General features: G+C 61.7%; 56 protein-coding genes, 1 pseudogene and 3 riboswitches (2 of these 60 only partly in view). Of the genes and pseudogenes, 34 read left to right on the top strand and 23 right to left on the bottom strand.

Translation table 11 applies throughout. From position 1 onward, the window contains the following. A pseudogene (gene cobG, locus ACQKEK_RS06645) lies at positions 1 to 1,230 on the bottom strand (precorrin-3B synthase); its annotated part reaches 87 nt to the left of the window's first position; the annotation flags it as partial. A 100-nt stretch (positions 1,231 to 1,330) separates the two neighbouring features. Next, a riboswitch (cobalamin riboswitch) is annotated at positions 1,331 to 1,531 on the bottom strand. A gap of 73 nt (positions 1,532 to 1,604) precedes the next feature. Here cobG and cbiE point away from each other — a divergent pair. The 3 genes from cbiE to ACQKEK_RS06630 are packed head-to-tail and all read left to right on the top strand — an operon-like array spanning position 1,605 to position 4,323. After that, complete coding sequence (gene cbiE / locus ACQKEK_RS06640; protein WP_499141694.1) at positions 1,605 to 2,810, top strand: precorrin-6y C5,15-methyltransferase (decarboxylating) subunit CbiE; 1,206 nt, start codon at positions 1,605 to 1,607, stop codon at positions 2,808 to 2,810. After that, complete coding sequence (locus ACQKEK_RS06635) at positions 2,807 to 3,553, top strand: cobalt-precorrin-6A reductase (RefSeq protein WP_499141693.1); 747 nt, start codon at positions 2,807 to 2,809, stop codon at positions 3,551 to 3,553. Before cbiE ends, ACQKEK_RS06635 begins: the two co-directional genes overlap by 4 nt. Before the next feature lie 53 nt (positions 3,554 to 3,606). Continuing rightward, positions 3,607 to 4,323, top strand: a complete 717-nt coding sequence (locus ACQKEK_RS06630) for a (2Fe-2S) ferredoxin domain-containing protein (protein ID WP_499141692.1) — start codon at positions 3,607 to 3,609, stop codon at positions 4,321 to 4,323. A 103-nt stretch (positions 4,324 to 4,426) separates the two neighbouring features. On the opposite strand, the gene ACQKEK_RS06625 is transcribed toward ACQKEK_RS06630, so the two are convergent. Next, a complete protein-coding gene (locus ACQKEK_RS06625; RefSeq protein WP_499141691.1) occupies positions 4,427 to 5,167 on the bottom strand; it encodes a substrate-binding periplasmic protein in 741 nt (246 codons plus the stop codon). A gap of 203 nt (positions 5,168 to 5,370) precedes the next feature. Between ACQKEK_RS06625 and ACQKEK_RS06620 the strand changes: the two genes are divergently transcribed. After that, positions 5,371 to 6,213: an SDR family oxidoreductase gene (locus tag ACQKEK_RS06620; protein ID WP_045424236.1), complete on the top strand. Its 843-nt coding sequence runs from the start codon at positions 5,371 to 5,373 to the stop codon at positions 6,211 to 6,213. Here ACQKEK_RS06620 and ACQKEK_RS06615 read toward each other — a convergent pair. Both ACQKEK_RS06615 and ACQKEK_RS06610 read right to left on the bottom strand, forming a co-directional pair. Next, positions 6,210 to 6,644, bottom strand: coding sequence for a VOC family protein (locus tag ACQKEK_RS06615; protein WP_499141690.1), 435 nt, complete (start codon positions 6,642 to 6,644; stop codon positions 6,210 to 6,212). The genes ACQKEK_RS06620 and ACQKEK_RS06615 overlap by 4 nt on opposite strands. A 74-nt stretch (positions 6,645 to 6,718) precedes the next feature. Beyond that, positions 6,719 to 7,393: a hypothetical protein gene (locus tag ACQKEK_RS06610; RefSeq protein WP_499141689.1), complete on the bottom strand. Its 675-nt coding sequence runs from the start codon at positions 7,391 to 7,393 to the stop codon at positions 6,719 to 6,721. A 286-nt stretch (positions 7,394 to 7,679) separates the two neighbouring features. Between ACQKEK_RS06610 and ACQKEK_RS06605 the strand changes: the two genes are divergently transcribed. The 4 genes from ACQKEK_RS06605 to ACQKEK_RS06590 all read left to right on the top strand — a co-directional run bounded on the left by ACQKEK_RS06605 (position 7,680) and on the right by ACQKEK_RS06590 (position 10,827). Beyond that, positions 7,680 to 8,153: an NYN domain-containing protein gene (locus ACQKEK_RS06605; RefSeq protein WP_128120768.1), complete on the top strand. Its 474-nt coding sequence runs from the start codon at positions 7,680 to 7,682 to the stop codon at positions 8,151 to 8,153. A 152-nt stretch (positions 8,154 to 8,305) separates the two neighbouring features. After that, positions 8,306 to 9,631 carry an RNA helicase RhlE1 gene (gene rhlE1, locus ACQKEK_RS06600; RefSeq protein ID WP_499141688.1) on the top strand — a complete coding sequence of 442 codons (1,326 nt, stop codon included), beginning with the start codon at positions 8,306 to 8,308 and terminating at the stop codon, positions 9,629 to 9,631. 177 nt (positions 9,632 to 9,808) lie between these two features. After that, positions 9,809 to 10,519, top strand: a complete 711-nt coding sequence (locus tag ACQKEK_RS06595) for an AzlC family ABC transporter permease (RefSeq protein WP_499141687.1) — start codon at positions 9,809 to 9,811, stop codon at positions 10,517 to 10,519. Then, positions 10,516 to 10,827, top strand: coding sequence for an AzlD family protein (locus ACQKEK_RS06590; RefSeq protein ID WP_499141685.1), 312 nt, complete (start codon positions 10,516 to 10,518; stop codon positions 10,825 to 10,827). The genes ACQKEK_RS06595 and ACQKEK_RS06590 overlap by 4 nt, the downstream gene beginning before the upstream one ends. A 15-nt stretch (positions 10,828 to 10,842) precedes the next feature. Here the strand turns inward: ACQKEK_RS06590 and ACQKEK_RS06585 are convergent, their stop codons facing one another. The 3 genes from ACQKEK_RS06585 to ACQKEK_RS06575 all read right to left on the bottom strand — a co-directional run bounded on the left by ACQKEK_RS06585 (position 10,843) and on the right by ACQKEK_RS06575 (position 14,278). Further along, positions 10,843 to 12,084 carry a TIGR03862 family flavoprotein gene (locus ACQKEK_RS06585; protein ID WP_499141684.1) on the bottom strand — a complete coding sequence of 414 codons (1,242 nt, stop codon included), beginning with the start codon at positions 12,082 to 12,084 and terminating at the stop codon, positions 10,843 to 10,845. Between the two features lie 136 nt (positions 12,085 to 12,220). Continuing rightward, complete coding sequence (locus ACQKEK_RS06580) at positions 12,221 to 13,219, bottom strand: YrzE family protein (RefSeq protein WP_499141683.1); 999 nt, start codon at positions 13,217 to 13,219, stop codon at positions 12,221 to 12,223. Between the two features lie 138 nt (positions 13,220 to 13,357). Continuing rightward, positions 13,358 to 14,278, bottom strand: coding sequence for a histone deacetylase family protein (locus ACQKEK_RS06575; RefSeq protein ID WP_499141682.1), 921 nt, complete (start codon positions 14,276 to 14,278; stop codon positions 13,358 to 13,360). A 65-nt stretch (positions 14,279 to 14,343) separates the two neighbouring features. Here ACQKEK_RS06575 and ACQKEK_RS06570 point away from each other — a divergent pair, with 65 nt between their 5' ends. Genes ACQKEK_RS06570 through ACQKEK_RS06560 form a run of 3 tightly spaced genes read left to right on the top strand, consistent with a single transcriptional unit; the run spans position 14,344 to position 16,461 of the window. Then, positions 14,344 to 14,955 carry a GNAT family N-acetyltransferase gene (locus tag ACQKEK_RS06570; protein WP_499141681.1) on the top strand — a complete coding sequence of 204 codons (612 nt, stop codon included), beginning with the start codon at positions 14,344 to 14,346 and terminating at the stop codon, positions 14,953 to 14,955. A 46-nt stretch (positions 14,956 to 15,001) separates the two neighbouring features. Further along, entirely contained in the window at positions 15,002 to 15,871 is an 870-nt protein-coding gene (gene tesB, locus ACQKEK_RS06565; RefSeq protein ID WP_499141680.1) for an acyl-CoA thioesterase II, read from the top strand. After that, entirely contained in the window at positions 15,868 to 16,461 is a 594-nt protein-coding gene (locus tag ACQKEK_RS06560) for an HAD family hydrolase (RefSeq protein WP_499141679.1), read from the top strand. The genes tesB and ACQKEK_RS06560 overlap by 4 nt, the downstream gene beginning before the upstream one ends. Positions 16,462 to 16,591: 130 nt before the next feature. On the opposite strand, the gene trxA is transcribed toward ACQKEK_RS06560, so the two are convergent. The 4 genes from trxA to ACQKEK_RS06540 all read right to left on the bottom strand — a co-directional run bounded on the left by trxA (position 16,592) and on the right by ACQKEK_RS06540 (position 19,214). Continuing rightward, complete coding sequence (trxA, locus tag ACQKEK_RS06555) at positions 16,592 to 17,461, bottom strand: thioredoxin (protein WP_045424268.1); 870 nt, start codon at positions 17,459 to 17,461, stop codon at positions 16,592 to 16,594. A gap of 91 nt (positions 17,462 to 17,552) precedes the next feature. Then, positions 17,553 to 18,083, bottom strand: a complete 531-nt coding sequence (thpR, locus tag ACQKEK_RS06550; protein WP_499141678.1) for an RNA 2',3'-cyclic phosphodiesterase — start codon at positions 18,081 to 18,083, stop codon at positions 17,553 to 17,555. A 28-nt stretch (positions 18,084 to 18,111) separates the two neighbouring features. Next, positions 18,112 to 18,789, bottom strand: coding sequence for a class I SAM-dependent methyltransferase (locus ACQKEK_RS06545; RefSeq protein WP_499141677.1), 678 nt, complete (start codon positions 18,787 to 18,789; stop codon positions 18,112 to 18,114). Further along, positions 18,786 to 19,214, bottom strand: coding sequence for a YbaY family lipoprotein (locus tag ACQKEK_RS06540; RefSeq protein WP_371263612.1), 429 nt, complete (start codon positions 19,212 to 19,214; stop codon positions 18,786 to 18,788). The genes ACQKEK_RS06545 and ACQKEK_RS06540 overlap by 4 nt, the downstream gene beginning before the upstream one ends. A gap of 114 nt (positions 19,215 to 19,328) precedes the next feature. Between ACQKEK_RS06540 and nrdR the strand changes: the two genes are divergently transcribed. Both nrdR and ribD read left to right on the top strand, forming a co-directional pair. Further along, positions 19,329 to 19,796: a transcriptional regulator NrdR gene (gene nrdR, locus ACQKEK_RS06535; RefSeq protein WP_045424280.1), complete on the top strand. Its 468-nt coding sequence runs from the start codon at positions 19,329 to 19,331 to the stop codon at positions 19,794 to 19,796. Continuing rightward, on the top strand, positions 19,793 to 20,902 hold the full coding sequence (ribD, locus tag ACQKEK_RS06530) for a bifunctional diaminohydroxyphosphoribosylaminopyrimidine deaminase/5-amino-6-(5-phosphoribosylamino)uracil reductase RibD (protein WP_499141675.1): 1,110 nt from the start codon (positions 19,793 to 19,795) through the stop codon (positions 20,900 to 20,902). Before nrdR ends, ribD begins: the two co-directional genes overlap by 4 nt. 14 nt (positions 20,903 to 20,916) lie before the next feature. Here ribD and ACQKEK_RS06525 read toward each other — a convergent pair whose 3' ends face one another. Together ACQKEK_RS06525 and ACQKEK_RS06520 are read right to left on the bottom strand one after the other, a co-directional pair. Then, on the bottom strand, positions 20,917 to 21,414 hold the full coding sequence (locus ACQKEK_RS06525) for a GNAT family N-acetyltransferase (protein ID WP_499141674.1): 498 nt from the start codon (positions 21,412 to 21,414) through the stop codon (positions 20,917 to 20,919). A 105-nt stretch (positions 21,415 to 21,519) separates the two neighbouring features. Next, positions 21,520 to 22,269: a hypothetical protein gene (locus ACQKEK_RS06520; protein WP_499167565.1), complete on the bottom strand. Its 750-nt coding sequence runs from the start codon at positions 22,267 to 22,269 to the stop codon at positions 21,520 to 21,522. Between the two features lie 354 nt (positions 22,270 to 22,623). Next, a riboswitch (FMN riboswitch) is annotated at positions 22,624 to 22,784 on the top strand. A 119-nt stretch (positions 22,785 to 22,903) separates the two neighbouring features. Between ACQKEK_RS06520 and ACQKEK_RS06515 the strand changes: the two genes are divergently transcribed. The 10 genes from ACQKEK_RS06515 to ACQKEK_RS06470 all read left to right on the top strand — a co-directional run bounded on the left by ACQKEK_RS06515 (position 22,904) and on the right by ACQKEK_RS06470 (position 29,887). Continuing rightward, positions 22,904 to 23,566 (top strand): riboflavin synthase, encoded by a 663-nt coding sequence (locus tag ACQKEK_RS06515; protein WP_128121932.1) that lies wholly within the window; start codon positions 22,904 to 22,906, stop codon positions 23,564 to 23,566. A gap of 11 nt (positions 23,567 to 23,577) precedes the next feature. Continuing rightward, entirely contained in the window at positions 23,578 to 24,657 is a 1,080-nt protein-coding gene (ribBA, locus tag ACQKEK_RS06510) for a bifunctional 3,4-dihydroxy-2-butanone-4-phosphate synthase/GTP cyclohydrolase II (protein ID WP_499141672.1), read from the top strand. A 64-nt stretch (positions 24,658 to 24,721) separates the two neighbouring features. Continuing rightward, positions 24,722 to 25,198, top strand: a complete 477-nt coding sequence (gene ribH, locus ACQKEK_RS06505) for a 6,7-dimethyl-8-ribityllumazine synthase (RefSeq protein ID WP_019340068.1) — start codon at positions 24,722 to 24,724, stop codon at positions 25,196 to 25,198. Beyond that, complete coding sequence (nusB, locus tag ACQKEK_RS06500) at positions 25,195 to 25,680, top strand: transcription antitermination factor NusB (RefSeq protein ID WP_128121930.1); 486 nt, start codon at positions 25,195 to 25,197, stop codon at positions 25,678 to 25,680. Before ribH ends, nusB begins: the two co-directional genes overlap by 4 nt. A 10-nt stretch (positions 25,681 to 25,690) precedes the next feature. Continuing rightward, positions 25,691 to 26,653, top strand: a complete 963-nt coding sequence (gene thiL / locus ACQKEK_RS06495; protein WP_499142217.1) for a thiamine-phosphate kinase — start codon at positions 25,691 to 25,693, stop codon at positions 26,651 to 26,653. Positions 26,654 to 26,689: 36 nt separating this feature from the next. Beyond that, positions 26,690 to 27,190, top strand: a complete 501-nt coding sequence (locus ACQKEK_RS06490) for a phosphatidylglycerophosphatase A family protein (RefSeq protein WP_499141671.1) — start codon at positions 26,690 to 26,692, stop codon at positions 27,188 to 27,190. Between the two features lie 95 nt (positions 27,191 to 27,285). Further along, positions 27,286 to 27,933 (top strand): retropepsin-like aspartic protease family protein, encoded by a 648-nt coding sequence (locus tag ACQKEK_RS06485; protein ID WP_499141670.1) that lies wholly within the window; start codon positions 27,286 to 27,288, stop codon positions 27,931 to 27,933. Positions 27,934 to 28,053: 120 nt separating this feature from the next. Next, on the top strand, positions 28,054 to 28,671 hold the full coding sequence (gene ribA / locus ACQKEK_RS06480) for a GTP cyclohydrolase II (RefSeq protein ID WP_046163198.1): 618 nt from the start codon (positions 28,054 to 28,056) through the stop codon (positions 28,669 to 28,671). Further along, positions 28,668 to 29,087 carry a hypothetical protein gene (locus tag ACQKEK_RS06475; protein ID WP_499141669.1) on the top strand — a complete coding sequence of 140 codons (420 nt, stop codon included), beginning with the start codon at positions 28,668 to 28,670 and terminating at the stop codon, positions 29,085 to 29,087. Before ribA ends, ACQKEK_RS06475 begins: the two co-directional genes overlap by 4 nt. After that, on the top strand, positions 29,084 to 29,887 hold the full coding sequence (locus tag ACQKEK_RS06470; RefSeq protein ID WP_499141668.1) for a cobalamin-binding protein: 804 nt from the start codon (positions 29,084 to 29,086) through the stop codon (positions 29,885 to 29,887). The genes ACQKEK_RS06475 and ACQKEK_RS06470 overlap by 4 nt, the downstream gene beginning before the upstream one ends. A 6-nt stretch (positions 29,888 to 29,893) precedes the next feature. Here ACQKEK_RS06470 and ACQKEK_RS06465 read toward each other — a convergent pair whose 3' ends face one another. From ACQKEK_RS06465 to ACQKEK_RS06440, 6 genes are all read right to left on the bottom strand, one after another. Then, the gene (locus ACQKEK_RS06465) at positions 29,894 to 31,816 is read right to left on the bottom strand and encodes a TonB-dependent receptor (RefSeq protein WP_499141667.1); all 1,923 of its coding nucleotides are present in this window, start codon (positions 31,814 to 31,816) and stop codon (positions 29,894 to 29,896) included. Positions 31,817 to 31,899: 83 nt separating this feature from the next. Then, a riboswitch (cobalamin riboswitch) is annotated at positions 31,900 to 32,112 on the bottom strand. Between the two features lie 259 nt (positions 32,113 to 32,371). Continuing rightward, complete coding sequence (dxs, locus tag ACQKEK_RS06460; RefSeq protein ID WP_499141666.1) at positions 32,372 to 34,273, bottom strand: 1-deoxy-D-xylulose-5-phosphate synthase; 1,902 nt, start codon at positions 34,271 to 34,273, stop codon at positions 32,372 to 32,374. 129 nt (positions 34,274 to 34,402) lie between these two features. After that, positions 34,403 to 35,290 (bottom strand): polyprenyl synthetase family protein, encoded by an 888-nt coding sequence (locus ACQKEK_RS06455; RefSeq protein ID WP_499141665.1) that lies wholly within the window; start codon positions 35,288 to 35,290, stop codon positions 34,403 to 34,405. Continuing rightward, positions 35,287 to 35,529, bottom strand: coding sequence for an exodeoxyribonuclease VII small subunit (locus tag ACQKEK_RS06450; RefSeq protein WP_499141664.1), 243 nt, complete (start codon positions 35,527 to 35,529; stop codon positions 35,287 to 35,289). Before ACQKEK_RS06450 ends, ACQKEK_RS06455 begins: the two co-directional genes overlap by 4 nt. Before the next feature lie 82 nt (positions 35,530 to 35,611). Continuing rightward, a complete protein-coding gene (locus ACQKEK_RS06445) occupies positions 35,612 to 36,397 on the bottom strand; it encodes a sulfite exporter TauE/SafE family protein (RefSeq protein ID WP_499141663.1) in 786 nt (261 codons plus the stop codon). Between the two features lie 179 nt (positions 36,398 to 36,576). Further along, positions 36,577 to 37,002 carry a Cd(II)/Pb(II)-responsive transcriptional regulator gene (locus tag ACQKEK_RS06440; protein ID WP_499141662.1) on the bottom strand — a complete coding sequence of 142 codons (426 nt, stop codon included), beginning with the start codon at positions 37,000 to 37,002 and terminating at the stop codon, positions 36,577 to 36,579. Positions 37,003 to 37,107: 105 nt separating this feature from the next. Here ACQKEK_RS06440 and ACQKEK_RS06435 point away from each other — a divergent pair, with 105 nt between their 5' ends. Then, positions 37,108 to 37,725 (top strand): cation efflux transmembrane domain-containing protein, encoded by a 618-nt coding sequence (locus tag ACQKEK_RS06435; RefSeq protein ID WP_499141661.1) that lies wholly within the window; start codon positions 37,108 to 37,110, stop codon positions 37,723 to 37,725. A gap of 88 nt (positions 37,726 to 37,813) precedes the next feature. Here ACQKEK_RS06435 and ACQKEK_RS06430 read toward each other — a convergent pair whose 3' ends face one another. The 3 genes from ACQKEK_RS06430 to rloA3 form a co-directional block, all read right to left on the bottom strand. Beyond that, complete coding sequence (locus ACQKEK_RS06430; RefSeq protein ID WP_499141660.1) at positions 37,814 to 38,812, bottom strand: SDR family oxidoreductase; 999 nt, start codon at positions 38,810 to 38,812, stop codon at positions 37,814 to 37,816. 23 nt (positions 38,813 to 38,835) lie between these two features. Beyond that, on the bottom strand, positions 38,836 to 40,230 hold the full coding sequence (locus tag ACQKEK_RS06425; RefSeq protein ID WP_499141659.1) for a vitamin K epoxide reductase family protein: 1,395 nt from the start codon (positions 40,228 to 40,230) through the stop codon (positions 38,836 to 38,838). Between the two features lie 236 nt (positions 40,231 to 40,466). Then, positions 40,467 to 41,000: a retropepsin-like aspartic peptidase RloA3 gene (gene rloA3 / locus ACQKEK_RS06420; RefSeq protein WP_499141658.1), complete on the bottom strand. Its 534-nt coding sequence runs from the start codon at positions 40,998 to 41,000 to the stop codon at positions 40,467 to 40,469. A 282-nt stretch (positions 41,001 to 41,282) separates the two neighbouring features. Here rloA3 and ACQKEK_RS06415 point away from each other — a divergent pair, with 282 nt between their 5' ends. Continuing rightward, positions 41,283 to 42,170 carry a manganese catalase family protein gene (locus ACQKEK_RS06415; RefSeq protein WP_128121918.1) on the top strand — a complete coding sequence of 296 codons (888 nt, stop codon included), beginning with the start codon at positions 41,283 to 41,285 and terminating at the stop codon, positions 42,168 to 42,170. Between the two features lie 133 nt (positions 42,171 to 42,303). Here the strand turns inward: ACQKEK_RS06415 and ACQKEK_RS06410 are convergent, their stop codons facing one another. Continuing rightward, positions 42,304 to 44,565 carry an MHYT domain-containing protein gene (locus tag ACQKEK_RS06410; protein WP_499141657.1) on the bottom strand — a complete coding sequence of 754 codons (2,262 nt, stop codon included), beginning with the start codon at positions 44,563 to 44,565 and terminating at the stop codon, positions 42,304 to 42,306. Positions 44,566 to 44,896: 331 nt separating this feature from the next. On the opposite strand from ACQKEK_RS06410, the gene ACQKEK_RS06405 reads away from it, so the two are divergent. From ACQKEK_RS06405 to ACQKEK_RS06365, 9 genes are all read left to right on the top strand, one after another. Further along, the gene (locus tag ACQKEK_RS06405) at positions 44,897 to 45,031 is read left to right on the top strand and encodes a hypothetical protein (protein ID WP_499141656.1); all 135 of its coding nucleotides are present in this window, start codon (positions 44,897 to 44,899) and stop codon (positions 45,029 to 45,031) included. A gap of 381 nt (positions 45,032 to 45,412) precedes the next feature. Continuing rightward, the gene (hsdR, locus tag ACQKEK_RS06400) at positions 45,413 to 47,776 is read left to right on the top strand and encodes an EcoAI/FtnUII family type I restriction enzme subunit R (protein ID WP_499141654.1); all 2,364 of its coding nucleotides are present in this window, start codon (positions 45,413 to 45,415) and stop codon (positions 47,774 to 47,776) included. Between the two features lie 254 nt (positions 47,777 to 48,030). Continuing rightward, entirely contained in the window at positions 48,031 to 49,497 is a 1,467-nt protein-coding gene (locus tag ACQKEK_RS06395; RefSeq protein ID WP_499141653.1) for a type I restriction-modification system subunit M, read from the top strand. Continuing rightward, positions 49,494 to 50,462, top strand: a complete 969-nt coding sequence (locus tag ACQKEK_RS06390) for a virulence RhuM family protein/type II toxin-antitoxin system death-on-curing family toxin (RefSeq protein ID WP_499141652.1) — start codon at positions 49,494 to 49,496, stop codon at positions 50,460 to 50,462. Before ACQKEK_RS06395 ends, ACQKEK_RS06390 begins: the two co-directional genes overlap by 4 nt. Next, positions 50,459 to 52,183, top strand: a complete 1,725-nt coding sequence (locus ACQKEK_RS06385) for a restriction endonuclease subunit S (protein ID WP_499141651.1) — start codon at positions 50,459 to 50,461, stop codon at positions 52,181 to 52,183. The genes ACQKEK_RS06390 and ACQKEK_RS06385 overlap by 4 nt, the downstream gene beginning before the upstream one ends. Then, entirely contained in the window at positions 52,183 to 53,178 is a 996-nt protein-coding gene (locus ACQKEK_RS06380) for an Abi family protein (RefSeq protein WP_499141650.1), read from the top strand. The genes ACQKEK_RS06385 and ACQKEK_RS06380 overlap by 1 nt, the downstream gene beginning before the upstream one ends. A gap of 391 nt (positions 53,179 to 53,569) precedes the next feature. Next, positions 53,570 to 54,118 (top strand): hypothetical protein, encoded by a 549-nt coding sequence (locus ACQKEK_RS06375; RefSeq protein ID WP_499141649.1) that lies wholly within the window; start codon positions 53,570 to 53,572, stop codon positions 54,116 to 54,118. Beyond that, the gene (locus tag ACQKEK_RS06370) at positions 54,115 to 54,456 is read left to right on the top strand and encodes a hypothetical protein (protein WP_128121911.1); all 342 of its coding nucleotides are present in this window, start codon (positions 54,115 to 54,117) and stop codon (positions 54,454 to 54,456) included. Before ACQKEK_RS06375 ends, ACQKEK_RS06370 begins: the two co-directional genes overlap by 4 nt. Further along, positions 54,446 to 55,048, top strand: partial view of a hypothetical protein gene (locus ACQKEK_RS06365; RefSeq protein WP_128121910.1) — the 5' portion only. The gene runs 165 nt beyond the window's last position; only the first 603 of its 768 coding nucleotides appear in the window; the start codon lies at positions 54,446 to 54,448; the stop codon falls past the right edge of the window. The genes ACQKEK_RS06370 and ACQKEK_RS06365 overlap by 11 nt, the downstream gene beginning before the upstream one ends.

Genomic DNA, 55,048 nt, shown 5'->3' with positions numbered 1-55,048 from the left:
CGCGCGCTCGAACAGCTGGTATCGGTTGTCGCTCACGGCAAGCAGGGTGAAAGGTGCGACATGCGCGGCCGCACATGAGCGCGAGCAGCCGCTGAGATGTACCTGCGGGCGGGCGTCATGCTGTTGCAGGCAGGCCGCCAACTCTAGGGCATCGCTTTTGGTGTCGGCCAGCCCGCGCGCGCAGCCGGCCGAGCCGGTGCAGGCGATCAGGTTAGCCAGCGGGGCGGCGCTGCTGGTGAGCAGTCCAGCTTGTTGGAGGGCCGTGAGTACGGTGTCCGCCTCGTCGATCTGTACATCTGGAATCAACAGGCCCTGCCAGGGCGTGAGTCGCAGGCTGCCATCGCCGTGCACCCGTGCCAGTTCGGCGACGGCGAGGAACTGACTGGCGTCGATCCGCCCCAGCGGCGCGCTGGCCACAATCATTGCCAGCCCTGGCTGGCGTTGCGCGACGATGCCAAATGGCGCGTCTGCCGCTGGGCTCTGCCGTTGCCAATTGGCCGGCACGGGCGAAAGAACAATGGGCAGGCGCCCCTGTACCCGACGCAATAGTTCTTCGGCCGGGATGGACTCGAGCAACTGGCGGATGCGGCTCTGCTCCGGGCCAGCGCACTCAAGAAAGGTCAGCAGGATCGCTTCGACCAGCTGCACGGCGTCGGTCGCAGCGACCATGCCGATAGGCTTGTCGGTCGGATAACCCGCCAGCCCGAACACCAGCTGCTGCGGGGTGCCGGGAAGGGCGCGCAGCCAGAGGTCATGGGCGTGCTCCAGCATGCACAGGCTTTCGCCGCCATCGAGCTGAATGGCGAACTTGGCGGACAAGGCGTGCAGCGCTCGGTTGTCCTGTAGCAGGGTTAGCAAGTCTTCGGCCAGGGGGCGGGTGTCCATGTGCTGCTGGCGATCCAGCCCGGCAGCGGGGCTCAGCATGAGGTTTCGCACGTCGTCAGCGTCGGCAACCGAGGGCCCGAGATTTGCGTCCAGCATTGCGCGGATCAGCGCTTGCTCGGCGTCGGCCCGTACCCCGCGAATCTGCAGGTTGCTGCGGTTGGTCAGCTCGAGCACGCCGCTGGCATGGTGCTGAGCCACTTCGGCGATCACGCGCGCCTGATTCGCGGCAAGCGCGCCGCCGGGTAGCTTGATTCGGCAGATGCCGCCGTCCAGCGCCTGCACGATGCGCAGCAGGCCAGGGCACGCGCTGGGGCGTGGAACGGGCAGTTCAGTCATGGAAGGCATGGTCGCGCACGGTGTCACCTGAAACTAAAGACGCGGCGACCAGACCGGCAGAGTTTGGTGAACTCTGTTGGCATCGGTACACCCCGCCCGATGTTGGCACTCGCGACCAGCGTCGTCGGCAGGTCTCCTGGCTGACAGGTCATCATCATCCGCGGCCTTCCCGGTTTCCCAGTGGCATGCGTGCGGAGGATTCGCTGTTTACAGTTGCGGGGGCAGCTCGGTCACGATCATGAGATCGCTCCGTATTCCCTCTTAGGCCCTTGGCGTAGTCGCGGCGGGCACCGACGAAGGCGCTATTATGCCCGCTTTGCCCGACGACGCGACAGCCAAGCCTGTCGCCTGACGAAGGCTTGGCATAGTGATGGAGAGGCGGGATGACGCCCTGGTTGACGGTGGTGGGTATCGGCGAAGACGGCTGGGCCGGGCTCGGCGAAGCGGCTCGACAGGCGCTCAATGAGGCAACACGCATCATCGGCGGTGATCGGCAGCTGGCGCTGTTGTCCGACAATCTGCAGGGCCGGGGAGAACGCTGGCCGAGCCCGTTCAGTCTTGACCCGGTCCTGTCACGCCGGGGCACCCCGCTGTGCGTATTGGCAAGCGGCGATCCGATGTTCTATGGCATCGGCGCCACCTTGGCGCGACAACTGGATGCCGCTGAGATGCGCGTGTTTTCAGCGCCGTCGTCCGTATCTCTGGCGGCGGCGCGCCTTGGCTGGCCATTACAGGAGACGGAGGTCGTTTCCCTGGTCGCGAGGCCGCTCGCGGCGCTGAACGCCCGGATGTTTCCCGGTGCCCGCCTGTTGATCCTGTGCAATGACGGAACGAGCCCCGCGCAGGTGGCGCAGTTGCTGGCGAGCCGCGGTTTCGGCGCAAGCCGTTTGACCGCGCTTGAGCATCTGGGCGGAGCAAAGGAACGCCGCCTGGACTCACTCGCCACGGAATGGTCCTTCGATGCCATCGCCGATCTGAATCTGCTGGCCGTCGAATGCATGCCCGACGCGGATGCCCAGTGCCTGCCGCTCACACCCGGTCTTGCCGATCACCTCTACCGACACGACGGCCAGCTGACCAAACGGGACGTGCGGGCGCTGACCCTGGCCCGCCTCGCACCCATGCCCGGCGAACTGCTCTGGGATGTCGGCGCCGGCTGCGGCTCTATCGGCATCGAATGGATGCGTGCTCATCCCAGTTGCCGCGCCATCGCGGTAGAGGCCGATGCGGGGCGTCAGGCCCATATCGAACATAACCGCGACGCGCTTGGGGTTCCCGCATTGAAATTGGTGGCCGGTCACGCGCCGGAGGCATTGGCCGACCTTCCCGAGGCGGACGCGATCTTCATTGGCGGGGGCGTCACGGTTCCGGGTGTGATCGAACATTGCTGGGCCAGCCTGAAGCCCGGTGGCCGGCTGTTGGCCAACGCCGTGACCCTGCAGAGCGAGGCGCTGTTGATGAGCTGGCGTGAACGCATTGGCGGCGAGCTGACCCGGGTGTCGGTGGCACACGCCCAGCCGCTTGGCGGTTTCGACACCTGGCGTGGCGCGCTGCCGATCACGCTGCTGCAGGTCGAGAAACCGCGATGAAACGCATCCTGCTGCTCGGCGGTACGGGCGACGCTTTGCGTCTTGCTCGCTGCCTCGGCCCATCCCATGTGTACAGTCTCGCCGGCCTGGGCCGCGTGCCCGACGACCTCAAATGTCAGGTCCGCGTGGGCGGCTTTGGCGGTGCGCAGGGCCTTGCAGGGTTCATCAAGGCCGAACGCATCGACCTGCTGGTCGATGCCACGCACCCCTACGCGGCGCAGATCAGCGCCAATGCAGCAATCGCGGCGGAGCAGGCCGGAATTCCATGCTGGGCCTTGCGACGGCCTGCCTGGGAAGCTAGCGAGGGGGACGATTGGCGCAAGGTAAACGACTGGGATGAGCTGATCGTGGCCATGAGCGCCTTCCGCCGGCCGTTCTTCACGCTTGGACGCGAGCCGCTGGCGCACCTACACGAGATTCCAAAACATCAGCACTGGACGGTGCGTTGCCTGGATGCTCAGCCGGCCGCTGATCGCGCGGAAATAATCGGTGACCGCGGCCCGTTCGATCTGGAACGCGAGCGCCAGCTGTTCGAACGGTTGAGTTGCGACGTACTGATCAGCAAGAACAGCGGCGGCGATTCCACCGAACCCAAACTGCAGGTGGCCCGCGAGCGCGGCCTGCCGGTATTACTGCTGCGCCGGCCGATGCTCCCGGCAGTAACCCGGGAATTCATGCGCCGGGATGATCTGCAAACAGCGCTCATGGCTCTTGGCGTCATCACCGGTGGTGCTACCGCCTGATCGCTCACCTTCAGCTGTCGCTGCTAGACTGCGCGCCGCTAAGGAGAGAGCCAATGACTACCGCTGTTTCACCCTATGCACGGGTCCTGTTCGCCGGCCCCGATCTGTCCGCAGGTTCTTTCGCCGAAGTATTCCGAGCACGTCTGGCCGATCTGCGCGGCGAACAAGCGCTGCGGGACGTAATCGATACGGGCTCGGGCTACGGACTGCTCTGGCGGACGGTCCGCGAAAGCGGTCGGCCGCTATTGGTAATCGACCTCGAGCCGCAGAGCAGCAGCGCTCATCTCGACTGGCTGCGCAGCGAGCTTATGCAGCTCGAAGGCGCTGAACAGATTTTCGTAGCCAGCGCGATCGGTACTGCGGAGGCGCTGCCCGTCGAAGCGGCCTGCGCCCTGATCGACCGACCGGAGCTGCACCTGCCCTGTACCAATGTCGCGCCGCTTCCAGCCGTGCACGCCTGGTCGAAAATCCCTCTGCATGAGCATCGCGTGCTGCTGTGCAATGGTCCACGCTGCACCCGTCGCGGCGCCTTGCCGCTGTGGAAGGGGCTGCGGGAAAAGCTCAAGGCGGCAGGCAAGCTCGAATGCGAGGGCGGCGTGCACATCACCCGAACCCAGTGCCAGTTCCCGTGCGATCAGGGCCCGACGCTGAGCGTCTATCCGGCGGGCAAGTGGTACCGCGTGCGCAACGAGGCGGAGGTGACGCGGCTGGTCGACGAGCTGTTCGTTGCCGGGCGTGAGGTGCCCGAGTTGCTGATGCCGAATCAGTAACCAGGCGAGGCGCCTTGAGCAGCGGGCAGGACCTGGGAAACGCTCGGCAAAGACTGGAATGCGCCGGTACTGCCTTGGCGAGCGGCCTCGCCCTGGAACGCCGCTACTCCTCCGGCAGGCTCAGGTCTTCCCCGGCCGTCGTCATCTCGGCATAGGCTCGGTCCAGTGAATCGACGACCGCCTGGCTGTCTTCAGTGTGGCGGGACACGATAAAGCGAATGGCGACCTTATGCAGCTCTACATGGGGAAGCGCCTCCATGCCGAGGCGATTCAGGGCCTGGCTCACCGGAACCTCGTAGTCGAGCAGATAGTCCGCACGGCGGTGTTTCAACATCTCCAATGCTGAGGTATGGGTGGCCGTCCGGTGTAGGCGAATCTGCAGCTGCGGGTCGTGCAGCATCTGGTTCACCTGTGGCCAGTAGTTGTAGCCACCGATGATGATGACGCCGCGTTTGCGCAGGCTGCTTGGCATGGTCGGGCGTGGGGTGTCGGGCCGGTGATAGAGGTTGAGGCTGATTTGGGCGAGGGTTTCTCGGCCCTCCAGGGTGTCGGCTTGCAGCTCAGGTTTGCCCGGCGCGCCGGGCCAGATATCGACAGTGCCGTTCTGCAGGGCTGCGTACAGCCGGGCACTCGGCAGGCCGCGGAATTGCGCCTGAAAACCTGCGTGGGCGAGTACGCGCCGAGTGAGATCGACCAGGGGTCCGCTTGGGCGCCCTTGGGCATCGCTGTAAATGGCTGGGGGAAAATCGTAGTAACCGACGGTCAGGGTTCTCGGCGCCTCGGACGAGGCAACGCAAGGCCCCGCCAGAGCCGCTGCAACCGGTATCCAGAATAATCGCTTCAAGGTAATTCACTGCCCCTTGTGGTTCGCGCGTAGGCAAAGCATGGCGCGCCACGCGCCCGGCTGTCCAGAATGGACATTTGAGCGCCGACACACCGGCGCCGCGACCATGCCTCCAGCAGATAGAAAACAGGCTGGCTATGCTGAGGCTAGAGCGTACCGTGCCTATCGGGGTCGGTTACCCGGATGACTCGATGGAGAGGTCTATGTATCGCAAGGTATTCACCAGCAAGGTGTTTGATCGCAAAGTGGTGCTGATTACTGGCGGCTGTGCCGGCATCGGCCGTGCGCTGGCCGAGCGGATGGCCCAGGCCGGTGCCAGGGTCGTGATCTTCGACCTCGATCAGAACGCCATTGACGGGCTGGTACAGCACCTTACAGACCATCACAACGCTGACGCGCTAGGGCTGCGCTGCGATGTGTCGGATGCCGCTGCGGTGCAGCAGGCCATTGCGCTGGTGGTGGAGCGCTTCGGCGGTATCGACGTGCTGATCAACAATGCGGGTATTACCCATCGCAGCCGGGTCGCCGACACCAGCCTGGCGGTATTTGAACGGATCATGGCGGTCAACTTTTACGGCGCGTTGCATTGCACCCAGGCGGCCATGCCAAGCCTGGTCGCCCGTGAAGGACAGATCATCGTGCTCAGTTCACTCTCGCAATACGCGCCGGTGCCAGACCGCGGCGCCTACAACGCCAGCAAACATGCGCTGCATGGTTTGTTCGAAACCCTACGCAGCGAGCTGACCGATACCGGTGTCAACGTGATGCTGGTGTGTCCGGGGTACACCGCGACGGATCTGCGCAAGAACGTATTGATTGGCGATGGCTCTACCGCGCCACAGCCGGTTTTGACGGTGGGGCGCGTGGCGTCGCCGCAAGACGTGGCGGAATCCATCTATCAAGGCGCGTTGAAACGGCGACGGTTGCTGGTGCTGTCGAACCTCGACTGGCGGGCGCGGCTGGTGGCGCGCTGCTTCCCGCGCACCTTCGAGCACCTGCTGTTGCCGCGGCTGGCCGGTGCTCGGACTTCATCCGGCGCGGGCTAGGCGGTCGGCGCGTCGCTGTAGAGCTCTTGAGCCTGCTTCATGTCCCAATAGGCGGCCTCGATCTTGTGGCCGTCCAGGTCGCGCACGAAGCAGCCATAGTAGGGCTCGCCATATTCTTCACGCGGGCCGGGAGCGCCTTCATCCGTGGCTCCGGCAGCCAACGCGGCGCGATGAAACGCATCGACCGAGGCCTTGTCCGCTGCGAAGAAACCGATATGGGTGCCGTTCCCGATGCTGGCTGGTTGGCCATCGATCGGCGTTTGCAGCCAGAACTCAGGGTATTCACGCCCCCAGGCTATCGCGCCCGGATGGGCCATGATGCGCTTACACCCGAGCGTGCTGAGGATCTGATCGTAGAAGGCAGCGGCTTCATCGAAGCGATTGCTGCCGAGGGATACGTGGGACAGGATGCTGGGGTTCTGGTCGGTCATCGGTGCGGCCTCCTTGACGGGTGGAGACCAAGCCTAGTTCGTCAAATCGGGGTCTGCCGCCTTGCCGATCAACGTTATTGCTTCTGATCGCCGCCCGGTTCGCTGCAAAGCATGAAGCAGCGGAACAGCACCACCGTCGCCAACAGCTGCACCAGCCCAACCACACTGTCGACCACCACGGCGAGCGCTCCAGGCGCTGTCTCACCCGCCCAGAACTGTGCGGCCACCCAGGCTTCCAGAAGCCACAGCGGCACCAGCACGACGAGGATGCAGCCGAGAATCAGCAGAAAATGTCCACTGGTCTGCAGGAAGCTTTCCTTCAGTGCCGCCAGCGGACTCAAGCCGCGCATCACCAACAGGTATTCGGCAAAGGCGATCTTGACCATGATCCACAGCCCCGGCAGCACGAACAGCGAGGCGCCGAGCATGATCAGCAAGGTGCCCAGCCCAGCCAGTACCGCCATCGACGGCCATAGCGGCAATGCACGCCTCATCACCTCGCGCAGCGGCGGTGCATGACCGCGGCTGCGCGCATCGAGGAACAGGATCAAAGCGGCGATATACAGCGGGTAGAAGACGAGTCCGATCAGCAGCTCCTGTGCCGGCATGGCACCTTTGCCGAACAGATGGTTGATGGCCAGGCGGGCGAGGCTCTCCAGCAGAATCAGCGGCAGGCAGAGGCGTGCAATGGACAGCAAATTGCGCGAGTAGAAGAACCAGGCGTCACGGAGGATGGACAGGACATTCATCGCAGGGCGGCAACTCGTGGGAAAAACCAGGCGCGCACTTTAGCAGGCCGTTGGAAAAAGTAGGCGAGGCAGGCAAGACGAGGTGCAACGACCATCGCGAGTCAAAGCAGCCGAAGACGCAGAGGGTAGTGTTCTAAATCATTTGACCGGGCTGGCGATCCAGACTGTTTTTACGAAGCATTGCCAACGTCGTTTTCAATGGCCTGATGAGCCCAAACGACCGGCCGGCGACAGCCGCGCTATCGCAGTCCATACTGGCTGGCCATTCCTCCGCTCAGGTCATCGCGTGAAGAAGATCGCCTTGTTTGCCGACGTGCAGAACCTTTACTACACGGTGCGCCAGGCTCACGGCTGCCATTTCAACTACTCCGCGTTGTGGGCCGAGGTCAGCGAGCGCGGCGAGATCGTGGAGGCCTATGCCTATGCCATCGATCGGGGGGATGCCAAGCAGCAGCAGTTCCAGCAGATCCTGCGCAACCTCGGCTTCACGGTGAAGTTAAAACCGTATATCCAACGCAGCGACGGCTCGGCCAAGGGCGACTGGGATGTTGGAATCACCATCGACGTGCTGGACGTGGTGGGGCAAGTCGACGAAGTTGTATTGGCCTCGGGAGATGGCGACTTCGATCTGTTGCTCGACCGAGTGCGCGCTGGCGGCGCCGAGGCGACGGCCTATGGTGCGCCGGGCCTGACAGCCAACTCGCTGATTCGCGCGGCGTCGCGTTACGTGCCCATCGAAGGCAAGCTGCTGCTGCGATAGCGCTGTCGGCCCGTCACTTCTGGGGCTGCCGGTGCCGCATGTTCCATTCGGCGGCCAACGGTGGATGTAGAAAGCGACATCCACCCTACGCTCAGCTTCCTGCTTCCTTTCGAGTAAACTGCGCGCCTCGTTTTCCTCGTCCGGTTACCGTCATGACCTTCGCCTCTTTGGGCCTGATCGATCAGCTGCTACGCACCCTCGAATCGCTTGAATACACCCAGCCGACGCCGGTCCAGGCCAAGGCGATTCCGGCTGTGCTCAAGGGCCGCGACCTGATGGCCGCCGCGCAGACCGGCACCGGCAAGACCGCGGGTTTCGCCTTGCCGCTGTTGCAGCGACTGCTGCACGAAGGGCCGCAGGTGGCAAGCAATTCGGTCCGCGCACTGGTGCTGGTGCCGACCCGCGAGCTGGCCGAGCAGGTACACGAGAGCTTCAGAACCTACGGGCAGGACCTGCCGTTGCGCACCTATGCAGTCTACGGCGGCGTCAGCATCAATCCGCAGATGATGGCCTTGCGCAAGGGCATCGACGTGCTGGTCGCCACACCCGGGCGGTTGCTGGATCTGTATCGACAGAACGCGGTGAAGTTCAGCCAGGTGCAAACGCTGGTGCTGGACGAGGCCGATCGGATGCTCGATCTCGGCTTTTCCGAAGAGCTGGATGCGCTGTTTAGCGCGCTGCCGAAAAAGCGCCAAACCTTGCTGTTTTCTGCGACCTTCTCCGACCCGATTCGGCAGATGGCGCAGGAGCTGCTGCGCGATCCCCTGTCGATCGAGGTCAGCCCGCGCAATGCTGCGGCAAAAACCGTGAAGCAGTGGCTAGTGCCGGTGGACAAGAAGCGCAAGTCCGAGTTGTTTCTGCACTTGCTGGCGGAAAAGCGCTGGGGGCAGGTGCTGGTGTTCGTGAAGACGCGCAAGGGCGTCGACCAGCTTGTGGATGAGCTACAGGCGCAGGGCATCAGCAGCGATGCGATCCACGGTGACAAGCCGCAGGCTTCGCGACTGCGTGCGCTGGAACGCTTCAAGGCCGGTGAAGTGCAGGTGCTGGTAGCCACCGATGTGGCCGCACGTGGCCTGGATATCCATGATCTGCCGCAGGTGGTCAACTTCGACCTCCCCACGGTCGCCGAGGATTACGTGCACCGTATCGGCCGAACCGGGCGTGCGGGTGCGACAGGCGAGGCCGTGTCGCTGGTCGCCGCCGATGAGGTCGATCAGCTCGCAGCCATCGAGACGTTGATTCAGCAAGTTCTGCCGCGCCACGACGAGCCGGGTTTCGTCCCGGATCATCGGGTGCCGACCACCCAGCCGGGCGGGCAGATCATCAAGAAACCGAAAAAGCCGAAGAAGCCTAAAGAGTCGGCTGGCAAAGGCCGTGTTCATCTGGGCAACTGGTTCGATGAGAGCGAGAAACCCAACGCCAAGCCGATCCGCAAAGTGCCGAGCCTGGGCGGAACGAAGCCGACGAAAAAGCGCTGACCGAGGCGGGTGGCGCGCCGTGCGGGGGTGTCAGCTCGTTGCGTGTTTGTCGCATTGAGATGGCAACAGTGGATGAGCGCCGGTTTGCCTGATTGCTCGTTAAGCCGGGCGTCAGATTGAGAAGGCCTGAGGGTTTGCGTTTTTCATACATGCAAGACAGCACAGGAGAGATCGCTTTTGGCACACGCGCAAGCGGAGCTTCACTCACTTAGCCGAGCTGACGTATGGGCCGGGTTCAGGCAATTGACGCCGATCTCGCTATTCGTTGTGGTGTTTGGGCTGGCCTTTGGCCTGGCCGCGACGCAGGCGGGGCTGAACGACTATTCGATCCTGATGATGAGCGCGCTGGTCTTCGCCGGCGCCTCGCAATTCGCCTCGTTGGAACTCTGGGGCACGCATGTTCCGGTCGTTCCGCTGGTGGTCACCGTATTCGCTGTCAATGCGCGGCACCTGCTGATGGGCGCGACGCTATATCCCTATCTGCAGCACTTGCCGCCGGCGAAGCGCTACGCGGTGATGTTCGTTGTTTCGGATGCCAACTGGGCCATGTCCATGCAGGCGTTCAGTCTCGGCAGGCCGGGGTTAGGCATCTTGTTCGGCGGTGGTCTGGCGCTCTGGACGTTCTGGGTGTTGGGCACCTGGCTGGGGCTTTATTTCGGCAGCGCCATCCACGATCCGGTCAGTTGGGGGCTGGACATGGTCATGGGCTGTTTCCTCCTGGCGATGGTCGTCGGCGGCAAGAAGGATCTGCGGATGAGTGTGATCTGGGTCGTCGCGGGTGGCGCCTCGATGTTGGCCTACTGGTATCTGCCCGCCAATAGCCATGTGGTGGTCGGGGCGCTGGCCGGTGGTCTGTTGGGCGCGCTGTGGATGGAGAAACCGACATGACGCTGGAAACGGCGGGATCCGGCACGCTGATCGTCATTTTGGTCATGGCGGTGGTCACCCTGGTGACTCGCTGGGGTGGTGTGTTTGCGATGTCGTTCGTGCCCATCAGCCGCCGAACCGAGCAGTTCATCAGCGCCATGTCCGGTTCGGTGCTGGTGGCACTGCTGACACCCATGGCAGTCAACGGCGATAACGGTGCCCGGCTGGCTTTTCTCGCCACGGCGGTGACCATGCTGCTGCTGAAGAAGCCGTTGCCGGCCATCGCGGCTGGAATCATCGCCGTGGCGCTGTTCAGGCATCTGGCTTAAACGAGCGCCGTTCCATCAGGCGCTGGGCGGGTTAGCAATCCCCAACCAGCGCAGAATGCCCACCGCTGCCGCTCGACCGCTGGCGAAACAGGCGGTCAGCAGGTAGCCCCCGGTGGGGGCTTCCCAATCCAGCATTTCTCCCGCGCAGAACACGCCCGGCACCTGTCGCAGCATCAGTCCGTCGTCCAGCACCTCGAACGGCACGCCGCCGGCACTGCTGATGGCTTCGTCCAGCGGGCGGGGGCGCAGCAACTCGATGGGCAGGGCCTTGATCGCCTTCGCTAAACGCTGCGGGTCATCGAAGGCGTCAGCGGGCGCGAGTTCCCGCAACAATCCCGCCTTGACGCCATCAAGACCGAGTTGACGCTTGAGGTGCTTGGCCATGGACTGCGAACCGCGCGGTTTGGCCAAGGCGCGAATGATCCTCTCCAGCGAATGATCGGGTAGCAGGTCCAGCGTGACTGTGGTGCTACCGTTCTGCTCGATCGCCTGGCGGATCTCGGCGGACAACGCATACACCAGGCTGCCCTCGATGCCGGTGGCGGTTACGACGAACTCACCCTTGCGTGGCGCGCACTCGGCGAGACCGAGGCTGACGGTTTTCAGCGGCGCGCCCGCGAATTTTTCCTGCAGGTGCGAACTCCAGCCTGCCACCTCGAAGCCGCAGTTGGCAGGCCGCAGCGCGTTGACTGCAATGCCGCGACGTTCCAGCACAGGGACCCAGGCACCGTCGGAGCCCAGGCGTGCCCAGCTGCCACCACCCAACGCGAATAGCACTGCGTCGGCGTCGACGCTGATCTCACCCGACGGCGTAAGCAGACGCACGCTGCCGTCGGTGTTCCAACCCAGCCAGCGATGGCGTGTATGGATCCGCACGCCCGCATCGCGCAGGCGACGCAGCCAGGCGCGTAGCAGCGGTGCAGCCTTCATGTCCGAGGGAAACACTCGCCCGGAACTGCCAACGAAGGTGTCGATGCCCAGCCCGTGGATCCATTCGCGCAGGGCCTCGGGGTTGAACGCGTCCAGCAGCGGGCGCAGTTCAGCGGCACGCTCGCGATAGCGCGCCACAAATGGCTCAAAGGCCTCGGAATGGGTGATGTTCATCCCGCCGACGCCGGCCAGCAGAAATTTGCGACCGACCGAGGGCATGGCGTCATAGAGATCGACGGCAACGCCCGCCTGGCTCAGCAGTTCGGCAGCCATCAGCCCGGCGGGGCCGCCGCCAATGATCGCGACGCGAGATTGTGAGGTGGGCATGGCGAAAGGCCGTGGTTAAAAGGCGGCCATTCTAGCGGTTCGCGCTGCGAAGTCGCAGCGAGAGTGGAGTCGGGGATGGGCGGACGGGGCGTTGAGCGGACGAGAACCCCGGCGCATGGCGCGCCGGGGGTAGGGCTTAAACGGCGTCGTTCTGCTTGGGCTGACGGCGATAGCCGAACATGCCGGCAAAGCCTGCAACGGCACCAGTGATCAACATCATGATCAGTAGCGCCCAGCTGGCTTGCGATACACGTTTGGCGGCTTGTTCAGCCAGTTCACGGGCTTTTTGCTCCGCCTGGGCCTGCAGCTCTTTGAACTTCACATAGGCTTCCTGGTACTGCTGCTCGATCTGGCTGACCATTTGCTCGGCTTCCTGCTGGCTCATGTTGCCGCGCTCCTGTATCAGATTGACCATCGCTTCACGGTCGGCGGCATTCAGGGCTTCTTCACCTTTCTGCTGAATGCGGTCGATTAGTTGCGATATCTGCTCATCAGCCTGCTGAGGATTCTGCTGCGCTTGCTCTACGCGATTCTGAGCCTGCTGCTGAACCTGTTGGACGTCTTGCTCAAGGTTCTGCGGGGCCAGTTGCGGCTTGCCGGTCTGGCGCAGTGCCTTCTTGAGTTCAGCCTCGATATTGCTCAGATCGAGATTGATGTCAGCCTGCTTGACCTGCTGCTTGATCTCACCGCCGATGGCGGGCGCCATGGACGCAACACTGGAGCCAACCGCTTGCAAAGTCGAACCCGCCACGCTGGCTGTGCCCGAGACAGCCGAACCGACCAGGCTGGCAATCAGATACACCGTGATCAGAGTCGTGACAGCCCAAACCAGCAAGCCGTGCAGCATGCCGTGACGGGGCGCCATACGGCCCGCGATGTAGCCGCCTATGGCCAGCGATATGACACCGGCAAGCACCATCCAGATAATCGCGCCCATGCCGAGGCCCGCAACGGGGTTGTGTTCAGTTGCGGGGTCGATCGTGGAAGCGCCGATGGCGGTCCCAAGCAAGTGCAGCAGCAGCGAAACAGCCAGTGCCAATGCAATGCCGGCGAACACGGCACTCCATGACGCGTGGGGCAGGTAGCGGGTAAGAGGGTTGCGATAGGCAGTGGTGTCGCGGTCAGTTTCGAGCATTGGTGCATCCTCATTGTTATGTTTGCCAGTGCTTGAACAGCGATCCAGACGTGCCGGGACGGTTCATTCACACATAGAAGTGAGGGTTTCGCTGCCGTTTGAAGTTCCGCGCTGCGAGCGTTGGTGTGACCAGTGGTGTCAGCCCAGGCCGTGTCGCTGCCAGGCGTTCGCGGCGCTGATGTGCAGCTGCGCATGGCGCCGTGCGAGCAGTGCGCGGTCCTTGTCGTAGCCGCCACCGATCACGCCAACCACCGGAATGTCTCGCCCCAGACAGTGTTCGATCACCGCGCTGTCGCGCATGGCCAGGCCGTCGTCGCTGAGCTCAAGCAGCCCCAGCGCGTCATCACGGTGCACATCGACACCGGCGTCATAGATGACCAGATCCGGCTGATACAGTGGCAGCAGGTAGCTGAGCGTATCGTCGACGACTTTCAGGTACTCCGCATCGCCAAGGCCCGGCGCCAAAGCGATGTCCCAATCGCTGCGGGCCTTGCGCGTCGGGAAATTCTTTTCGCAATGCAGTGACACAGTGACCGCGTCCGGTACCTGCTCGAGGATCCGTGCTGTGCCGTCACCCTGATGCACATCGCAATCGAAGATCAGCACACGACCGACACGGCCGCTCTCCAGCAGCGAAAGGGCGATGATGGCCAGGTCGTTGAATATGCAGAAGCCGGAGGCATGATCGTGATGGGCATGATGGGTGCCACCCGCGAGGTGACAGGCCAGCCCGTGCTGCAAAGCAAGATCTGCGGCCAGCAGCGAGCCGCCAACTGCGCGTACGGTGCGCTGCGCCAGTTGCGGGCTCCAGGGCAGGCCCAGGCGGCGCAGTTCGTCGCGGCTCATGTCGCCGTTGCAGTAGCGCTCGACGTAGTGTCGGTCATGTGCGAGCGCCAGCATATCGGGCGGGCAGAGTTCGGGACGCAACAGCGCCGCATCCGTGGTCAAACCGCAATCAACGAGATGGTCGCGCAGCAGGCGGAACTTCTCCATGGGGAAGCGGTGTCCCGGCGGCAGAGCGGGGCTGTAATCGTCGTGAAAAACCAACGGCAAGGACATCGAATCGGGCCCATTGAGGTCAACCGCGAGTATGCAGCCGTTACCGAAATCTTCAAGGAAACAGCATGGACGAACCGATGGAACGTATTGAACTGGAAACACCGCGCCTGCGTCTGCGTGCCTGGCGTGATGGCGATCTCGATGCCCTGGTCGAGCTGTGCAGCGACCCGCTGGTGATGCGCTATTTCCCCGAGTTGCTGTCGCGCGACGAATGCGCGGCGGCGATGGCGCGCAGCCGGATCCATTTCGCGCGGTTCGGCTTCGGGTTCTGGGCGCTGGAGCTCAAAAGCGATGGGCGATTCATCGGTATGGCCGGGCTGGCCTGGAGCCGTTTGCAGCTGCCGTTCTGCCCAGCGGTGGAAATCGGCTGGCGGCTCGCCCATGAACATTGGGGGCAAGGCTTCGCGCGCGAGGCGGCAGAAGCATCGCTGGCGTGCGGCTTCGAGCGGCTTCAGCTTCCGGAGGTGGTGGCCTACACCGCGGCGATCAACGAGCCATCGCTGGGGGTGATGCAGGCGTTGGGCATGCGGCATGAACCAGCGGATGACTTTGACCATCCGATGATTCCCGAAGGGCATCCGCTGCGCCCTCATTCGCTGTATCGAATCACGCGGGATGATTGGGTAGCGCTTCGCCGACAAGCGCTACCAGTGGAGCCGCTTCTACGGAATCCGTAACATTGCGCGCCTGCCTCGTGCCTCGCATACATAAAGGAACTACACCATGAGCGACACCCTAGACACGCTGGTCAACCTCCTGTCGCTGGAGCGAATTGAAGAAAACCTCTTCCGCGGTGCCAGCCAGGACCTGGGCTTTCCCCAGCTGTTCGGTGGCCAGGTGGTCGGTCAGGCGCTGTCCGCGGCCAGCCAGACGGTGGCGCCGGAGCGTCACGTCCATTCGATGCACGGCTACTTCCTGCGGCCTGGTGATTCCCACCAGCCGGTGGTCTATGACGTCGACCGTGTGCGCGACGGTGGCAGTTTCACCACGCGCCGGGTCAGCGCGATCCAGAAAGGGCAGACCATCTTTACCTGCAGCGCGTCGTTCCAGGCCGACGAGAGCGGGTTCGAGCATCAGTTGCCGATGCCCGACGTGGTCGGTCCCGAGGACCTGCTCAGCGAGTGGGAACTGTTGCACAAACTGACGCCGCTGGTTCCGGCGCGTGTGGCAGAAAAGCTGCGCCGTCCGAAACCCATCGAGATCCGCCCGGTCACGCTGCAGGATCCGATCAACCCGCAGCCGATCGAGCCGGTCCGGCATATCTGGTTCCGTGCCGATGGCTCGCTGCCGGACAACCCGGCGCTGCACAAGTACTTGGTCGCCTACGCCTCGGACTTCAGCTTCATCGGTACCGCACTGCAGCCACACGGCGTCAGTTCTTGGAGCAAGTTCATTCAGCTGGCGAGCCTGGACCATGCCATCTGGTTCCATCGCGAAGTGCGCGCCGACGAGTGGTTGCTGTATTCCATGGACAGCCCCTGGGCCGGTAACGCGCGTGGTTTCGCACGCGGCAGTATCTTCAACCGCGCCGGGCAGCTGGTTGCCTCGGTAGCGCAGGAAGGTCTGATTCGCGTGCGCGAGGATTGGAAGTGAGCCTGGCCGATGCGCGGCACTGGGTGTTCGACATGGACGGCACCCTAACGCTTGCCGTGCACGACTTCCCGGCGATCAAGCGCGCCCTGGATATTCCTGAAGACGACGACATCCTCCATCACCTCGCCGCGCTGCCGGCTGAAGAGGCCGCGGGCAAGCGCGCCTGGTTGCTCGAGCACGAACGCGAACTGGCCTATGCCGCGACGCCGGCGCCGGGCGCCCGTGAACTCCTGCATACGTTGCGCGATCGTGGTTGTCGGCTCGGCGTGTTGACGCGCAACGCACATGAGTTGGCGCTGGTAACCCTGCAGGCAGTGGGCATGGGTGACTGCTTCGCCAGCGATGACATCCTCGGCCGTGACGAAGCGCCGCCGAAACCCGATCCGGGCGGGTTAATGCATCTGGCGGACAAATGGCGCATCGAACCCAGCGAACTGGTGATGGTGGGCGATTACCGCTTCGATCTGGAATGCGCCAAGGCGGCGGGTGCGCGCGGCGTGCTGGTCAACCTGCCGGAAAATCCCTGGCCGGAGCTGACCGAGCTGCACGCCCGTGATTGCTTGGCACTGCGCCAGTTACTCGAGGGCTAAGGGCGATCAATCACCCTCGGATCGGCATGCAAAGTTAGGGTCGCTCACGTTGTACCGATCCACGGTGGCGTCAGGCGGGACCCGCCGCTTGGATGTCAGTGCAGGCCGGGGCTCGCCCCATTCGCAGACATCAATAGAGCGCCTGGTACAGCTTGCGGCGGTAGGTGGTGACCAGCGGGTGGTCACTGCCGAGCAGATCGAATACTTGCAGCAATGTCTTGTGTGGCAGGCCGTCGGCGTAGCCGCGATTGCGTACGAAGAGCTTCAACAGTCCGTCCAGTGCCGCTTCGTGCTGCTGACGTGCCAGCTGCTGAATGGCCAATTGGTAGGCCGCCTCGTCATCTTCGGCGTTCTGCGCCAAACGGCTCTTGAGGTCGGCAACCTCGGGCAGGTCATTGGCCTGGCGCAGGAACGTCAGCTGCGCGCGGGCGCCAGCCAGTGCCTGCTTGTGTTCGTCGCCCTTTACAGCATCGAGCACCAGTTCGGCTTCGCCGAGCTCGCCACGTTCGGCCAGGCAGCGTGCGTAGAGGATCAACGCGACAGCGTTCTCGTTGTCTTCAGCCAGCGCTTGCTTGAGCAGCTCCTCTGCCTCACCAATGCGTCCCTCGGCGAACAGCGCTTGTGCGGTTTCCAGCGAGTCCGCTTCCGGCGCAGCGGGCGCTTGCACATGGGGCTCGAGCATGGCGCGGATCGCAGATTCCGGTTGCGCGCCGGCAAAGCCATCGACCGGCTGGCCATCCTTGAACAGCACTACGGTTGGCAGGCTGCGCACGCCGAAACGCGCAACCACGTCCTGCTCGATATCGCAGTTGACCTTGGCCAGCACGAGCTCGCCCTGATACTCCTCGGTGATCTTTGCCAGCAGCGGCATCAGCGCTTTGCAGGGCGCGCACCACTCGGCCCAGAAATCCACCAGCACCGGCTTATGAAAGGAGTTTTCCAGTACCAGCTGCTCGAAATTGGCGCTGGTGACGTCAAAGATGTAAGGAGTCTGGCTCATTGGAATTCTCGGAATGGGCGCATGCGAAATGAGGCGTGCATGTTAAGTGGGGGCGAGCCGATTCGGAAGCAAGGGCGGCGCTGATACCCGCTCAGCGACCGGGGGCCGCCAACGGCCAGCTCGCCAGTTCGCTGTAATGAACACCCGATGAGGTGTTTTCTGAGCAATAGAGGCCGAAGCGGCGCACCGGCCAATGGAATGCTGGTGGCTGGATATCCGGCAAGGCGTGAACCTGACGTGAAAGCGTGACGTGCGGCAGAAACGGCCGTGCGTCGAGCATGACGCCGTGTGTGGACAGCCCCGCGTGTAGCTGCTCGACCAGTTGGTTCAACGGCGACGGGCTCTGGCTGGGCATCAGGCAGGCGAAATCCTTGCCGATCGTCCGCAACTGATCGAGCCGCAGCGCAAAGGCATCGACGCGCACCTTTGCCGCAAGCTGTTTCAAGCCCTCGACGGAGGCCGCGGGCTGGTTACCGAGAAAAGCCAGGGTCAGGTGCAGGTTGGCCTGGGCGACGGGCCGACCCCCTACCTCTTGGCTGTCACGCCAGTTGCAGACGGCCTCAGCGAGGTCGGAAGGGCAGGCCAGGGCGAAGAACAGGCGTAATGGTTTTTCGGTCGGCATGTTTCCTCCTGACGGCAGGCGCTGCTTGTCAGCACATCGCGACGGGCACGGCTTCGCGACGGGCGTGGTAGAGGCTGACTCGGCGAAATTCCGCAGGTTCGGCCAGGTCGGGCCAGGTACAGGCGTCAAGGATGTCCAGGCGCTGATACAGCGGGTGCTGGAAATCCCGCACGCGGGAATCGGCCACCAGCGCGACTTGGCCGCGACTGAGAAACTGATCCAGCAAGGGCAGGTTGGCCCGATCGTAGAGCACGTCGGCAACGATGATCAGGTCGTAGCGGTCAGCCTCGCTGAAAAAGTCTTCCGAATAGTTGAGCTGCACGCCGTTGAGTTCGGCGTTGGCGCGGCACGCGGCAAGGGCCAACGGATCCAGGTCGCAGGCGACAACCTCGACCGCGCCGGCCTTCGCTGCGGCAATGGCGGCGACACCCGAGCCCGAGCCGAAATCCAACACACGCTTGCCGCGCACCCATTCCGACCGTTCGGCCAGCCAGCGCGCCAGGACCAGGCCGCTGGCCCAGCAGAAGCACCAATAGGGCGGCTCGTCGAGGATCCGCCGGGTTTCCTCCGGGCTGAACGCCCGGTCCATATTGGCCGCATCGATCAGCCATAAACGGATATCGGTGCCGGGCAGCGACTCGATACTCAGCGAAGCGTCGCCGAGCAGCTCAGCCAAGGCTTGTTGCAGCGCAGCGGGCGGGGTCAAGGCGCTGGTACCAGATGCAGCGGGCCCAAGGACTGATTGGCCGGGCTGCTCACCTGCACGGCTGGCAGACGCATGATCAACTGCCCCGAACGGGTCACTCGTCCACGCAGTTCCACGTCTCGACCCTGCGGGAATTTCTCGGCATTGAACTTGAGGATGAAGGGCAGCTCAGTTCCCCGACCCTGCAGCTTCACATTGCTCAGCAGTCGGTCTGGCTGGTCACGGCGGTTGACCTCCAGCAGTGCCAGCTCGACTTCGCTGTCGGCGGGGACGCCGATCAAGCTGCCGTGCAGTTCGTGCATCAGGGTGGTGGCCTGGGGCGGTTCCTCGAAGGTAACCGCCGCAGTAGGACGCTGGGATTGCTCACTCGAACACCCAACCAGAACCAGCAGCAAAGCAGGCAGAACAAAGGGGCGTAACTGCACGGACGGCTCCATAACATGATGTTGATGCGCGCCTGTATAGCAACAATCCGCTCGATTTGTCTTGCCGGCGGGATGCGCTACCATGGCTCTCCCGACGTCTGACAGCTCTAGCCCATGCATTGTCCCTTCTGTGGTGCACATGACACCAAAGTCATCGACTCGCGCCTCGTGGCCGAGGGTGATCAGGTGCGCCGTCGCCGTGAGTGCCTCGCCTGCGGCGAGCGTTTCACCACGTTTGAAACCGCCGAGCTGGTCATGCCGCGGCTGATCAAGCAGGACGGCAGCCGCCAGCCATTCGATGAAGAGAAATTGCGGGCCGGCATGCAACGCGCGCTGGAGAAGCGGCCGGTCAGCGTCGAGCGCCTCGAGGAAGCCATCGCCCACATCAAGCATCGCCTGCGCGCCACCGGCGAGCGCGAGATCAAATCGCGCGTGCTGGGCGAGCTGGTGATGGTCGAGTTGCAGAAGCTCGATGAGGTCGCCTATATCCGCTTCGCCTCGGTTTATCGCCGTTTCCAGGATCTCAACGAGTTCCGCGAGGAAATCGAGCGCCTGTCACGCGAGCCTGCAAAAACCGAATGAGCACCAACGATCACGCCTGGATGGCCCTGGCGCTGCAGCTGGCACGTAAAGGGCTGTACTCCACGCATCCCAATCCACGGGTCGGCTGCGTTATCGTCAAGGATGGCGAACTCATCGGGGAGGGCTGGCATGTGCGTGCTGGCGAACCGCATGCCGAAGTTCATGCCCTTCGACAGGCCGGCGACCGCGCCCGCGGTGCCACTGCCTACGTCACCCTCGAGCCCTGCAGCCACCATGGCCGGACGCCGCCTTGTGCCGAAGCCTTGGTCAACGCCGGGGTTGGTCGTGTCGTCGCGGCCATGCAGGATCCGAATCCGCAGGTCGCTGGGCGTGGTCTCGAGCGCTTGCGCAGCGCCGGAATCGAGGTGTCGAGCGGCCTGCTGGAGGCAGAGGCGCGAGCGCTAAATGTTGGCTTCATCAAGCGCATGGAAACCGGTCTGCCCTACTTGCGCGCGAAACTGGCGATGAGCTTGGATGGCCGCACCGCCATGGCCAGCGGCGAAAGCCAGTGGATCACCGGGCCCGCTGCCCGAGCCGAGGTCCAGCGGCTGCGTGCGCAATCGAGCGTGGTGTTGACCGGCGCCGATACGGTACTCATGGACAATGCCAGGTTAACCGTGCGCGCGGCCGAGCTAGGGCTCGATGAGGAAATGATTGCGCTGGCCATCCAACGTCCGCCTTTTCGGGTGCTGGTCGACGGAAAGCTGCGCGTGCCGCTGGATGCGCCGTTTTTCCAGGCAGGGCCGACGCTGGTGGCAAGCACTCGTGCGGACCTCGTTGACGTTTACCAGTCGGCTGGTCACGAGCTGCTGACATTTGCCGGTGATGCCGGACGCGTCGATCTGACTGGGCTGCTTCGCGAGCTGGCCGAACGAGGGGCCAACGAAGTGCTGCTGGAAGCCGGGCCGCGCCTTGCTGGGGCCTTTGCGGCCCAAGGGCTGATCGACGAGTACCAGCTGTTCGTCGCGGCCAAGTTCCTGGGGTCGTCGGCCCGACCCTTGCTGGAGTTGCCCTTGGATCGCATGAGCGAGGCGCGCGAACTGCAGATCAAGGATATCCGGGCGGTTGGCGATGACTGGAAAGTCATCGCCGTACCCTCGAACTGACGCTCAATCCGTCGTTATTCGATGCCAACTTGCTGGTCATATAACGTGAATCCGCGAGCCTGGTAGTTCTGCAGCGCGCTTGGATGATCGAGGGTACAAGTGTGGACCCAGACGCGTCGCGTCCCGGGCCATTCCCATGCACTTGTGATCGCATGGCTCAGTAAGCCACCTCCAAATCCTCGGCCGAAGAAGCCGCTTTCCAGCCCGAAATAGAGTATCTCGACGTCGTCAGCGCTACGGCGCAACTCGTAATAGCCAGCGATGGCGCCGCGGTGGTAGGCCACCCAGGTGCGAAGATCGGGACTTTCAATCTCCCGCTGCCAGGCTTCGTCGGATTGCTGGAGGCGCTCGGTCCATTGCCAGGGGCCGCCGATCAGCCGATAGAGAAACTGATTGAAGCGAAACTGCTTGATCTCGCATTCGCTGATTAGCAAGTCCTGCGGTACGGGTTTCGCCCGTAGCTGCGATGGCGCGGTCATCTCGAGGAAATACGTCACCGTTTGATCAGTCAATGTGAAATCTCGTTGGCAAACACCGGGCCGCACAGCATACGCGATGGGCTCGCGATTGCTGTGCCGCAGGTGAACCTACTCGCTGAGATCAAGCTTGTCGGGCGGTTAGTTCACCGGCTTCAGCCCGTTGTGATCGAGCTTGGCTTTTCGCTTGTTGGTGCCCAGCAGGTGCCTTGCGACCAGGCTTTCATGATGCGGATTGCCGAAGTGAAACAACGCCGTGGCGCGCAGCATCGCGGGGTCGCATTCATCATTCGCGTGCAGGCTTCGGTAACCCGAGAACAGATAGAGGTTGCCCGGCTCCAGCTTCAGGCGAATCGGTTTGAGCCAGCCGCGTCGCACCGCAAAAGCGACCAGCTTCTGGCTGGCGGTATTATGCAGCACGGCTTTTTCGATGACGTTGCGCAGGGCGTTGAAGCGGATGCGCCGCACACTTGGAAAGATGATCAGATCGCCGCAGTGCTCGCCTTCCGTCGGGATATACAACGGTAGTAGTGCGGTGACCGCCGTGGCGTCGAAGTGATAGAAGTGCGATTGCTTGAGCCCGCTGCGCCCCTGGAGACAGCGAATGACGGGAAAGATCTGCTCCGTTGCGGCCGGCTCCCGGCCCGTCTGGAGTCGATAGAGTTCTGTCAGTGTCTCCTTGAACGGCTGCGACAGCGCCAGCCCGGCGATCAGATTGCCGCCCAACGCCTCGATGCCATGGATGGCGAAATATTCGCCATTATGGCTGGCCGCTTGCTGCTTGATGAAAGCGCGGCCCAGTTCAAGTTGCTCGGGCGAAATGTAGTGCTCAATGACCGTGTAGCCCTTACGGTCGATCTCGGCAGCGTATGCCGCTGCCGACGGTTCCATAGCCGTAACCTCTGACATACCCAATCCCTCGTGGCACATGTGAAGGTTCGGAGCGTTCGTCCTGATCGTGTCCTGATCTGCGCGGAGGATCGGCATAGTGCGAGCGGATCCTGGCTCGGCGTGTCGGTACGAAGAATGCGGGAGTGACGTTCCTTCCTGATCGTCTTGCGTTGCATCGGGTGCGGCTGGCGGCGTCTATGCGATAGCCCGCTGCGATGCGTATGGACAAACAAGCGCAACGCTAGTTGCGAGGATCGTCAGGGATTTTTACTGTCTGGGCTTGAAGTCAAACGGTCGTTTGTCGGCTGCAGAACCGGCGCAACTGTGGTAAAAACTGCTCCGGGCCTTAGCGGCCCACGTTCTCAGGGCGGGGTGAGATTCCCCACCGGCGGTAATTACGATGCGGTTGGCCATGCTGACGATCGTTTAGCCCGCGAGCGCTTGTCTCCGACAAGGTCAGCAGACCCGGTGTGATTCCGGGGCCGACGGTATAGTCCGGATGAGAGAGAGCGGGATGCCTCGACGGGCGCCTTTCGTGCGCGCGTCCACTCCCTATCGATCTGCAGCGCCCTGTTTTATCCAAAACAGGAGTTCGTCATATGCATCGTTTCAACAGCCTTCCACGGGAGGCCGTATGTTCACAGGAATAATCGAATCCATCGGGACCATTGGTGCCATGACGCCGAAGGGTGGCGACGTTCGCGTGCTGGTCGAGACCGGCAAGCTGGATCTGGCGGACGTCAAGCTGGGCGACAGCATCGCGGTTAACGGCGTTTGCCTGACCGCGGTCGAGCTGCCGGGCAACGGCTTCTGGGCCGATGTCAGCCGCGAGACGCTGGCACGCACCGCGTTCGTCGATCTCAAGCCTGGTAGCCGCGTGAATCTGGAGAAGGCGCTGATGCCGACCAGCCGTCTCGGCGGGCATCTGGTCAGCGGGCACGTCGATGGCGTGGGCGAGGTGGTGGCGCGTGAGGAAAACGCCCGCGCCGTTCAGTTCCGCATCCGCGCGCCGCGTGAGTTGGCCAAATACATCGCGCTCAAGGGTTCGATCACGGTGGATGGCACCAGCCTGACGGTCAATGCCGTCAACGGTGCGGAGTTCGAGCTGACCATCGTCCCGCACACCCTGGCCGAGACCATCATGGTCGACTACCGCCCGGGGCGGAAGGTGAATCTGGAAGTGGACCTCTTGGCTCGCTATCTAGAGCGCCTGCTGATGGGCGACAAGGCCGCTGAACCGAATGCCTCGGGCCTGACCGAAAGCTTCCTGGCCGAACACGGCTACCTGAACAAGTAAGGATTGGCCTCATGGCTCTGAACACTGCTGAAGAACTGATCGAAGACATCCGCGCCGGCAAGATGGTCATCCTCATGGATGACGAGGACCGCGAGAATGAGGGCGACATCATCGTCGCCTCCGAATGCGTGACCGCCGAGCACATCAACTTCATGGCCCGTTTCGCCCGTGGCCTGATCTGCATGCCGATGACCCGCGAGCGCTGCGAAACCCTGCAGCTGCCGCTGATGGCGCCGCGTAATGGCTCCGGCTTTGGCACCAAGTTCACCGTCTCCATCGAAGCTGCCGAAGGTGTGACCACCGGCATTTCCGCCGCTGACCGTGCGCGGACGGTGCAGGCTGCCGTAGCCCGCAGTGCGAAAGCCGAAGACATCGTCAGTCCCGGTCATATCTTCCCGCTGATGGCGCAGCCAGGCGGCGTTCTGGCGCGCGCTGGTCACACCGAGGCGGCCTGCGATCTGGCGCGCATGGCTGGATTTGAGGCCAGCGGCGTCATCTGCGAAATCATGAATGACGACGGCACCATGGCGCGTCGTCCGGAGCTCGAACTCTTCGCCGAACAGCACGGGTTGAAGATCGGCACCATCGCCGACCTTATTCATTACCGCATGATCCACGAGCGCACCGTCGAGCGTGTGTCCGAGCAGCCACTGGACACCGAGCTGGGCCAGTTCACCCTGGTCACCTACCGCGACGACGTGGAAGACACGGTGCACATGGCGCTGACCCGTGGTGAGATTTCCCCGGAAGAGGCCACGCTGGTTCGCGTGCACAACATGGAGCCACTGCGTGACCTGTTGATGGTGACCGTGCCGGGTCGCTGGAGCCTGCGCGCTGCTATGAGCGAAGTGGCCAAAGCCGGTAGTGGCGTAGTGCTGTTACTGGGCAATCCGCTGACCGGCACGCAGTTGCTGGCGCAGCTCAACCGCCAGCAGTCGCCAAGCCCGGCCACCTACAGCACCGTCGGTGCTGGTTCGCAGATTCTTCGCGACCTCGGCGTGCGCAAAATGCGCCTGATGAGTTCGCCGATGAAGTTCAACGCGATATCCGGCTTCGACCTGGAAGTTGTAGAATACCTGCCCGCCGAATAAATGATGTCAGGGCGCCGCAACGCAACGCGGCGCCTTCGTTCTTTAAAGAGATGAGAAACCACCTATGACACTGAAGACCATCGAAGGTACCTTCATCGCCCCGCAGGGCAAGTTCGCCCTGGTCGTTGGCCGCTTCAACAGCTTCGTTGTCGAAAGCCTGGTAAGCGGCGCCGTCGATGCGCTGGTGCGCCACGGCATCGCCGAAGACGCCATTACCATCATCCGCGCGCCGGGTGCCTTCGAGATTCCGCTGGTCGCACAGAAAGTTGCCCAGCAGGGCGAATACGACGCGATCATCGCCCTCGGCGCGGTCATCCGTGGTGGTACCCCGCATTTCGAATACGTGGCTGGCGAATGCACCAAGGGCCTGTCGCAGGTTTCCATGGAGTTCGGCGTGCCGGTTGCGTTCGGCGTTTTGACTGTTGATTCCATCGAGCAGGCCATCGAGCGCTCCGGCACCAAGGCCGGCAACAAGGGCGCCGAAGCTGCACTGTCCGCGCTTGAAATGGTGAGTCTGCTGGCGCAGCTGGAGGCCAAGTGAGCCTTAATCACGACGACAGTCAGGACACCCCGCAGCCCAAGGCCAAGGGCAAGATCGCCACGCGCCGTGTGGCGCGCAGCCTGGCGATGCAGGCCCTGTATCAGTGGCACATGGCAGGTCAGAGCCTGAATGAAATCGAGGCGCAGTTTCGCGTCGACAACGATTTCTCCGGCGTCGATGGCAACTACTTCCATGAGCTGCTGACCGGCGTCGCGCGCGCCAAGACTGAAGTCGACGGTGCCATCGTGCCGCATCTGGATCGCCCGCTTGAAGAGCTGGATCCCGTTGAACTGGCTGTTCTTCGCTTGTCTACCTACGAGCTGATGCATCGTATCGACGTACCCTACCGGGTGGTGATCAACGAAGGTATCGAGCTGGCCAAGGTGTTCGGCGCCACTGACGGGCACAAATTCGTCAACGGCGTGCTGGACAAGCTGGCGCCGATCCTTCGCAGTGCCGAAGTCAGCGCGCACAAGCGCTGAGCCTGATCGTCTGATGGGTGAGTTCGAGCTGATCCGCCACTACTTCGCCGCCGCCGCTTGTGCCAGGGCTGGCGGCGATGTCGTTTTAGGTATCGGCGATGACTGTGCGTTGCTCGCTGTTCCGCCCGGCGAACAGTTGGCAATCTCTACCGACTCGCTGACGGCTGGGGTGCACTTCCCCGATCCGTGCGATCCGTACTCACTCGGTCAGCGCGCGTTGGCCGTTTCCACCAGCGATCTCGCCGGCATGGGCGCCACGCCCATCGGGTTTACGCTAGCGCTGACGCTTCCCTCCGTCGATTCCTACTGGCTGGCCGAATTTGCCCGTGGCCTCGACGCGATGGCGGCTGGTTGCGACATGCGTTTGATCGGCGGCGACACCACGCGCGGCCCGCTGAGCATGACGCTGACGGTATTTGGGCGCGTGCCGGTAGGCGAGGCGTTGTTGCGCAGCGGTGCGCAACCCGGCGATCTGCTCTGTGTTGGCGGAGCCCTCGGCGATGCAGCCGGGGCTTTACCGATCGTGCTTGGCGAGCGGGAGGCGGATACCGTCGAGGCGGCAGCGCTGCTAAGGCGCTACTGGTCGCCGCAACCCCAGCTCGCGCTCGGCCAGGCGTTGCGTGGCAAGGCAACCGCGGCGTTGGATATCTCCGATGGCTTGTTGGCCGATTGCACCCATATAGCCACCGCATCCTCTGTTTCGCTGTTAATCGAGCAAGCCCGGGTGCCGCTGTCGGATTCGCTGGTGCGTTTCGCCGGGACTGAGCAGGCCCTGCAATGCGCCTTGGGGGGAGGCGACGACTATCTCCTGGCGTTTACCTTGCCAGCCGATGCGTTACCGACCATGCAGTCCGAAGGATGGCCAGTTCACGTCATTGGCCATGTGGAGGTGGGAGAGGGCGTTCGGTTGGTTGATGCTGATGGGCGGTCTGTGGGCATCGGCCATCCAGGCTACAACCACTTCACCAACTGAGCTGGCGACGCTCGAATTAACAATGAGGACAACCGTTTGACCGATTCTCTGCAGTCTGCCGCCGAACCGATCCCGCATTCGGTGTGGAGCAATCCATGGCATAACCTGGCCTTTGGTTTCGGCTCCGGCACCTTGCCGAAAGCGCCGGGCACCTGGGGCTCTCTGGTAGCGCTGGCCTTCGTGCCGCTGTGGCAGTTGCTGCCGGGCTGGGGATACGGCGCGCTCATCGTCGCGAGCATGCTGTTCGGTATCTGGCTGTGCGGCAAGGTCGCCCAGGATCTGGGCGTGCACGACCATGAAGGTATCGTCTGGGACGAGTTTGCCGGCATCTGGATTACCTTCTGGCTGGTGCCTGCGGGCTGGTACTGGCTGCTGCTCGGGTTCGTCGTGTTCCGTCTGCTGGATATCCTCAAACCTTGGCCGATCAGCTGGGTAGATCGGCAGGTCCATGGTGGGCTGGGGATCATGCTTGATGACATCCTCGCCGGATTTGCCGCTTGCGGTGTGATGCACATAGCGGTGCGCTTGTTAGGCTGATTGTCTCGGAGGCTTGGGCTGTGCGTCGGATCGCTGCAATGCCGGAAGGGCTCGTGAAACAATGCGACCTGTCCTGTTTCAAAAGGCCGCCACTGATGCGCCTCGTTTCTTTGCTGCTTGTCTCCACGCTGTCGCTCCCCTCGCTGGCTGTCACAGCTGCACCTCGTGTGCAGGTGGTCGGCCTATTTCCTGGCGCTGCTGTGTTGAATGTCGACGGCCAGCGCAAGCTCGTACGGGTCGGTCAGGTAGGGCCGGGCGGTGTAGAGGTAATAAGCGCTGATTCGAAAAGCGCGGTTCTGCGGGTGGTGGGCGTCGAGCGCAGCTATGGTCTCTCTCGTGAGTTGAGCTCAGGGTTCGCCGAGCCTGATCGCCGGCAGCTGAGCATCGCTCAGGGGCAGGGCGGTCACTACTGGATCGCCGGTTCGATCAATGGTCAACCCGTGCAGTTTCTCGTCGACACCGGCGCTACGTCGGTAGCGATCAATGAGATTCAAGCGCGGCGCCTGGGAATCGATTACCGGGTTGATGGCCGGCAGATCGTCGTCGGCACAGCAAGCGGTACGGCCAAGGCCTGGCGGGTCAACCTCAACAGTGTGAAGGTCGGCGCGATCGACGTGCTCGGGGTTGAGGCCGTCGTGGTGGAAGGCGGCTCACCTACGGATGCCCTGCTTGGCATGAGCTTTCTCAGTCGCGTCAGCTGGCGTGAGGATCAAGGCGTACTAAAGCTCGAATCCAAAATCTAGACCTGGCCCTTCGCTACGAAATCTTGGCGGTATCGCTTCGTTGGCTGCCGATCTTCCGATACAGCTTGCTGCAGCACTGCTGTTACAATATCCGCTTTTCCGCTTTCTGGAGTCTCTCCGGTGTCAGTCGTGTTCGTCGCCGCTTCCAAACTGCCGACGCCGTTCGGTGTGTTCACCATGCATGGTTTTCTCGATCAGGACACTGGCAAGGAACATGTCGTACTGACTCTGGGCGATGTCGCGGACGGCAAGCCTGTTCTGGGCCGCCTGCATTCCGAGTGCCTCACCGGTGATGCCCTGTTCAGCCTACGCTGCGATTGTGGCTTTCAGCTCGAAGCTGCGCTGCGCGCGATCTCCGAAGAGGGCCGTGGGGCGCTGCTGTATCTGCGCCAGGAAGGACGTGGCATTGGTCTGTTGAACAAGATCCGCGCCTACGAGCTTCAGGATGCTGGCGCTGACACGGTGGAAGCCAATGAGCGCCTCGGCTTTGCGCCGGACATGCGTGACTACGCGATCTGCCTCCCCATGCTCGAACACCTGGGCATCGCCGAAATCAAGCTGATGACCAACAACCCGCGCAAGGTGAAGGCCCTACAAGGCTTCGGCATCCGCGTCGCCCAGCGCATGCCTTTGGAAATCGCACACAACCCGCACAACGAAAAATACCTCGCCACCAAGGCCGGAAAACTTGGGCACATGCTCGGCGAGATCCATCAGGGCGAAGCCGAGCAGTCGTGAATCGCGCTGCCGCCCGCCGCCAGCTGTCGCTCGATGGCTGGTTCTATCTGCTACTCATCGTTGTGCCTGTGCTCGTCGTCCGCCAGTTCCCACAGATGTCAGGCCGCTTCGGTGAGCATTTGGCGTTGCCACTGTTCATTGGCGGTCTTGTCCTGTTGTTTCTTAATCTGCCCCGTTTCAGCGCCTACAAGCACGCCTTGATCGCCACTGAAAAGGATCTCGGCACGGATGCTGAGGTATCGGCCTGGTCGAGGCTGCGCAGCGTCCGGCTGCGGGCTTTGCGTACCGCCGCGTTGCCGGCGTGGCTGGGGGCGATAGGCGTGCCACTCGGACTTGAACCGGTTGCCCAGTTGCTGCTGGTATGTGGCAGCCTGGCGCTGCTGGTGCTCTACCGCCTACCGCGTCAACTGCAATGACCAGAGTGCTGGCTCTGTTGCTGGCACTGGCAGCATCGCCCTGGCTGGGTGCAACCGAGCGAGTCGTCAGCCTAGCCCCTTCGCTCAACGAAATCATGCTGGAACTGAACGCCAAGGAACTGCTCGTCGGCGTGCTTGACGGCGGTGAGCGACCTGCATCGCTGGCGGCGATACCTTCAGTGGGCCGAATGGGTCAGCTGGAGATGGAAAGCCTGCTGGCCCTTCAACCAACGCTGGTATTGCTCTGGCCGGACAGCATCAGCCGTGCGCAGCGCGACCAGCTCACGCAGTTCGGCATCCCGGTGCTCGTCGTACAGCCTGTATCCTTGGAACAACTGGCCGAGCAGTTTGCACGGGTTGGTCAGCGCATCGGCCGAAGCAAGCAGGGGCGCGAACTTCAACGTCAGTTTTCCTTAGGCCTGGAGCAACTTCGGCGTCGATACCACCGAGAGCAGCCGTTATCGGTGTTTTATCAGGTTTGGAATCGGCCCCTGTATACGCTCGGTGGACGCCAGATCGTCAGTGAGGCCATCGAGGTATGCGGGGGTCGTAACGTATTCGCCGATCTGCAACTGCCGGCGCCCCAGGTCAGCGTCGAGTCCGTGCTATCACGTAACCCGGACGTCATCCTGGCTGGCAGCGGTGCTCAGCTATCCGAATGGAATGCCTGGCCGCAGTTGGAAGCGGTGCGTAAGGGACAGCTGTGGGAAGTGCCCGACAAGGGGCTCGAGCGACCGAGCTTCCAGATGCTTGGTGCGATCAGGAAGCTCTGCGAAGTTATGGCGCTGGCAGCGGACTGACCGGTATCAGAAACGATAACCCACGCTTAGCTGTACAACCTCCTCTGGAGCTGGATACAAGGCCCTGTTGCCTGCTTGCCAGCTGCTGTAAGTGGCATAGCTGTCGTAGCGCTTGCCGGTCAGGTTATTGATGCGCAGCTTGGCGTTGAGTCTCTGGTATTCATACCGGACGGCGGCATTGAACAGCGTATAGCCGCCTTCTTTCGGCATTACCTGCCCATCATCGCTGGCCAGGTAGCGCGGGCCTGTATAAATGGCCTCCAAGTAGCCGTGCAGGTTCGTCATGATCTGGTAGTCAAGATGCAGGGCAGCGCTGTGGCGCGATACCCAGGGAACCTCGTTGCCCTTGTTGGCGCCGGCCCTCAGTTCTGAGTCGGTGAAGCTGTACTGACCACCGACGCGGAGTCGATCTGACAACTCGCGCTCAGCCTCTAGCAGCAGTCCTTCGCGGCGAGTCCGGTCCAGGTTCACATTCGCGCCCCAGCCGCCCAATGCATACGGCGCGTAGAGCAGCTCGTCCTCCAGGTTGATCCGGTAGAGGCTGGCCTGATACAGCTGGATGTCGTCCTGCCATGTGGCACCAGCTTCCCATGACTCGCCCGTCTGCGGCTTGAGGAATTCGATTTCAGGCTCGACGAGCGCGTTTTCGTTGACGTTGGCCCAGCGCAGAACCTCTTCGCGTTTGACGAATACTTGAGTCTGCTCAGTCACCTGCCAGCCCAGCGCAATGCTTGAGCTGTCTTCGTTGTCACTGCGCTTGCGGCCGTTGTGTTGGTCGGCGGCTTCACTGATGCGATAACCAAGGCTGAGCGTGACGCGATCGGTCAGTGGCTGGCTGAGTTGTGTATACCAGTCCCGCTGCGTTTGTTCAGCGAGACTGCTGAGCGAAGGATAGAGCCTATACGCCGCCTGGTAATCAGCCCTCAGGTGGTCAAACCCCAACAACCATTCACTGCGGCCGGCCGCGCTGTCCCAGTTGGCGGTGATGCGGGGGCTGATGGATTCCACCCTGGTACCTTCGGTGAACGGGCTGCCGGAAATCAGTCCATTCCCGTCGCTGTCTCTGATGGTGTAATCCAGGTTCCCTGTCCAGTGGCGGCCAAACGCCTGTTCGCCAGCAACGCGATGCACGTCGGTTTTGCTGTTGTTCCACTCGTTCGAGATGCTGGCCTTGCGATCAGCACGGCGCTGCACGATGGTGAGGCTGCGCGGGTATAGAAGCTCGTCGTCTACATTCTGATACTCGTACAGCAACCAGCCGTTGGCATGTTCATACCGGAGACGGCCGAACACATCGCGGTAGCTGGCGTTGTTGTGGTCACGATAGTTGTCAGCGTTCCTTGTCTCGCCGCTAGCAAAGGCTGAAAAACCGCCTCCGAGCTCTTGCGACACATGTCCCCGGTAGGCCTCCAGATCGTGACTGCCCTGGGTCGTTTCGACATAGGCTTCGTTGCCAGTCGGGCGACGAGTGATGATATTGATCACCCCTCCTACCGCTTGGTCGCCATATAGGACGGTTCCAGCACCGCGCAAGATCTCGATTCGCTCGATGTTAGCGAGCGGCACGCTGTTCAGATCCGGACCGCTCAAGCTGGGATTGTTCAGCCTTCTGCCATCGACCATAACCAGCACGTTGTTGACTGCGTTATCACCGAAACCACGCAGGCTGATGGAGGCATGATTGCCGTCGCCCAGCGTGTCGCGGATCTGAATACCAGCTGTCCCGTTCAGCACCTCTATCAGGCTACTGGCTGCACTCCGCTCGATTTCATCCCTATCTATCACGCGGGTGCTGGCAGGGGCGGGCCGTTCCAGAGCGGTCGCTCGGGTGATGACCATTGGTGGAGCCTGATAAGGTTCCAGGGCGGCAGCAGCGCCTGGTATCAGGGCCAGCGCAAGCATGGTACGAGACGGCTTCAAGTCGAACATCCTCAAAAGTTCAGCGCTTTTGAGAAGGGCAGGAACAAGCGCAAGGGCACGCAGCCGCGCTTGACGGTGCTGCCCTCCGCAACACCAGTCGAATCCGCCAGGCCGGTCTCCGGGCTTTCGACGCGCACCGCGCTCGCCTTCCCGTGCTGAGCACAGTGGCGGTTGAGCGGGCGGTGATCCTTGGATCACGGTCGATTACCGTTGCGGGGGCAGCGCCGGCCTTGCTCTTCGAGCGCATCGGCTTCCCGTTTAATGCGGACCTGGCGGTCGTGCACACCTGGGCGGATAGGAAATCGCGCGAACCTTACGGCCTGGGCTGGGGAAAAACAAGCGAACGAGCGATGCGCTTCAGTGCAAGGCTGCGATAAACAGAGCTGATCGGTTGGGGGCTTAGGAAGCTCTTGGTCCGGGAAGGATTGATCCGCCCGGCCCAGCTACGGCAGCGTTGCGTGGATGATGTTTCATCCATCCCCGGACCCAGCGAAGATCGAGGTATGGAAATTCGACTCCCATATACCCAGACCGCCTCGCTGTTGCCCATGGCGGCGCTGGATCCTACGGCTGAGTGTGCAGCCTTGCCAGTCGCGCTTTGACTGCCGCCTCGATACCGGCGGCGTCCAGTCCGCACTCCCTGATCATCTCGCTGGGTTTGGCATGTTCGACGTAGTAGTCAGGCAGGCCCAGTTGAAGGAGCGGTGTGCTCAGGTTTTGCGCGGCGAGGAACTCTCCGACCGCACTGCCGGCACCGCCCATGATGCTGTTCTCCTCGATGGTCACCAACAGCGCGTGGCTGTCGGCTATCTGGCGCACCAATGCCTCATCCAGGGGCTTGACGAAACGCATGTCGACGACTGTTGCGTTCAGTGTTTCGGCAACCTGCATGGCGTCCGGTAGTTGCACGCCAAACACCAGCAGCGCGACCTGCGTACCCTCGCGACGCACCACGCCCTTGCCGATATCAAGCGGTTCGAGGCCCGATTCGATCATTGCGTTCGGGCCGGTGCCGCGTGGATAACGCACCGCGGCGGGACCTTGGAAGTGGTAGCCAGTGGTGAGCATCCGGCGCATCTCGTTCTCGTCGCTCGGTGTCATTACCAGCATGCCGGGGATGCAGCGCAAATAGGCCAGGTCGAAACTGCCCGCATGGGTCGGGCCGTCTTCGCCGACCAAACCGGCGCGGTCGATGGCGAAGAGCACGTCGAGGTTCTGCACCGCGACGTCATGGATCAGTTGATCGTAGGCGCGTTGCAGGAAGGTCGAATAGATCGCCACGACCGGCTTGGCACCCTCGCAGGCCATGCCTGCAGCCAGCGTAACCGCATGCTGCTCGGCAATCGCGACGTCGAAATAGCGGTCTGGATAACGCTCGCTGAAATCGATCAGATCCGAGCCTTCCTTCATGGCCGGGGTGATGCCCATCAGGCGTGGGTCTACCGCAGCCATATCGCACAGCCATTGGCCGAACACGTTGGAATACTTCGGGCCGCTGGGTTTCTTCGGCTTGACCGGGCCGCCGATGGGGTCAAGCTTGCTGATCGCGTGCCAGGTGATCGGGTCGACTTCCGCCGGAGCGAAGCCTTTGCCCTTTTTGGTGACCACATGCAGAAACTGCGGGCCGGAGAGGTCGCGCATGTTGCGCAGGGTGCCGATCAGCGTCGCCAGATCATGGCCGTCGATCGGGCCGATGTAGTTCCAGCCGAGTTCTTCGAACAGCGTGCCCGGGACCAGCATGCCCTTGGCATACTCCTCGGTGCGGCGGGCGATTTCCCAGGCACCGGGCAGGCGCGAGAGGACCTTTTTGCTGCCTTCGCGCATGCTCGAATAGGTGCGGCTGGAAAGGATCTTGGCCAGGTAGTTGGACAGTCCGCCGACATTGCGCGAGATCGACATGTCATTGTCGTTGAGCACTACGAGCATGTCCGCACCGACTTCCGGCGCATGGTTCAGTGCTTCGAAAGCCATGCCTGCCGTGAGCGCGCCGTCGCCGATGACTGCGATGGATTTGCGCTTCTTGCCCTGCATGCGGGCGGCGATGGCCATGCCCAGTGCGGCGCTGATCGAGGTACTGGAGTGGCCAACGCCAAAGGTGTCGTACTCGCTCTCGCTACGGCGTGGGAAGGCGGCGAGGCCGTCCTTCTGGCGCAGGCTTTCCATGCGCTCGCGGCGCCCGGTGAGAATTTTGTGCGGATAGGCCTGATGACCGACATCCCAGACCAGGCGGTCTTTCGGCGTGTCATAGACGTAATGCAGGGCAATGGTCAGCTCGATCACGCCAAGGCCAGCACCGAAGTGCCCGCCGGTCCGGCCTACGCTGTAGAGGAGGTCCTGACGCAGTTCGTTGGCGAGTTCTTCGAGTTCCGCTTCGCCTAGCCGGCGCAGCTGCTCGGGCGTGGCCGCGCGATCTAGAACGGGCGTCGCAGGGCGGACCCGAGGAATCTCATGAAACGTCTTGGGCATCGGGCGAATCATTTTGGCTGAAAAAAGAGCCGCAGTTTACCCGATGGTTACAACGATAAGAACGTCTCAAGCATCAACGGTCGCCGTTATGCCGAACAGACGCAGCGCCGAGCAGTGGCGGTTCGCCGGTCAACTGCGGCGTTCCACGATGAAGCAGGCCAGCTGGCGCAGCGGCTCGGCGCTGGGCCCGAACGGGGCGACGGCATCGAGCGCCAGGTCACGCAGCTCCAGCGCATAGGCCTTGGCGCTGTCCATGCCGAGCAGCGACGGGTAGGTGGGCTTGTCACGCGCGATATCGGCACCCTGGTGTTTGCCGAGCGTAGCGGTGTCGCTTTCCACATCGAGGATGTCGTCTTGTACCTGGAACGCCAGGCCCACCGCTTGAGCGTACTGCTGCAATGCCGCCAGTTTCTGCTCATCGGAACGGCCACTGGCGAGGGCGCCGAGACGTACGCTGACTTCAATCAGCGCGCCGGTCTTGTGCCGGTGCATCAATTCCAGGTCGTTGCGGTCGAGCTTCAGTCCCACCGATCCCAGATCGATCGCCTGGCCGCCGACCATGCCGGCCGGGCCTGCGGCACGTGCGAGGCTGGCCAGCATGTCCAGACGCAGCGATGGGGCGGATGGGTTGAGCGGGTCGCGCGCCAGGGCTTCGAACGCGAGGCTCTGCAGGCCATCACCGGCGAGAATCGCGCAGGCTTCGTCGAAGGCCTTGTGGGTGGTGGGTTGGCCACGGCGCAGGTCATCGTCGTCCATGGCTGGCAGATCATCGTGCACCAGCGAATAGGCATGAATCAGTTCGACGGCACAGGCTGCGCCATCGGCCAGGGCAACGTCACCTTCGAGCGCTTCGCAGGCGGCGTAGACCAGCAGGGGACGGACGCGCTTGCCTCCGTTCATCACGCTGTAGCGCATGGCCTGGTAAAGACGGTCGAGTTGCGGGCGCGGTGGGGAGAAGAGCGTGTCGAGGCAGTTGTCGACGCGTCGCTGGCAGCGTTTCTGGTAGTCGCCGATCATGCTTCGGAATCCGCCTCGAATGGGGCTTTCTGCAACTTGCCGTCACGCTCCAGAAGGATCTGCACTTTCTGTTCGGCTTGGCTGAGCGCTGCCTGGCAGTCACGGGTCAGACCGATGCCCTGCTCAAAGCAGGTCAGCGAGTCTTCCAGCGACAGCTCGCCGCTTTCCAGACGCTCGACCAGCTGCTGCAACTCGGCGAGGGATTGTTCGAAATCGAGGGCGACTTTCTTGCGGGCCATGGCGGAACCTGTTCTCTGCGGCTGCTCTGAAACGGGCGCGACACTAGCAGAGCTGGCCGGCAGAAGCCATAAGCCGAGCGGGCTAGAGGCCAGCCGGTGACGGCCAGTACATGGCCTGGAAGTAGTAAAGGGTCATGGTGCTGCCCACCAGAATCACGAACAGACGCAACCAGGTCGCGGGCAGTTTCTTACTCAGCGCGCCGCCAGCGTAGCCGCCAAACGTGGTGCCCACCAGCAGGATCGCCAGCTCGTAGCCGCTCACCCGACCGGCGATGACGAAGGTCGCTGTGGCGACGCTGTAGATCACCGCCGAGATCAGGTTTTTCAGCGCATTGGCGCGGACCAGTTGATGGCCCTCGATGGAAAAGGCCGCCAGCTGCAGGATGCCCATGCCGGCCCCGAAATAGCCGCCGTAGATCGAGACCAGCGCGTGAGCGGCCAGCGATGTCGGGGCATGAGGCGGCACCGCGTTATTGTCCTTGCGGCGCGCCGCGAGCCAGCGGCTCAGCCAGGGACTGGCGGCGAACAGCGCAGTGGCGAGCAACAGCAGCCAGGGAATCAGAAGACTGAAGACGTCATCGCCGCTGGCCAGCAGCAACAGGCCGCCGAGCAAACCACCAATTAAGCCTGCCAGTAGCAGGGGGATCAGGTAGCGGCCAAGAGGGTGTAACGCCGAGCGCGCGGCCCAGGCGCCGGCGAGGCTGGCGGGCCAGAGCGCAACCGCGTTGGTCGCGTTGGCGGTCACTGGCGGCAAGCCCGTGGCAAGCAATGCTGGAAACGAAAAGAAGGTACCGCCGCCTGCGAGTGCGTTCATGCCTCCCGCGGCAAAGCCGGCAGCGATCAATAGCAGCATATCGAACAAGGGCATCGGAAAGGCTCGAGGCAAAAAGAGAGGAAGATTATCGCTGCCGCTGCGTTGCGCCAAGCACCTGCAATATCAGTCACCAGCGGTTGGCGTCAGGCGCGTGCCGACAAGCCATGCGTTAGCGGAGCCGGGCGCGACGCCAAGTGCTGACCGGCGATTGTCAGGTCGCCTAAAACCGACTGCTACGGCTGCGTGGTGCCGGCCTTGATGGCCGCTGGCGTACTGGTCAGCTCGTTGAGGATGCCACAACCATGCATGGCGCGATTGCCGGTGCAGCAGCTGCGGAGTTCCTTTAACTGAAGCTCCAGGGCATGGAGGTTTTCCAGTCGCGTACGGACGCGTTCGAGCTGCTCGTCGATCAGGTGGTTGATGTCGCCGCAGCTGGCGTCCGGGTGATTGGAAAATTCAAGCAGCCGGCGAATATCAGCCAGCCCGATATCCAGGGCGCGGCAGTGGCGGATGAACGTCAGTTGCGCCAGCTGCCTGGAGGAATAGGATCGGTAGCCGTTGGAACCGCGCTCAGGGGCGGGCATCAAGCCGATCTTTTCGTAATAGCGAATGGTTTCGACGTCCACATCGGCTGCTGTGCTCAGTTCACCTATGCGCATCGGGGTCTCCTCATTCGTAAAGCAGCTAAATGTCTAAAAATGGCTTGACCCTGGAGTTGCTCCAGGGTGTGCAATGGCTCCGAATATAGTTCAGGAGGGCATTCCATGTCGTCGAGATGCTGTGATTCCGGTTGTTCAACACCGGCGGTCAACCCGAGTTTTCGCAAGGCCCTGTGGGTCGCGCTGGCGATCAACCTGATCATGTTTGTCGTGGAGATCATCAGCGGGCTGCGTTCCGGCTCGGTTTCGCTGCTGGCCGATGCCATCGATTTCGCCGGCGACGCTGCCAACTACGGCATCACCCTGGTGGTGCTGTCGATGGGGCTGGTCTGGCGCTCACGGGCTGCCATGGTTAAAGGCCTGACGATGCTGGCGTTCGGCGTGTTCGTGCTGGGCCGTGCCGGGTGGTCGGTATACGCCGATGTCGTACCCGAACCGCTGACCATGGGCGTGATCGGCACGCTGGCGCTGATTGCCAACGTCGTCGTCGCGTTGATGCTCTACGCCTTTCGGGAAGGGGATTCGAACATGCGCTCGGTCTGGCTGTGCAGCCGCAACGACGCGATTGGTAACCTCGCGGTGATGATCGCCGCGGCAGGGGTCTTTGGTACCGGCGCTGCCTGGCCGGACCTTGTCGTTGCATTGGTCATGGCGGGGCTTGCCTTGTCAGCTGGCTTCTCGGTCGTCCGTCAGGCCCGGCAGGAGCTGGCCTCGCATCGTTAACGGATGCCGTCATCAGAGCATGCTGTGATCTGATTGACGGCGGGCGAGGCAGCACGGCTGACGTCTCGCCCGTCAAGCCAAGCGGCCGCTAACTGGCAATGGCGGCCACCACCGCGACGACGATCGCTGCTGTCACCGCCAGGCCGCCTGCGGCCAGCTTTCCGACGGTCTCTGAACTCAGCCCGAGGGCTTTGTCTTTCATCTGTTTGCCGAACCTGCCTTCGATACGATGCAAGCCTTCGACCGGCTGGAACAGGTTGTCGGGTTGTTCATCTCTGGCCGGCTCGTCGGTCATCTGGCCGCTCCAGGCCTGTTTGGCCATCATCCGGTCGAGCAGGCCGGGCATGAACATGTTGCCGATGATCGCCTGAAATGACGCACGCCCCAGCCAGAGCTCGCGCGGCGCATCGGTGGCAGCGCGCAGGATGGCGCGCGCGGCCACGTCAGGCGTGTGAATGGGGGGAACCGGCTGGGGGCGCTTGTTCATCTTGTTGCGCGACCAGTCGAACTGCGGCGTGTTGTGCGCCGGCAGCTGGACCATGGTCAGCCGAATCCGGCTGTTGGTATGAATCAGTTCGCAGCGCAGCGAATCGGTGAAGCCCCTGATCGCGAACTTGGCTGCGCAGTATGCCGATTGAAGCGGAATCGCGCGGTACGAGAGCGCCGATCCGACCTGCACGATAGTGCCGCGGTTGCGCGTCTCCATGTGGCGCAGCGCAGCCAGCGTGCCATGCACGAACCCCAGGTAGGTGACGTCGGTGACGCGTTTGAATTCCGCAGCACTGATCTTGTTGACCGGCCCGAACACCGTCGCCATGGCGGCGTTGACCCAGATTTCGATTGGCCCCAGCTCCGCCTCGATTCGCTCGGCGGCGCGATCGACGGCTTCGGCATCGGCGACATCGGCGGAAATCGCCAGGACCTTCGCTCCGGTCGCTTCGAGTTCCTCGCGCGTGTCGGACAGGCCCTTTTCACCGCGTGCGATCACCGCCACGCGAAAGCCTGCCCGCGCGAACGCATGGGCGGTTGCGCGGCCTACGCCAGCAGTGCCTCCACAGATCACGGCAGTCTGTTCGCGGTCGCTCATCTAAAAGCTCCTGTCTTGATGGGTTAGCGAAGAAGCGCGTTCCAGCCCGCATAGCGGTGGCGGATCGGTCCGCGTGGCAGGCTCAGGCCGATCACCAGCACGCCGGCGATCAGGCTACCGATGGTGGCCGCGAACCCGGCGCCCTCGAGGAACGAAGGGGCGGCGATCAGCCAGGCGCCGATCGGCAAGTTGAGAAAGCGCAGCGGACGTGCCACTTCAGCGAAGGCCAGCACCGAGACGGTGATCAACAATGAGCCCATCAGGTGGTCGCTGTTGGCCATCGACCCTTCAGTGCCGAAAATCAGGCGTGTGCACATCAGCCAGACGCCGAGGATGCAAAGCAACGCGAGGCCCCACGGTAGGTTCACACCGCGAAGTCCTTTCAAGGTCATGGACGACAGGCTACCGTCGAACTCGGGTGTGTTGTCCTCCCGTGCACCCTCCATCGCATCGCCCTGCCAGAAGGTTTTCCAGAAGGGTTTGCCGCGCTGGCGCGCGTCCTTGAGGAACTGCCCCATGGCCACCAGCTCGTCCAGGGCGTAGGGCATCATCACCAGCATGGCCAGTGCCTGGATCAGGCAGAGGGTGCACCAGGTATCGATGAAGATCGGCTGCGCGATGATGAAGAAGATGCTCACTGCGCCCAGCGGCACTACCACCACGCCGAACGCGGCGACCATCCAGGGCATGGTCCGCCAGCGTCGGGCATCGCCCATCACCGCCATCAGCAATTCGATCATATAGGCCATGACGCCGACACCGGCGTCGGATACCGGCCAGGCGCGGGACATGTCGGAGGTGATGATGGTTTCGGTGCCGTTGGGCTCGGTTCCAAAGAACGGATCCCAGGCGTTGGCGGTATGCCCCAACTGGTAGCCGGCCAGATAGCGCGCCAGCAGGATACCGATTACCGCAAGCAAGGCGATGGGCAGTCGCTGCATCCAGGTCGACGGGTTGTAGTCCCAGCCTGGCGGTACGGCGGCCTTCTGCATCATGCCGCTCATGCTCATGCCGGGCATCATCGGCACCAGCGTCGAGAAGGCGATCACCAACCCGCCGACCAGAAGCGCGTTGCCGTAGCTGGCGGGCGAGGGCGTCCAGAACAGCAGCGGCGCTAACATCAGCCAGAGGCCCATGGCGGTGTTCGCCCACTGCGCCCAGGCGATACGTTTCAGCGAAAGGACCGAGAACAATACGACCAAGGCGCCACTGACCACGTCGCTCCAGGTCATCAGCAGCGCGCGGGTGGCCACGTCCGGCAACTCGCGCTCGGTCGCCAATCGCGGCAAGTCGAGATCGGTTGGCGCAATGTTCAGGTAGCCAAAGATAAAGGGAGCGCTGAGCACCCAGAAGCCCAGCAGGACATTGGCGAAGTGACACCAGAGCGTGGCCAGGTGGCGGCGTTCCATCATGTGCATGTGTGCGTCCATGCCCATGTCAGATGGCATGGCGCCCTGTCTCAGGTATTCACCTTGATGCTCCACGAATCCCCCGGGGCCGGATTGATCAATGTGCGCCCTGACGCGAGCCAGGCGCTGGCGCTGCGGTTGCAGCGGCGACTCTGTTCAGTGGACCGGAGGGGGATGAGGGAGTTGCAACAAAATGAAACGGAGTGCGGACCGTTGGCGATCCGCCGTGCTCGTGATTCTGCCGCTTAGGCGCCGGAACAGTTCGGTTCGGTCGTGAAGGTCTTGGATGAATCCACCAGGCCTACCTTTTCCAGGGTGCGACGACCGATCAGAACCGGGTAATTCATCTTGTCCCGATCGTTCAGGGAGAACTGTTCTTCGTACATCTGGTTGCCCAGACAGACCTTCATCAGTACCACCGGACGTTCTTCAGCACCGCCTGCGCCTCGCACCTTGATGTCGCGCACCATCTTGCGCTCCAGGCGGGTTCTGACGTCTTCGTCTGTATCCACATCCTCCAGCTCGACTGTGAAGCGCACCCATTCGTCGCCATCTTTTTCGAAACGGTCGATATTTTCGGCGTGCATGGAAGAGGTCAACGCGCCGGTGTCGAGCTTGAATTTCACCGCGACCTGCTCAGGAAGGATCAAGCCTTTCTCGACCCACCCGAGTACTTGCGGCGAACTTGCAAGGGCTGTCCCGCTGACTACCGCAGTCAGCAGGGCGGCCAGGATTGACGGGGTATGGCGGGATAAACGGGAGCGTACCGGACGGCGCATCTGTCACCTCAGAAGTCAGCGAATGCTGTGGATTCCATAGAGTGCTATCGCCGACATCGGTTCAAGTTGACTGTAGCTCGAAGCGAAGCGGCGCGCGCGTAGACCTCAGTCGCTTGATGCTGACTCATTGGCAATAGGCATCGGCATGATTGATAAAAACAATCGGACAGTTAGGTTTTTTTAGACTCCACCAGTAGGGCCGCTTGCATTCAATGCCGTCAGCGGCCCCTTCACTAAAGGAGGTTGTTTCCAAGGGAAGTCATAAGAATCGAGAGGTGAACCATGTTCGTCCATAACAAACGACTTCAATACACCGTGCGTGTCGCAGCGCCCAATCCGGGCCTTGCAAACCTGATGCTCGAACAATTCGGCGGGCCCCAAGGCGAGTTGGCCGCTGCCATGCGTTACTTCGTCCAGGGTGTGTCCGAGGATGATCCGGGCCGCAAGGATATGCTCATGGACATTGCCACCGAGGAGCTCAGCCACCTCGAAGTCATTGGCTCCATCGTCGGTATGCTCAACAAGGGCGCCAAGGGCGAGCTGGCCGAAGGCGTCGAGAAGGAAGCGGATCTGTATCGCTCGCTGACCGGTGGCGGCAACGATTCGCATATCACTTCGTTGCTCTATGGTGGCGGCCCAGCCTTGACCAACTCTGCAGGTGTGCCTTGGACGGCAGCCTATGTCGATTCCATCGGCGAGCCGACGGCGGATCTGCGCTCCAACATCGCGGCCGAGGCGCGCGCCAAGATCGTCTACGAACGGCTCATCAACGTGACCGACGATCCAGGCATCAAGGATGCGCTGAAATTCCTGATGACCCGGGAGATCGCCCACCAGAAGTCATTCGAAAAAGCGCTGCACGCCATCCAGCCCAATTTCCCTCAAGGCAAACTGCCGGGCGATCCGCAATTTGCCAACGTCTACTACAACCTGTCGCAGGGCGAAGGCGATCTGCGCGGACCCTGGAATCAGGGGCCGGAATGGGAGTTCGTCGAAGATCCGCAACCGGCAGTGGACGGCGGCGATGGAAAGCCTTCGGTCGATCTGAGCAAGGCCCAGCAGAAGGTGGTCCAGCAGATGGCGGTGCGGACCCAGTCCGATGTCTCGGTTGACCCACTGACCGGGGCTGATCTCGGTTCGGGCGCTGCAGTTAGCAAAGGTAAGTCTTGATCGGCCAAATGCGCTGCCGATGGCGTCTGGGCACAGGCGCATACGCTGCGTATCGTTGATTGATGAACTGAGAAGCCGGCCATTGGCCGGCTTTTTCGTTGTCAGGCAGGCTGGTGCCGGAGCGAACCGGTACTCAGCGACGGCTTAGCAACGGCACCACAGTGCCCGAGCTAGGGCGACCTAGTGTTTCGCTGATCGCCACGCTAAGCGTGTGCTGTGTGAACGGTTTTGCCAGTGTGTGCACAGGGCGGCCTTCCTCGGCCAATTCTGCGTAGCCGCTGACCAGCAGGATCGGCAGCTCCGGTCTCTCGCCCCTAACGATCTTGGCCAGCTGGGTGCCCGTCATGCCCGGCATCATCTGATCGGTAATCAGGAGGTCAAAAGCTCGCTGCTGGCGCAGAACACTAAGCGCTGCCTCGCCACCATCGACACTGGTGACCTGATGGCCCATGTCCTCGAGCAGCGCGGCGGTGTTGGCCAGCACCAGGGGGTCGTCGTCCACGATGAGGATTGTCAGCGCCGGAACGGGCGTCAAGGCGGGCTCGACTTTGTCATCCGAGGCTGGCGCGCCCCGCTGATCGGAGACGCCCAAGGGTAACCAGAGCTCGATAGTCGTTCCCTTTTCCGGGCTGCTTTCGATTGCCAGGCTCCCGCCCGACTGTTCGACTAGGCCGTGTGCCATCGATAGACCAAGGCCCGTACCCTTGCCCGGTCCTTTGGTGGTGAAGAAGGGTTCCGTAGCGCGTGCGAGCGTTTCCTGGCTCATGCCGATGCCGGTGTCACGCACGATCAAGGCCACGTATTCCTGCATGCCTTCCGCTGCCGCGCGCAGCTGCCCCTCGATGCAGATGGTGCCGCCTGTTGGCATGGCATCCCGAGCATTGACTACCAGGTTGATCAGCACCATTTCGAGCTGGTTCGCATCCACGTAAGCCGGCGGCAAGCTGAGGGGGAACCGAGTTTCGATGTTGATGTTGGTGTTGACAGAGCGGCGCAGCAGCTCGCGCATGTTCAGCACTAGGTCTTGCAGCACAACCGAACTGGGATTCAGCTCTTGTTTGCGCGCGAATGCCAGCATTCGCTGCACCAGGCTCGCACCGCGCTGTGTCGCCAGCAACGCGTTGTCGATCAGGGGGGCGGTACGCGTCGTGTCTTGCGGCAGCCGCTTGCGAAGCAGTTCTAGATTTCCGCCTACTACCGCAAGCAGGTTGTTGAAGTCATGAGCGATGCCGCCGGTGAGCTTACCGATGGCCTCCAGCTTTTGCGCCTGACGCAGCGCCGCCTCGGCGTGGCGGCGCTCAGTGATGTTCACCAGGCCACCTATGATGAGAGGGCCCTGGGTAGTCTGTTCGAGCCGGGTGGAGGCCAGGACGTCGATGAACGCACCCGCTCGGGCCACCAGTCGGTACTCGGCGTTGAGGCATTCGCCTGTTTTCAATAACACGGGCCAATCCTGGCTAAGCATCTGCCGTGCGGAACGCTCGGTCATGAAGTTGATCAGCGGCCGGCCGATGACGTCCTCACGGCGATGGCCCATCAACACCAACCAGGCATCGCTTACCGATTCCAGCCGACCCTGTTCGTCCAGCGAATGCAGCGGCAACGGCGTCTTGCTGTACAGCTCGCGAAATCGCTCTTCACTCTGGCGCAGCGCGGCGGCTTCGCGCTCGCTGAGGCTCGCCATGCGCCTGTCGTACATTGATGCAGTAAGCCCAAGGAAAAGCACGACGAAGGTCGACCCGGCAACCGCAAGCGCTAGCGTCAGCAGGTCCAGGCCACCACCCGGGAGCGCTGGCGTCGCATCGTCCAAGGGCGTGAAATGTGCACCAGCCATCGCGGAGTAATGCATACCTGCCACGGCGAAGCCCATGGCAACGGCCGAGACGGCCTGCAGCGACAGGCGCCGGCTTCGAGTGGAGAGCCAGAGTGCAACGGTAGCTGCGCCGATGCCGATGCCGAACGAGATGGCCACCCACAGTGGGTCATAGGAAAGCTGCGCATGCATGGTCATCGCAGCCATACCCATGTAGTGCATTGCGCCGATCCCGAGCCCCATGAACAGGCCACCAATCACCAGCGTGGTACGAGTCAGCCCGCGGCTGGCCACAGCCAAAAAGCTTACGGCTGTCACGACAATGGGGACGACCAGCGACCAGAGCGTCAGGGGTATGTCGTATCGAATCTGCATGCCGGGCATGCCGAACGCGAGCATCCCGACAAAGTGCATCGACCAGATGCTGCCGCCCATGCACACAGCCGCTGCGCATAGCCAGGCGTGGCGAATCCAGTCTGCCGAGGCGCGAGCTCGGCTGGCCAGGTCCAGCGCAGTGAAAGAGCCTGCGATCGCGATCAGGATGGACAGGCTTACCAATGCGACGTTGTAGGTGGTGGTCATCGCAAATCCAATATGACTTTTAGAGCTATTTCTTAGGTATCGCACGGGATGACAAGTAAAACCATGCCGCTAGTCTAACGGTCATTGCCCACGGTTCTACGAGATCACCTCTGATAGACAGTCCGCAGCGGGTTTTGTGTGATCTGGTGTCGATACTTCGTCGGGCAGGTTTGCTGTTGGCGGCTGATCGCTGCCCTGCGGCGTGCTTAGGCTTCGCTTGAGACGTGCTGCAGACGCGTGTCCAGCTGTAACGTCTCGCGCAGGTGATGTCTGCCTTTGCTACAAGCGGTACGGACTGGTAAGTGCCGGTCAATTTGAGGGCAGGGCAACAATGCGCTACAGCGCCAACGAGAGCCGCGTAGCCAGTGATGTCGTCACCAATGCACGTACTGGCTGGCCTCTGCTGGATAGCGATCAGCGCTGGGAGGCTCATTTGGGCGTCGTTAACCTGTTCGGCCGCGACTAGTAATCCCGTCCACGTCACGCTGTATGCGTAGCCAGACTAGATGTGTCTTCTCGGTAGCCATATCGTGTTAGCAGGTCACCCAACTGAACGGTTCGACATTCCACTGAAACGATCAAACCAACTGTCATAGGAAGGCCTCAGTGTCGTTTGATGCCGGTATAACGGCAGTCGCTGGATGACTCCGTTTGGCGGACTGTGCAGGTTGTAGCTTTACCGGGTGATGGCACAAAGATATTGTGGCCATCGATGCGCACTCGGCAGTGCTGCAGCGCTCCAAGGATGGCCTTCAGCTCGCTATCTAAATCGCTTATCCGCTGTCTGGCTCGGTCATGAATCGCCTCGGCTAGGGCATCCGTATTGGTATCGTTTCAGGACAGGTGCATGGACAAGAAGTCTTTTTCCGAGCGGGATATCTGCAGCAAATTCATCTCGCCTGCGATCGCCATGGCGGGATGGGACATGCAGAAGCAGGTCCGTGAGGAAGTCAGCTTCACCAACGGGCGCATCATCGTGCGTGGCAAGCTGCACAGCCGCGGCGAGTCACGCCGAGCGGACTACATTCTCTACCATCAGCCGAACCTTCCGCTCGCAGTAATCGAAGCGAAGGACAACAAGCACTCCCTGGGCTCGGGCATGCAGCAGGCCCTTGGCTACGCGGAGGCGTTGGACGTGCCGTTCGTGTTCTCCAGTAATGGCGATGGCTTTCTGTTCCATGACCGCAGTGGCACGGGTGATCAGGTCGAAACGGAACTCAGCCTAGGCCAGTTCCCCAGCCCTGCCGAGCTCTGGCAACGCTACTGCCAGTGGAAGGGCCTGGAAGGCGAGGCCCGAAACAAGGCTGAGGCGCCGTATTACGACGACGGCTCGGGACGCATGCCGCGCTATTACCAGACCAATGCCATCAACCGCACAGTTGAAGCGGTCGCCCGTGGGCAGGATCGCGTCCTCCTGGTCATGGCCACCGGCACCGGCAAGACCTACACCGCCTTTCAAATCATCTGGCGACTGTGGAAGTCGAAGCAGAAGAAACGCATCCTCTTTCTGGCCGACCGCAACATCCTCGTCGACCAGACCAAGAACAACGACTTCAAGCCCTTCGGTTCGGCGATGACCAAGATCGCCAAGCGGCAGATCGACACGTCCTATGAGATCTACCTGTCGCTCTATCAGGCTGTGACCGGCACTGAAGAAGAGATGAACATCTACAAGCAGTTCTCCCGCGACTTCTTCGATCTGATCGTCATCGACGAATGCCATCGCGGCAGCGCGGCTGAGGATTCGGCCTGGCGCGAGATTTTGGATTACTTCTCCGGTGCTACCCACGTCGGCCTCACCGCCACGCCGAAGGAAACCAAAGAGGTTTCCAGCATCACTTACTTCGGTGAGCCGGTGTACAGCTACACCTTGAAGCAAGGTATCGAAGACGGCTTTCTCGCACCGTATAAGGTGGTTCGGATCGATTTCGACAAAGACCTGCAAGGCTGGCGGCCACCCAAGGGCATGCTCGACAAGAATGGCGAGCTGATCGAAGACCGTATCTACAACCTCAAGGATATGGACCGCACCCTGGTCATCGAGGCGCGCACCCAGTTGGTGGCGCAAAAGGTCACCGAGTTTCTCAAGGCCACCGATCCGTTCCAGAAGACCATCGTCTTCTGCGACGACATCAATCACGCCGAGCGCATGCGCCAGGCGCTGGTCAACCTCAATCCCGAACGCGTGGCCGAGAATCGCAAATACATCATGCGCATCACCGGGGATGAGCAGGAAGGCAAGGCCGAGCTGGACAATTTCATCGACCCCGAATCGCGCTACCCGGTCATCGCCACCACCAGCAAGCTGATGACCACCGGCGTCGATGCACAGACCTGCAAGCTGATCGTGCTCGACCAGCACATCAAGTCGATGACCGAGTTCAAGCAGATCATCGGCCGGGGCACCCGCATCAACGAGGACTTCGGCAAATACTGGTTCACCATCATTGACTTCAAGAAGGCCACCGAGCTGTTTGCCGATCCGGCCTTTGATGGCGATCCCGTTGTGATTTACGCCCCGTCAGGCGACGAGCCTCCGGTCCCGCCTGACGATCTGTTGGAAGGTGACGGCATCACCGCAGGCAGCGAGGTCGATGTCGGTGAGCTGGAGTTCACTGGCGAGGAAGACGGCAAAAAGCGCATCAAGTACGTCATCGACAGCATTCCGATCTATGTCATCGCCGAGCGCGTGCAGTACTACGGCCCGGACGGCCGCCTCATTACCGAGTCGCTGAACGACTACACCCGCACCTGCGTGCACAAGCAGTTCGCATCGCTGGATGATTTTCTTCGGCGCTGGAGCGATGCCGAGCAGAAGAAGGCCATCATCGACGAGCTTGCCGCACAGGGCGTGATGTGGGAAGCCCTGGCCGAAGAGGTGGAAAAGAAGCAGGGCAAGCCACTCGATCCGTTCGACCTGATCTGCCACGTCGCTTTCGACCAGCCCGCGCTGTCGCGTCGCGAGCGCGCCGAGCAGGTGAAGAAGCGCAACTACTTCGCCAGATACTCCGGTGCCGCCCGACAGGTGCTTGAAGCGCTGCTGGATAAATATGCGCACACCGGCATCGAGCACATCGAAGACATCAAGATCCTCCAGCTCGACCCCTTCAACCAGATCGGTGCGCCTATCGAGCTGATCAAGGCATTCGGCGGCAAGGCCGGCTACAACCAGGCCATCCATGAGCTGGAAGACGCGCTCTATACAGGCTAGCCCAGCCATTCCGTGGGCAACCGCGCAGCCTTGGCGGCACTCGAGGAAGAGCAACGGCGGTTTCGGTGGATTGCACGTCACATTGGCCGAGGCGCTGGGGTACGCCCATTGGTGGGCTGAAGCCCACCCTACGTGGGAATACATGGTTGAGCCAGGCATTGTAGGAGCGAGCTTGTTCGCAAAAAGCAGCGTCTGCTGTCACGACCCAACCGCTATACAATCCCCCGCTTTGTTTCACCCGCCGAGAATTCGTTATGTCCATCAGCTCCACCATCAAATCCATCCAGGACATCATGCGCAAGGACGTCGGTGTCGACGGCGACGCCCAGCGCATTGGCCAGCTGGTTTGGCTGCTGTTCCTCAAGATCTTCGATGACCGCGAGCTGGAGTGGGAGCTGATGGACGACAACTACAAGTCGCCCATTCCTGAAAGCTGTCGCTGGCGCACCTGGGCTGCCGACCCGGAAGGCATGACCGGCGATGCGCTGAAGGACTTTATCGACAACAACCTGTTTCCGCAGCTGCAGAACCTGCACGAGTACAGCAACACGCCGTCCGCCTTCGTGGTGCGCAGCGTGTTCGAAGACGCCTACAACTACATGAAGTCCGGCCAGCTGCTGCGCCAGGTGATCAACAAAATCCAGCAGGGCGTGGACTTCAACAAGGCGCAGGAGCGCCACGAGTTCGGCAACTTCTACGAACAACTGTTGCGTGACCTGCAGAACGCAGGCAACGCGGGCGAGTTCTACACGCCACGCCCGGTCACCGAATTCATGGTGCGCATGGTCGATCCCAAGCTGGATGAAAAGGTTATGGACCCGGCCTGCGGCACGGGCGGGTTTCTCACCTGCACCATCGAGCACAAACGCAGCCGCTATGTAAAAACCGCCGAGGACGAGCGCACGCTGCAAGCCAGCATCTACGGCGTAGAGAAGAAGCCGCTGCCGCACCTGCTGGCCACCACCAACATGATCCTCCACGGCATCGAAGTGCCGAACCAGATCCGCCACGACAACACCCTGGCCCGTCCGCTGATCAGTTGGGGGCCAAAGGAGCGGGTCGACTGCATCGTCGCCAACCCGCCGTTCGGTGGCATGGAAGAAGACGGTATCGAAACCAACTTCCCGGCTGCCTTCCGCACCCGGGAAACCGCTGACCTGTTTCTGGTGCTGATCATGCAGCTGCTCAAAGACGGTGGCCGCGCCGCCGTGGTGCTGCCTGATGGTTTCCTGTTCGGCGAAGGCATCAAGAGCCGCATCAAGGAAAAGCTGCTCGCCGAATGCAACCTGCACACCATCGTTCGCCTGCCCAACGGTGTGTTCAACCCCTACACCGGTATCAAGACCAACCTGCTGTTCTTCACCAAGGGCACGCCGACCAAAGAGGTGTGGTTCTACGAACATCAGTACCCAGCCGGCGTGAAGAACTACTCCAAGACGCGCCCCATGCGCGTCGAAGAGTTCGCCGTGGAGGAGGCCTGGTGGGGCAGCGAGGCCGACGGCTTTGCCGCACGGGTGGAAAACGAGTTCGCCTGGAAGGTCAGCGTGGATGACCTGAAAGCTCGCAACTGGAACCTCGACTTCAAGAACCCCCATGTGGGCGAGCAGATCAGCCACGACCCGGACCAGCTGCTGCGTGACTACGCCCAGCTGCAAGGCGAAATCAGCCAGCTGCGCGACCAGCTCAAGGCCGTGCTGGCCGAGGCGCTGGAGCGGTCATGAGCGACGTCGCCATCTACGAAAGTGCCAGCGGGCAAATCGTCGTCACCGTCGAGCACGACAGCGTATGGTTGCGCCAGGAGCAACTGGCCGAGCTGCTCGGCCGCGACCGCACCGTGATCGGCCGGCATATCCGCAACGTCTTCGCCGAAGGCGAACTGGAGCGTGAAAGCAATGTGCAAAATCTGCACATTGCTGGCTCCGACAAGCCGGTGGCCTTCTACAACCTCGACGTGATCATCTCCCTCGGCTATCGGGTGAAGTCCCGTGAAGGCACGCGCTTTCGCCAGTGGGCCAATCAGGTACTCAAACAGCACCTGACCCGCGGCTATACGCTCAACCGCGCGCGCTTCGAGGCTAACGCTCGCGAGCTGGAGGCGGCGCTGGAGCTGGTGCGCAAGGCCGCTCGCACGCCCGAACTGGGAGAAGCCGGCGGGCGTGGGCTGGTAGAGATCGTCAGCCGCTACACCCAGACCTTCCTCTGGCTGCAACGCTACGACGAGGGTCTGCTCACCGAGCCCACCGGCAGTCCCGGTGGTGAGTTGCCCGATGCTACCCAGGCGCGCCGGCAACTGGCTGAACTCAAAGTCCAGCTGATGGCCCGTGGCGAAGCCAGCGACCTGTTCGCCCGCGAACGTGGTGATGGCCTGGCCGCGCTGCTCGGCAACCTCGAACAAAGCGTGTTCGGCGAACCTGCTTACCCGAGCCTGGAAAGCAAGGCGGCGCATCTGCTGTACTTCGTAGTCAAGAACCACCCCTTCGCTGACGGCAACAAGCGCAGTGGCGCTTACCTCTTCGTCGACTTCCTGCACCGCAACGGCAGACTGCTCGATGGCGAGGGCAACGCTGTGATCAATGACACCGGGCTGGCGGCGCTGACCCTGCTGGTCGCCGAATCCGCCCCCGCACAGAAAGACACCCTGATCCGCCTGATCATGAACATGCTTGCTCCGGAAAACCGCCCATGACCGCTCTGCTGACCGACAACCTGCCGCTGCTGGCCAGCGCGCCCAACGGCATCAAGAAGCTGCGCGAGCTGATTCTGGAGCTGGCGGTACGCGGCAAGTTGGTGCCGCAAAATCCTAGTGATGAGCCGGCCAGTGAATTGCTTAAGCGGATTGCTGAGGAAAAGGCGCGGTTGGTGGCTGAGGGCAAGATCAAGAAGCTGAAACCGCTGGCTGAGTCTGCTGAAGGGGAAAAGCCGTTTGGCTTGCCTGAGGGATGGAGTTGGACCTCCCTAAACGAGATCGCAGCTATGCGAGGTGGCAGCACACCATCAATGTCAAAATCAGAGTTTTGGAATGGTGACATTCCTTGGGTATCCCCTAAGGACATGCATGATGGTGACATCACAGATAGCGAGCTAAAGGTCACGCAATTAGCACTAGATAAAACAAGCCTGGAGTTAGTGCCAATTGGCTCTATTTTGTTAGTGGGCCGAAGCGGCATCTTAAAGCGGAAGCTGCCTGCTCAAATAACCGCAGTGCCCTGCACTATCAACCAAGACTTGAAAGCGATTTCACCATTCCAACCTCAGCCATCAAATTATGTGCAGCTTATGCTGCGTGGCACTGAGCGCGTTATCCTGAAGGAAGATGTGAAACAAGGGACTACAGTTCAGAGCCTTGTTTACGACAAGCTCTTCGTCAGACCATTTGGTTTACCTCCCCTCGCCGAACAACATCGCATCGTCGCCAAAGTCGATGAGCTGATGGCCCTGTGCGACCGCCTGGAAGCCCAGCAGGCCGACGCCGAAAGCGCCCACGCTCAGTTGGTGCAGGCGCTACTCGACAGCCTGACCCAGGCCTCCGATGCCGCCGACTTCGCCGCCAACTGGCAGCGCCTGGCCGAACACTTCCACACCCTGCTCACCACCGAACCCAGCATCGACGCCCTCAAGCAAACCCTGCTGCAACTGGCTGTGATGGGAAAACTGGTGCCGCAAGATCCGAGCGATGAACCGGCCAGTGAGTTGCTTAGGCGCATTACAGAGAAAAAAGCTCGATTAGTGGCTGAGGGCAAGGCCAAGAAGCAGACCTTACTCGCAGATAGTGTGGAAGAGAACAAGCTATTTGATGTGCCAGAAGCATGGGAATGGTGCCGAGTGAGCGATCTTATTTCCATAAAGCATGGTTATGCTTTTTCGAGCGCATATTTTAGCGAGTCAGCCTCTCCATACGTTCTGACTACACCAGGTAGCTTGTTTGAGGCGGGTGGATTTCGGGATCGTGGTGATCGTACAAAATACTACTGCGGCCCGGTTGACCAAGAGTTTGCGCTTCATGCCGGTGACCTTATTGTTGCAATGACTGAGCAGGCTGCGGGACTTCTTGGAAGTACAGCTTTTGTTCCGAATGACGGAAAGATCTATTTGCATAATCAGCGCTTAGGGAAGCTCATTTTTGATAGTGGAACTGTTTCTTCTGGATATATTTTTCACTACTTCAACGGGGTTTATCTCAGATCGTGCGTTGCTGATAGCTCGACTGGAATGAAAGTTAAGCACACATCCCCGGGAAAGATCGGAGCCGTCTTTTTCCCCCTCCCTCCACTTGCCGAACAACACCGCATCGTCGCCAAAGTCGATCAGCTAATGGCCCTCTGCGACCAACTAAAACCCCGCCTAACCCAGGCCCGCCAACTCAACGAACAACTGGCCAGCACCCTGGTCGAGCAGGCGGTGGCGTAATGGCATACAACAGGCCATGGAAGTCCTTTGCCGAGCAACTGGAACTGCTCAAGTCGCGCGGGATGGTGGTGACCAACGAAGCGGCCGCTCTCAGCTATCTGGGGCGCATAGGCTATTACCGGCTGACGGCTTATTGGTATCCATTCCGTGTCTTCCAGCTGGAGCAAGACCCGGCCACAAAAGCCCTGCGCACCGTGCGCACCGATCAGTTCGAAGCAGATACCCAGTTCGTCGATGCCGTCGAGTTGTACCTGTTCGACAAGAAACTGCGCCTGCTGGTGATGGATGCCCTGGAGCGTATCGAGATCGCCTTGCGCGTCGACATCGCCTACCTGCTGGGTCAGCGCAATGCCTTCGCTCATCTGGACATCAAGCAGCTGCACCCCTCGTTCGCCGGCAAGATCAATAAACGCACGGGCATGACCACCTTCGACGCCTGGAGGGATAAATACACTGGCCTCTTGCAGCGTTCCAAGGAAGATTTCGTCAAGCACTACCGAGCCCAACACGGCCCGGCTCTACCACTTTGGGTAGCGGTCGAGGTCTGGGATTTTGGCGCTGTTTCCCAGTTGCTGGCCATGATGAAAGTGGCTGATCAGCAGCGTATCGCCGCCAAGTACGGCGTGAGCGACTGGAAGGTCTTCCAAAGCTGGGTTCGCTCGCTCAGCTATCTGCGCAACCTCACGGCGCACCACAGCCGCTTGTGGAATCGCAATGTGACCGATCAGCCTAGCCTGCCAAACCAGGGAGCGATTGCCTGGTGTGATGGCTTTATCGGCAAGGCGGATCTGATCGCCAAGCCCTTCCTGCTGCTGGCCATCGCCCGACACATGGTCAAGGTCGTTTGTCCACGCACCGAATGGCATATACGTATGCAGCATCATTTGCAGAAATTCCCGCCGCAGCATTCGCGCCGCAAGCTGTCCATCGCGGATATGGGAGCACCGGCCGGGTGGGAAAGCTGGTGGATCGGGGAGATCCAGGCCGGAAAATAAAAAACCCCCGCGTAAGCTCACTAGGAACCAAGAGGCGGGGGCCGTGTTGCTGCGAATAATAGGCGTCATGCGCCAACCGGGCAAGGTTTTGCTGACGCGTCAGGTCAATCACTGACCACCTGCAAGCCATGCGTCAGGGTTGTGCCAAGCGATCAAAGTCGGGCTGGCCGTGCCCTCCACAAGAAGGCGGGACCGAGACTCCTTCTACACTGACGCCCGCAGGCTGGTAGATGAGCTGGTGCGGACGGTAAGGAGTTACCGGGCGCAATTTCAAATGAAGATACGTTATTTCAGACACACCGTGGCATCTGCCCTGACCGTCTGGTTAACGCGCCTGCTAGTTCAGTAGGCATTGATGAAAGTCCCCAAAAGACACATGCAAGGAGCACCGATGCAGTCCCCCCAACTCCCTCTGGCCGGCAAGCTGGATAACGGCCTCACCAAAGGCCTTTGCCTACTACTGCGCGGTCTAAGGACAGGAAGTCTGTGGCTGCTCGGCCTGCTGACGCTGGCAGGCCTGCCATTGATAATTTTTGAATACGGAGAAGGCCTAACTGACCTCTCGTTGCTGGAGTGGGGCGTTATGCCGTTGCTGGCCTTGTTATTGTGGCGGCATATCCACTACTGCCAACACTTCACCACTGGCACGTGGCGCGGACTGAGCCGCTTGCTGATGTTCCAGGGCGTGATGAGCGTCCTGGGAATGATCATCATCGGCTTGTTCACGTTTGTGATGGCACAAACCGAGGATGTCCCGGGACTTTACCGATACCTGCTGCAAGATGACCCGGTCAGCAAGATTGTGACCTTTGGCTCGGTCTTGCTGGCGGTGTATCTCGCGGCACCTACTGCTGCGACTGAAAGCCTTTCTACACCCGAAGCAATGCCTGCCCGTGTTGAACCCAGCGTATCCACTACGGCCAAGGAGGCCAGCCTGTGAAACCTACTATCCTGCCCATCGCTTGCCTGCTTGCCAGCTTGTGCGTACCTGTTGCACAGGCCAACGATGACCCCGGCCATCTGATTCAGAGCTGCCAGGAGCTGGTGGATATCTACGCCAAACGGGATCAGCAGCGTTTGCTTGCAGGTGTAGCCACGGGTTTGTCCGAAGCGCTTCGCGCCGGTTACTGCATGGGCGTGGTCGATGAATATCGCCGCCGCTACGAATGCGCTGCTGATGATTGGTTCACACAGGCGCTACAAATTGCCGGGATGCCAGTGTCATTCGGCCCTCGCACCTCTGTAGATGAGCTCCTGGAAATGTCCTGTGAAATCTGACTCCCGCCACTGGCCGGAGCTCTCCCAGGTCTACGACAACTTGTTGTGCAAAAAGGTCGGCCTGGCCAAGCCCTTGAGTCAGCATGGCAAATTGCTGGATGCATTGAAGACGCTGGCCAATGCGTTGTGCCCCTCGAAAAAGGAGCCCGATGAAGTAGAGCGCACCCCTGACAAAAAAAAGACCATCATTATCCAACTGGACTGGACACCACTGGGCTACGGCCGTGACAGCCGTAATCGTGTCCGCATCAACCCCAAGCACATCACCTTGCTATGGAATGCCATTCTGCTCCAGGGAGTATTTGGTGAGCCCAAGCTGGTGGTCGAGTTTCTCAAGCCCGGGGCCAACCGCCATCCCTTGGTCAATTGGGCGAGGCAGTTATTTCTTGAACGCCAGTCTCTCGCTGGCCTCGGCCTGTTGCGCAAAGAGCTGGTCGCTTTTCTGGATCGGCTGCCCGTTGCCGATCTTCGCGAAGAGCCTTTACCCAATCCTTTTGCCGATACCCTCCCGCAGATGGGCCTTGGCCATCTGCATGGCAATCTGCTGAAGGCCCTGGCGGCGCAAACCGCCGCACTTTCCTTGGGGGACAGC

The sequence above is a fragment of the Pseudomonas sp. NPDC077408 genome (assembly GCF_050269105.1).
In the GTDB taxonomy this organism is placed as follows: Bacteria; Pseudomonadota; Gammaproteobacteria; order Pseudomonadales; family Pseudomonadaceae; genus Stutzerimonas.
The sequence above is the reverse complement of the archived record's forward strand: the minus strand, read 5'-3'. Positions and strand labels throughout refer to the sequence as shown.

Bases quoted from the DNA above. Each gene is read 5' to 3' on its own strand.
- ACQKEK_RS06580 (WP_499141683.1), bottom strand. From the start codon at position 13,219: ATGCTCGAAACTGACCGCGACACCACTGCCTATCGCAACCCTCTTACC.
- ribH (WP_019340068.1), top strand. From the start codon at position 24,722: ATGACACTGAAGACCATCGAAGGTACCTTCATCGCCCCGCAGGGCAAG.
- ACQKEK_RS06430 (WP_499141660.1), bottom strand. From the start codon at position 38,812: ATGAGCGACCGCGAACAGACTGCCGTGATCTGTGGAGGCACTGCTGGC.
- ACQKEK_RS06385 (WP_499141651.1), top strand. From the start codon at position 50,459: ATGACCGCTCTGCTGACCGACAACCTGCCGCTGCTGGCCAGCGCGCCC.
- ACQKEK_RS06585 (WP_499141684.1), bottom strand. From the start codon at position 12,084: ATGCCCACCTCACAATCTCGCGTCGCGATCATTGGCGGCGGCCCCGCC.
- ribBA (WP_499141672.1), top strand. From the start codon at position 23,578: ATGGCTCTGAACACTGCTGAAGAACTGATCGAAGACATCCGCGCCGGC.
- trxA (WP_045424268.1), bottom strand. From the start codon at position 17,461: ATGAGCCAGACTCCTTACATCTTTGACGTCACCAGCGCCAATTTCGAG.
- ACQKEK_RS06575 (WP_499141682.1), bottom strand. From the start codon at position 14,278: ATGTCCTTGCCGTTGGTTTTTCACGACGATTACAGCCCCGCTCTGCCG.
- ACQKEK_RS06445 (WP_499141663.1), bottom strand. From the start codon at position 36,397: ATGCCCTTGTTCGATATGCTGCTATTGATCGCTGCCGGCTTTGCCGCG.
- dxs (WP_499141666.1), bottom strand. From the start codon at position 34,273: ATGCCCAAGACGTTTCATGAGATTCCTCGGGTCCGCCCTGCGACGCCC.
- ACQKEK_RS06590 (WP_499141685.1), top strand. From the start codon at position 10,516: ATGACGCTGGAAACGGCGGGATCCGGCACGCTGATCGTCATTTTGGTC.
- ACQKEK_RS06390 (WP_499141652.1), top strand. From the start codon at position 49,494: ATGAGCGACGTCGCCATCTACGAAAGTGCCAGCGGGCAAATCGTCGTC.
- ACQKEK_RS06375 (WP_499141649.1), top strand. From the start codon at position 53,570: ATGCAGTCCCCCCAACTCCCTCTGGCCGGCAAGCTGGATAACGGCCTC.
- ACQKEK_RS06515 (WP_128121932.1), top strand. From the start codon at position 22,904: ATGTTCACAGGAATAATCGAATCCATCGGGACCATTGGTGCCATGACG.
- hsdR (WP_499141654.1), top strand. From the start codon at position 45,413: ATGGACAAGAAGTCTTTTTCCGAGCGGGATATCTGCAGCAAATTCATC.
- thpR (WP_499141678.1), bottom strand. From the start codon at position 18,083: ATGCCGACCGAAAAACCATTACGCCTGTTCTTCGCCCTGGCCTGCCCT.
- ACQKEK_RS06485 (WP_499141670.1), top strand. From the start codon at position 27,286: ATGCGCCTCGTTTCTTTGCTGCTTGTCTCCACGCTGTCGCTCCCCTCG.
- nrdR (WP_045424280.1), top strand. From the start codon at position 19,329: ATGCATTGTCCCTTCTGTGGTGCACATGACACCAAAGTCATCGACTCG.
- ACQKEK_RS06470 (WP_499141668.1), top strand. From the start codon at position 29,084: ATGACCAGAGTGCTGGCTCTGTTGCTGGCACTGGCAGCATCGCCCTGG.
- ACQKEK_RS06615 (WP_499141690.1), bottom strand. From the start codon at position 6,644: ATGACCGACCAGAACCCCAGCATCCTGTCCCACGTATCCCTCGGCAGC.
- ACQKEK_RS06465 (WP_499141667.1), bottom strand. From the start codon at position 31,816: ATGTTCGACTTGAAGCCGTCTCGTACCATGCTTGCGCTGGCCCTGATA.
- ACQKEK_RS06570 (WP_499141681.1), top strand. From the start codon at position 14,344: ATGGACGAACCGATGGAACGTATTGAACTGGAAACACCGCGCCTGCGT.
- ACQKEK_RS06395 (WP_499141653.1), top strand. From the start codon at position 48,031: ATGTCCATCAGCTCCACCATCAAATCCATCCAGGACATCATGCGCAAG.
- rhlE1 (WP_499141688.1), top strand. From the start codon at position 8,306: ATGACCTTCGCCTCTTTGGGCCTGATCGATCAGCTGCTACGCACCCTC.
- ACQKEK_RS06425 (WP_499141659.1), bottom strand. From the start codon at position 40,230: ATGCACATGATGGAACGCCGCCACCTGGCCACGCTCTGGTGTCACTTC.
- ACQKEK_RS06630 (WP_499141692.1), top strand. From the start codon at position 3,607: ATGACTACCGCTGTTTCACCCTATGCACGGGTCCTGTTCGCCGGCCCC.
- ACQKEK_RS06415 (WP_128121918.1), top strand. From the start codon at position 41,283: ATGTTCGTCCATAACAAACGACTTCAATACACCGTGCGTGTCGCAGCG.
- ACQKEK_RS06410 (WP_499141657.1), bottom strand. From the start codon at position 44,565: ATGACCACCACCTACAACGTCGCATTGGTAAGCCTGTCCATCCTGATC.
- ribD (WP_499141675.1), top strand. From the start codon at position 19,793: ATGAGCACCAACGATCACGCCTGGATGGCCCTGGCGCTGCAGCTGGCA.
- cbiE (WP_499141694.1), top strand. From the start codon at position 1,605: ATGACGCCCTGGTTGACGGTGGTGGGTATCGGCGAAGACGGCTGGGCC.
- rloA3 (WP_499141658.1), bottom strand. From the start codon at position 41,000: ATGCGCCGTCCGGTACGCTCCCGTTTATCCCGCCATACCCCGTCAATC.
- ACQKEK_RS06520 (WP_499167565.1), bottom strand. From the start codon at position 22,269: ATGGAACCGTCGGCAGCGGCATACGCTGCCGAGATCGACCGTAAGGGC.
- ACQKEK_RS06435 (WP_499141661.1), top strand. From the start codon at position 37,108: ATGTCGTCGAGATGCTGTGATTCCGGTTGTTCAACACCGGCGGTCAAC.
- ACQKEK_RS06455 (WP_499141665.1), bottom strand. From the start codon at position 35,290: ATGATCGGCGACTACCAGAAACGCTGCCAGCGACGCGTCGACAACTGC.
- ACQKEK_RS06620 (WP_045424236.1), top strand. From the start codon at position 5,371: ATGTATCGCAAGGTATTCACCAGCAAGGTGTTTGATCGCAAAGTGGTG.
- ACQKEK_RS06450 (WP_499141664.1), bottom strand. From the start codon at position 35,529: ATGGCCCGCAAGAAAGTCGCCCTCGATTTCGAACAATCCCTCGCCGAG.
- ACQKEK_RS06635 (WP_499141693.1), top strand. From the start codon at position 2,807: ATGAAACGCATCCTGCTGCTCGGCGGTACGGGCGACGCTTTGCGTCTT.
- ACQKEK_RS06440 (WP_499141662.1), bottom strand. From the start codon at position 37,002: ATGCGCATAGGTGAACTGAGCACAGCAGCCGATGTGGACGTCGAAACC.
- ACQKEK_RS06405 (WP_499141656.1), top strand. From the start codon at position 44,897: ATGCGCTACAGCGCCAACGAGAGCCGCGTAGCCAGTGATGTCGTCACC.
- ACQKEK_RS06610 (WP_499141689.1), bottom strand. From the start codon at position 7,393: ATGAATGTCCTGTCCATCCTCCGTGACGCCTGGTTCTTCTACTCGCGC.
- ACQKEK_RS06380 (WP_499141650.1), top strand. From the start codon at position 52,183: ATGGCATACAACAGGCCATGGAAGTCCTTTGCCGAGCAACTGGAACTG.
- tesB (WP_499141680.1), top strand. From the start codon at position 15,002: ATGAGCGACACCCTAGACACGCTGGTCAACCTCCTGTCGCTGGAGCGA.